At 47.1% G+C, this 57671-nt stretch carries 61 protein-coding genes and 1 tRNA gene (1 of these 62 running past the window's edge); 52 read left to right on the top strand and 10 right to left on the bottom strand.

Annotated elements, in window-relative coordinates:
* Together FJM67_RS02550 and FJM67_RS02545 are read right to left on the bottom strand one after the other, a co-directional pair.
* On the bottom strand, positions 1-24 hold the beginning of the coding sequence (locus FJM67_RS02550; protein ID WP_140587124.1) for a peptidylprolyl isomerase. The gene continues 1227 nt to the left of window position 1, outside the view; only the first 24 of its 1251 coding nucleotides appear in the window; it begins with the start codon at positions 22-24; the stop codon falls past the left edge of the window.
* Between the two features lie 3 nt (positions 25-27).
* Positions 28-2295 carry an LPS-assembly protein LptD gene (locus FJM67_RS02545; protein WP_140587123.1) on the bottom strand — a complete coding sequence of 756 codons (2268 nt, stop codon included), beginning with the start codon at positions 2293-2295 and terminating at the stop codon, positions 28-30.
* A gap of 127 nt (positions 2296-2422) precedes the next feature.
* Between FJM67_RS02545 and djlA the strand changes: the two genes are divergently transcribed.
* Positions 2423-3226, top strand: a complete 804-nt coding sequence (gene djlA / locus FJM67_RS02540) for a co-chaperone DjlA (protein ID WP_140587122.1) — start codon at positions 2423-2425, stop codon at positions 3224-3226.
* A 33-nt stretch (positions 3227-3259) separates the two neighbouring features.
* Here djlA and FJM67_RS02535 read toward each other — a convergent pair whose 3' ends face one another.
* Positions 3260-4204 (bottom strand): DUF3530 family protein, encoded by a 945-nt coding sequence (locus tag FJM67_RS02535; RefSeq protein ID WP_140587121.1) that lies wholly within the window; start codon positions 4202-4204, stop codon positions 3260-3262.
* Positions 4205-4278: 74 nt separating this feature from the next.
* Between FJM67_RS02535 and rpe the strand changes: the two genes are divergently transcribed.
* Both rpe and FJM67_RS02525 read left to right on the top strand, forming a co-directional pair.
* Positions 4279-4953, top strand: a complete 675-nt coding sequence (gene rpe / locus FJM67_RS02530; RefSeq protein WP_140587120.1) for a ribulose-phosphate 3-epimerase — start codon at positions 4279-4281, stop codon at positions 4951-4953.
* Positions 4950-5630, top strand: coding sequence for a phosphoglycolate phosphatase (locus FJM67_RS02525; protein ID WP_140587119.1), 681 nt, complete (start codon positions 4950-4952; stop codon positions 5628-5630). The genes rpe and FJM67_RS02525 overlap by 4 nt, the downstream gene beginning before the upstream one ends.
* Positions 5631-5696: 66 nt before the next feature.
* Here FJM67_RS02525 and FJM67_RS02520 read toward each other — a convergent pair whose 3' ends face one another.
* Positions 5697-6821: a mechanosensitive ion channel family protein gene (locus FJM67_RS02520; protein ID WP_140587118.1), complete on the bottom strand. Its 1125-nt coding sequence runs from the start codon at positions 6819-6821 to the stop codon at positions 5697-5699.
* A gap of 23 nt (positions 6822-6844) precedes the next feature.
* Positions 6845-8176: a magnesium transporter gene (locus FJM67_RS02515; RefSeq protein ID WP_235889969.1), complete on the bottom strand. Its 1332-nt coding sequence runs from the start codon at positions 8174-8176 to the stop codon at positions 6845-6847.
* A gap of 241 nt (positions 8177-8417) precedes the next feature.
* Between FJM67_RS02515 and FJM67_RS02510 the strand changes: the two genes are divergently transcribed.
* From FJM67_RS02510 to FJM67_RS02450, 13 genes are all read left to right on the top strand, one after another.
* Positions 8418-9002: an anthranilate synthase component II gene (locus FJM67_RS02510; protein ID WP_140587117.1), complete on the top strand. Its 585-nt coding sequence runs from the start codon at positions 8418-8420 to the stop codon at positions 9000-9002.
* 2 nt (positions 9003-9004) lie between these two features.
* Positions 9005-10039 (top strand): anthranilate phosphoribosyltransferase, encoded by a 1035-nt coding sequence (gene trpD, locus FJM67_RS02505; protein WP_140587116.1) that lies wholly within the window; start codon positions 9005-9007, stop codon positions 10037-10039.
* A gap of 29 nt (positions 10040-10068) precedes the next feature.
* Entirely contained in the window at positions 10069-10881 is an 813-nt protein-coding gene (gene trpC / locus FJM67_RS02500; RefSeq protein ID WP_140587115.1) for an indole-3-glycerol phosphate synthase TrpC, read from the top strand.
* A gap of 38 nt (positions 10882-10919) precedes the next feature.
* Complete coding sequence (locus FJM67_RS02495) at positions 10920-11327, top strand: OsmC family protein (protein WP_140587114.1); 408 nt, start codon at positions 10920-10922, stop codon at positions 11325-11327.
* 252 nt (positions 11328-11579) lie between these two features.
* Positions 11580-12701 carry an alanine racemase gene (gene alr, locus FJM67_RS02490; protein WP_140587113.1) on the top strand — a complete coding sequence of 374 codons (1122 nt, stop codon included), beginning with the start codon at positions 11580-11582 and terminating at the stop codon, positions 12699-12701.
* A 44-nt stretch (positions 12702-12745) separates the two neighbouring features.
* The gene (locus tag FJM67_RS02485; protein ID WP_140587112.1) at positions 12746-13540 is read left to right on the top strand and encodes a putative hydro-lyase; all 795 of its coding nucleotides are present in this window, start codon (positions 12746-12748) and stop codon (positions 13538-13540) included.
* A 29-nt stretch (positions 13541-13569) separates the two neighbouring features.
* Positions 13570-14304, top strand: coding sequence for a 5-oxoprolinase subunit PxpA (locus tag FJM67_RS02480; RefSeq protein WP_140587111.1), 735 nt, complete (start codon positions 13570-13572; stop codon positions 14302-14304).
* The gene (pxpB, locus tag FJM67_RS02475; protein WP_140587110.1) at positions 14301-14987 is read left to right on the top strand and encodes a 5-oxoprolinase subunit PxpB; all 687 of its coding nucleotides are present in this window, start codon (positions 14301-14303) and stop codon (positions 14985-14987) included. Before FJM67_RS02480 ends, pxpB begins: the two co-directional genes overlap by 4 nt.
* On the top strand, positions 14980-15933 hold the full coding sequence (locus FJM67_RS02470) for a 5-oxoprolinase subunit C family protein (RefSeq protein WP_140587109.1): 954 nt from the start codon (positions 14980-14982) through the stop codon (positions 15931-15933). Before pxpB ends, FJM67_RS02470 begins: the two co-directional genes overlap by 8 nt.
* 6 nt (positions 15934-15939) lie before the next feature.
* Positions 15940-16818 (top strand): DUF4392 domain-containing protein, encoded by an 879-nt coding sequence (locus FJM67_RS02465; protein WP_140587108.1) that lies wholly within the window; start codon positions 15940-15942, stop codon positions 16816-16818.
* Between the two features lie 64 nt (positions 16819-16882).
* The gene (locus tag FJM67_RS02460; protein WP_140587107.1) at positions 16883-17740 is read left to right on the top strand and encodes a D-amino acid aminotransferase; all 858 of its coding nucleotides are present in this window, start codon (positions 16883-16885) and stop codon (positions 17738-17740) included.
* 170 nt (positions 17741-17910) lie between these two features.
* Positions 17911-18267 (top strand): type II toxin-antitoxin system RelE/ParE family toxin, encoded by a 357-nt coding sequence (locus FJM67_RS02455; RefSeq protein ID WP_140587106.1) that lies wholly within the window; start codon positions 17911-17913, stop codon positions 18265-18267.
* Positions 18260-18541, top strand: a complete 282-nt coding sequence (locus FJM67_RS02450) for an XRE family transcriptional regulator (protein WP_140587105.1) — start codon at positions 18260-18262, stop codon at positions 18539-18541. The genes FJM67_RS02455 and FJM67_RS02450 overlap by 8 nt, the downstream gene beginning before the upstream one ends.
* Before the next feature lie 8 nt (positions 18542-18549).
* Here the strand turns inward: FJM67_RS02450 and FJM67_RS02445 are convergent.
* The 4 genes from FJM67_RS02445 to flgA all read right to left on the bottom strand — a co-directional run bounded on the left by FJM67_RS02445 (position 18550) and on the right by flgA (position 20324).
* A tRNA-Arg gene (locus tag FJM67_RS02445) sits at positions 18550-18625 on the bottom strand.
* 92 nt (positions 18626-18717) lie between these two features.
* Positions 18718-19194, bottom strand: a complete 477-nt coding sequence (locus FJM67_RS02440) for a flagella synthesis protein FlgN (protein WP_140587104.1) — start codon at positions 19192-19194, stop codon at positions 18718-18720.
* A 12-nt stretch (positions 19195-19206) separates the two neighbouring features.
* Positions 19207-19518 carry a flagellar biosynthesis anti-sigma factor FlgM gene (gene flgM / locus FJM67_RS02435; RefSeq protein WP_140587103.1) on the bottom strand — a complete coding sequence of 104 codons (312 nt, stop codon included), beginning with the start codon at positions 19516-19518 and terminating at the stop codon, positions 19207-19209.
* Between the two features lie 110 nt (positions 19519-19628).
* Positions 19629-20324 (bottom strand): flagellar basal body P-ring formation chaperone FlgA, encoded by a 696-nt coding sequence (gene flgA / locus FJM67_RS02430; RefSeq protein ID WP_140587102.1) that lies wholly within the window; start codon positions 20322-20324, stop codon positions 19629-19631.
* 149 nt (positions 20325-20473) lie between these two features.
* Between flgA and FJM67_RS02425 the strand changes: the two genes are divergently transcribed.
* From FJM67_RS02425 to FJM67_RS02295, 27 genes are all read left to right on the top strand, one after another.
* Positions 20474-21412 (top strand): chemotaxis protein CheV, encoded by a 939-nt coding sequence (locus FJM67_RS02425; protein WP_140587101.1) that lies wholly within the window; start codon positions 20474-20476, stop codon positions 21410-21412.
* Between the two features lie 44 nt (positions 21413-21456).
* Positions 21457-22290, top strand: coding sequence for a CheR family methyltransferase (locus tag FJM67_RS02420; protein ID WP_140587100.1), 834 nt, complete (start codon positions 21457-21459; stop codon positions 22288-22290).
* Positions 22291-22478: 188 nt separating this feature from the next.
* Positions 22479-22874: a flagellar basal body rod protein FlgB gene (gene flgB / locus FJM67_RS02415; RefSeq protein WP_140587099.1), complete on the top strand. Its 396-nt coding sequence runs from the start codon at positions 22479-22481 to the stop codon at positions 22872-22874.
* On the top strand, positions 22874-23323 hold the full coding sequence (flgC, locus tag FJM67_RS02410) for a flagellar basal body rod protein FlgC (protein WP_140587098.1): 450 nt from the start codon (positions 22874-22876) through the stop codon (positions 23321-23323). The genes flgB and flgC overlap by 1 nt, the downstream gene beginning before the upstream one ends.
* A 13-nt stretch (positions 23324-23336) precedes the next feature.
* Complete coding sequence (locus FJM67_RS02405; RefSeq protein WP_140587097.1) at positions 23337-24041, top strand: flagellar hook assembly protein FlgD; 705 nt, start codon at positions 23337-23339, stop codon at positions 24039-24041.
* Between the two features lie 10 nt (positions 24042-24051).
* Positions 24052-25704 carry a flagellar hook protein FlgE gene (locus FJM67_RS02400; protein ID WP_140587096.1) on the top strand — a complete coding sequence of 551 codons (1653 nt, stop codon included), beginning with the start codon at positions 24052-24054 and terminating at the stop codon, positions 25702-25704.
* 155 nt (positions 25705-25859) lie between these two features.
* Positions 25860-26600: a flagellar basal-body rod protein FlgF gene (gene flgF, locus FJM67_RS02395; RefSeq protein ID WP_140587095.1), complete on the top strand. Its 741-nt coding sequence runs from the start codon at positions 25860-25862 to the stop codon at positions 26598-26600.
* 44 nt (positions 26601-26644) lie between these two features.
* On the top strand, positions 26645-27430 hold the full coding sequence (gene flgG / locus FJM67_RS02390) for a flagellar basal-body rod protein FlgG (protein WP_140587094.1): 786 nt from the start codon (positions 26645-26647) through the stop codon (positions 27428-27430).
* 17 nt (positions 27431-27447) lie between these two features.
* Complete coding sequence (gene flgH / locus FJM67_RS02385; RefSeq protein WP_140587093.1) at positions 27448-28110, top strand: flagellar basal body L-ring protein FlgH; 663 nt, start codon at positions 27448-27450, stop codon at positions 28108-28110.
* Between the two features lie 17 nt (positions 28111-28127).
* Positions 28128-29219: a flagellar basal body P-ring protein FlgI gene (locus tag FJM67_RS02380; RefSeq protein WP_140587092.1), complete on the top strand. Its 1092-nt coding sequence runs from the start codon at positions 28128-28130 to the stop codon at positions 29217-29219.
* 37 nt (positions 29220-29256) lie between these two features.
* Complete coding sequence (flgJ, locus tag FJM67_RS02375) at positions 29257-30228, top strand: flagellar assembly peptidoglycan hydrolase FlgJ (protein ID WP_140587091.1); 972 nt, start codon at positions 29257-29259, stop codon at positions 30226-30228.
* A gap of 97 nt (positions 30229-30325) precedes the next feature.
* Positions 30326-32296, top strand: coding sequence for a flagellar hook-associated protein FlgK (gene flgK, locus FJM67_RS02370; protein ID WP_140587090.1), 1971 nt, complete (start codon positions 30326-30328; stop codon positions 32294-32296).
* Between the two features lie 5 nt (positions 32297-32301).
* Positions 32302-33510, top strand: a complete 1209-nt coding sequence (gene flgL, locus FJM67_RS02365) for a flagellar hook-associated protein FlgL (RefSeq protein ID WP_140587089.1) — start codon at positions 32302-32304, stop codon at positions 33508-33510.
* Positions 33511-33529: 19 nt separating this feature from the next.
* Positions 33530-35068, top strand: coding sequence for an HD-GYP domain-containing protein (locus tag FJM67_RS02360; RefSeq protein ID WP_140587088.1), 1539 nt, complete (start codon positions 33530-33532; stop codon positions 35066-35068).
* Positions 35069-35285: 217 nt separating this feature from the next.
* On the top strand, positions 35286-36203 hold the full coding sequence (locus tag FJM67_RS02355; protein WP_140587087.1) for a flagellin N-terminal helical domain-containing protein: 918 nt from the start codon (positions 35286-35288) through the stop codon (positions 36201-36203).
* A gap of 464 nt (positions 36204-36667) precedes the next feature.
* Positions 36668-37582 (top strand): flagellin N-terminal helical domain-containing protein, encoded by a 915-nt coding sequence (locus FJM67_RS02350; RefSeq protein ID WP_140587086.1) that lies wholly within the window; start codon positions 36668-36670, stop codon positions 37580-37582.
* 68 nt (positions 37583-37650) lie between these two features.
* Positions 37651-38073, top strand: coding sequence for a flagellar protein FlaG (locus FJM67_RS02345; RefSeq protein WP_140587085.1), 423 nt, complete (start codon positions 37651-37653; stop codon positions 38071-38073).
* 20 nt (positions 38074-38093) lie between these two features.
* Entirely contained in the window at positions 38094-39458 is a 1365-nt protein-coding gene (fliD, locus tag FJM67_RS02340; protein WP_140587084.1) for a flagellar filament capping protein FliD, read from the top strand.
* A gap of 21 nt (positions 39459-39479) precedes the next feature.
* Positions 39480-39893 carry a flagellar export chaperone FliS gene (gene fliS, locus FJM67_RS02335; RefSeq protein ID WP_140587083.1) on the top strand — a complete coding sequence of 138 codons (414 nt, stop codon included), beginning with the start codon at positions 39480-39482 and terminating at the stop codon, positions 39891-39893.
* Positions 39868-40191, top strand: a complete 324-nt coding sequence (locus tag FJM67_RS02330) for a hypothetical protein (RefSeq protein WP_140587082.1) — start codon at positions 39868-39870, stop codon at positions 40189-40191. The genes fliS and FJM67_RS02330 overlap by 26 nt, the downstream gene beginning before the upstream one ends.
* Positions 40184-42328: a motility associated factor glycosyltransferase family protein gene (locus FJM67_RS02325; RefSeq protein ID WP_140587081.1), complete on the top strand. Its 2145-nt coding sequence runs from the start codon at positions 40184-40186 to the stop codon at positions 42326-42328. The genes FJM67_RS02330 and FJM67_RS02325 overlap by 8 nt, the downstream gene beginning before the upstream one ends.
* Positions 42294-43322, top strand: coding sequence for an NAD-dependent 4,6-dehydratase LegB (locus FJM67_RS02320; RefSeq protein ID WP_235889968.1), 1029 nt, complete (start codon positions 42294-42296; stop codon positions 43320-43322). Before FJM67_RS02325 ends, FJM67_RS02320 begins: the two co-directional genes overlap by 35 nt.
* Positions 43319-44476 carry a LegC family aminotransferase gene (locus FJM67_RS02315; RefSeq protein WP_140587079.1) on the top strand — a complete coding sequence of 386 codons (1158 nt, stop codon included), beginning with the start codon at positions 43319-43321 and terminating at the stop codon, positions 44474-44476. Before FJM67_RS02320 ends, FJM67_RS02315 begins: the two co-directional genes overlap by 4 nt.
* Before the next feature lie 5 nt (positions 44477-44481).
* On the top strand, positions 44482-45645 hold the full coding sequence (neuC, locus tag FJM67_RS02310) for a UDP-N-acetylglucosamine 2-epimerase (RefSeq protein WP_181161412.1): 1164 nt from the start codon (positions 44482-44484) through the stop codon (positions 45643-45645).
* Entirely contained in the window at positions 45642-46667 is a 1026-nt protein-coding gene (neuB, locus tag FJM67_RS02305) for an N-acetylneuraminate synthase (RefSeq protein WP_140587077.1), read from the top strand. The genes neuC and neuB overlap by 4 nt, the downstream gene beginning before the upstream one ends.
* 1 nt (position 46668) lies before the next feature.
* On the top strand, positions 46669-47664 hold the full coding sequence (locus FJM67_RS02300; protein WP_181161411.1) for a GNAT family N-acetyltransferase: 996 nt from the start codon (positions 46669-46671) through the stop codon (positions 47662-47664).
* Positions 47665-47675: 11 nt separating this feature from the next.
* Positions 47676-48347: a class I SAM-dependent methyltransferase gene (locus FJM67_RS02295; protein ID WP_219845874.1), complete on the top strand. Its 672-nt coding sequence runs from the start codon at positions 47676-47678 to the stop codon at positions 48345-48347.
* A 47-nt stretch (positions 48348-48394) separates the two neighbouring features.
* Here FJM67_RS02295 and FJM67_RS02290 read toward each other — a convergent pair whose 3' ends face one another.
* Entirely contained in the window at positions 48395-49744 is a 1350-nt protein-coding gene (locus FJM67_RS02290) for an NAD(P)-binding protein (RefSeq protein ID WP_181161410.1), read from the bottom strand.
* A 308-nt stretch (positions 49745-50052) separates the two neighbouring features.
* On the opposite strand from FJM67_RS02290, the gene FJM67_RS02285 reads away from it, so the two are divergent.
* From FJM67_RS02285 to FJM67_RS02245, 9 genes are all read left to right on the top strand, one after another.
* Entirely contained in the window at positions 50053-51126 is a 1074-nt protein-coding gene (locus tag FJM67_RS02285) for a nucleotidyltransferase family protein (RefSeq protein WP_140587073.1), read from the top strand.
* Positions 51126-52121, top strand: a complete 996-nt coding sequence (locus FJM67_RS02280) for a Gfo/Idh/MocA family protein (RefSeq protein ID WP_140587072.1) — start codon at positions 51126-51128, stop codon at positions 52119-52121. Before FJM67_RS02285 ends, FJM67_RS02280 begins: the two co-directional genes overlap by 1 nt.
* On the top strand, positions 52114-52806 hold the full coding sequence (locus FJM67_RS02275; protein WP_140587071.1) for an acylneuraminate cytidylyltransferase family protein: 693 nt from the start codon (positions 52114-52116) through the stop codon (positions 52804-52806). Before FJM67_RS02280 ends, FJM67_RS02275 begins: the two co-directional genes overlap by 8 nt.
* A complete protein-coding gene (locus FJM67_RS02270; protein WP_140587070.1) occupies positions 52803-53609 on the top strand; it encodes an SDR family oxidoreductase in 807 nt (268 codons plus the stop codon). The genes FJM67_RS02275 and FJM67_RS02270 overlap by 4 nt, the downstream gene beginning before the upstream one ends.
* Before the next feature lie 194 nt (positions 53610-53803).
* Positions 53804-54631, top strand: a complete 828-nt coding sequence (locus FJM67_RS02265; protein WP_140587069.1) for an energy-coupling factor ABC transporter permease — start codon at positions 53804-53806, stop codon at positions 54629-54631.
* Entirely contained in the window at positions 54628-55248 is a 621-nt protein-coding gene (locus FJM67_RS02260; RefSeq protein WP_140587068.1) for an NUDIX domain-containing protein, read from the top strand. Before FJM67_RS02265 ends, FJM67_RS02260 begins: the two co-directional genes overlap by 4 nt.
* A 7-nt stretch (positions 55249-55255) precedes the next feature.
* Positions 55256-56227 (top strand): acetyltransferase, encoded by a 972-nt coding sequence (locus tag FJM67_RS02255; protein WP_181161409.1) that lies wholly within the window; start codon positions 55256-55258, stop codon positions 56225-56227.
* A gap of 9 nt (positions 56228-56236) precedes the next feature.
* Complete coding sequence (locus tag FJM67_RS02250; protein WP_140587066.1) at positions 56237-56692, top strand: DUF1249 domain-containing protein; 456 nt, start codon at positions 56237-56239, stop codon at positions 56690-56692.
* 22 nt (positions 56693-56714) lie between these two features.
* On the top strand, positions 56715-57293 hold the full coding sequence (locus FJM67_RS02245) for a YqiA/YcfP family alpha/beta fold hydrolase (protein WP_140587065.1): 579 nt from the start codon (positions 56715-56717) through the stop codon (positions 57291-57293).
* The last annotated feature ends 378 nt before the right edge of the window (positions 57294-57671 follow it).

Below are 57671 nucleotides of genomic sequence, written 5' to 3'. Positions count from 1 at the left end.
TGAGAGCCAAAGAGTTTTTTTCATTACTTAATATCCAACTTGTCCGTTGTTCCAGTAGTCATTGGCGATCGAGGTTTCGCTATTGGTTCGACCTACGCCACTTAGGCTACGTAAAATAAAATTTAAAAACAGCCCAGAATCATACTGACTGCTGTCGTTGAGCCAATACTGATAACTGAATGACATCTTTAAACAGCAATTTTCGAAACCAAAGCCAGTGACTTTCTTGGTTTCTTGCTCGGCTGTCCAATCGTAAGTTTGTTGATGGAACAGATGCCAGTTAGCGCTTAGTGGTACGATCGTGGCTAAATCAGACTGGCGGGTTACGCTGTCTGGATCTTCGTCAAACACATAGGAGAAGCCAAGGTTGACCACGACCCCGTTTTCTGGGGTGTATTTCATGGTTGTCTGGGCGAGATCCACCTGTTCAAGGTCTGCATCGTAGTTCACATTGGCGCTAAAACTGAATACATCGCTCTGGCGGTAGCTTGCCGAGGTCAAAATCGACGAGCGTGGATCATCGTCCACTACGTCTCCGGTATCTCCGGTTAAATCTACCCTACGGTCGTCTAGATAAAAAAGCTGCCCTGCTTTTAACGTCCAACGTTCCACATTATTGCCATCATAAAAACGGCTTTCGACGCCGATAGCGACTTGGCGGGTATCACCAACCCGGTCATTGCCGCTAAAACGCTGGTGAGCAAAGGCTTGGTTATAAGTCAGCGTGGTTTCGCTAGCATCGAAGTTCGGGATGTTTGATTGCTCTAAATACGGGGCATTTACATAGGTTAATTTGGGTTCTAAAGTCTGACGCCAAATGCTGTCCTGCAACAGAAAGCTGCGCTCGAACACAATACCGGTGTCCAGATAATAGGTCAGATGATCTACTTTTTCGTCGGAGCGACTATCGGTTTTGTAATCATTCAGCTGGTAATCGCGAAATTGGTGTAGTGCCCCGAGCTTCAACTCCCCCCAGGCATTACTAGCAACGACGCTGATATCTTGATTTAACACCCGGCGGCGTCCATCGATGGCGGTTTCGTCCGGGTCGTAAAACTCGGTTAACTGGGCGGTAGGTGCATAGTTTAAGAAGGTGTTGGCATAACGATAGGAAGCTTCAACTCGGGGTTTCCATTCCAGTGGTTGATCGAGCGTTTCATCCGGAGTGTAGTAGCGTTTTACCGTTGCTCGGGTACTGAAATTACCGAAGCTAGCGTCACCGTAAAAGCTACGTTCGTAATTATCTTTTTCACCCATGGAGGTGGTGTTCATGTCCGGCGTGATATTTGGCGTTGGGTTATCTTCCAGCAAGGTGCCAACCGTTATAGACGAATTCAGTTTTTGAGTAGACGTGAACTTACGTAGGGAGCCTTCTTCTTCCTGGGCATCGTAAAACGTTGATTGTTCAAATAGGCTGCTTCCGAACGGACTCAAATGGCGCACTTCCAAGTCAGCTCCGTAACCATTTAGAACAAACCCTGCGCCGGATTCATAGTTTTCGCGCCAGTGTGGGGTCAAGGTAGCGTCAAAGTTTGGCGCTAAGTTGAGGTAGTAGGGGGCCGAAACACTGATGCCCTCATCACTGTTGTAACTAAACGATGGGAATAAGAAACCGGATTGGCGGCGGTTATCGATCGGGAAACGCAGCCAAGGAAAGTAAAAGATGGGATTGCCGTCAATGCGCACTTGCACGTGTTTCGCGGTACCAAAACCAGAATTTGGATCTAGCTCAATACTGGAGCCATAAAGCTGCCAGTTGCTGCCACCGGGCTCACAGGTAGTGTAAAATCCTTCCTCGATAAAAATTACGCCATCGCTATGTTGCGCCAGCAGCTTGGCTTCCCCACGCAGTCCCGTTTGGTGGGCGAGGAATTGGGCATCTGTAAAGGTGGTCGGTTCTGTGCTATTCGCTTCGGCAACGTAGCCTTCTTGGCTGCGAATCAGTTGTCCCGGTCCTCGGACGCTGACATCGCCAGTAGCGCGATAGTATCGATCTGGCTGACCAACGATGGTTTGTGCTGCCAGTGTGGATTCCGGCTGGCGAATCTGTGCTGCGCCACTTAAGTGAACCTGACCACTGTTATCGCGGAAAATCAGATCCGCTTCTAATTCCGTGTGGTTCTGGCTGAGAGGTTGCCAAGCATCGATATAGGCACCACTACAGTATCGGTTCAGAGTGGCCTGTTGAGCAGGTTCAAGGGCTTCCCTAGGAACCCAGTCCCACTGGTTCGCCATTGCCGGTAACACGCAAAGACTATGAAATAACAGGATGTAATGGCGTAAATGCGATGGCATGCAAGGTATACTAAATCATTTGGGATGATGGTCCGCTCATGTGACAATGACTGACATGAGTCCGTTCGAGGGACAAATGATAATCTAAGCGCCCCACAGGGGCTACCGCTAGTGGAGAAATATCTAAATGTGGAAATGGTTAGGGTTGATCCTAGGGTCGCTGACACTTGGGATTATTGGCGGTCTTTTGGGCTTTTTTGTCGGTTTGTATTTTGATCAGCAGGCGAAACAAAGTTTTGGTCGCCGCACTAGCGCACCACGCCAACAGCAGCAACAGGTCTTCTTCCAAACCTTATTTCAATTAATGGGGCGGTTGGCGAAGTCCGATGGTCGTGTGAGTGAAGCAGAAATTCAACTGGCACAAGCCGTCATGCAACGTTTTCGTTTGGATCAAAGCGCGCAAGCACAGGCCCAAGCACTGTTTAATGAAGGTAAGAGCGAGTCGTTTGACGTGGATACGGCGTTGCGTCGTTTTTACGAGACCGTTGGCTCTGGGCTAATGACGCGTACCCTGATAGAAGTGCTGCTGTTGTCTGCCTATGCCGATGGGCATTTCAGTCTCGAAGAACGATCCTTAGTAGAACGTATTTGTATCGCCTTGAATGTGTCGGCGAGAGACTTTGCCTTATTACATGAACAGGTGAAGCGGGAAACCCATTTCCATCAGGGTTATCAATATGAGCAACAACATCACCAGCCCAATCAGGAAAAATCGTCTCCGGCGTTGCTTGATGCGGCTTACAAGCTGCTTGGGGTGAGTAGGGATGCCAGTGATGCGGAGGTGAAAAAAGCCTATCGTAAACTGATGAGTCAACATCACCCAGACAAACTGAACGCCCAAGGCTTGCCGGATGAAATGATCGAACTAGCGAAGGAACGTACTCAAGAAATTCAGTCGGCTTATGAAATGATCAAAAAATCCCGCAAATAAACCGCAAGGGCTCAATCATTCAACCACCGCCAGCTACTGAATGGTTGAGCTCTTGTAAAACAGTTGTTTATTAAATTCCGGCAGATCTTTGCGCTGTTTATCCTGAATCGTGTTTTGCTTCAAAAAGCCCCATACTCTCTGAGTTAAGCGTTTATCGCCGGTTGGATCAAAACGCCGGTCTGGCAATGCATCGATTTGGGTATAGGCTTCCGAACGATTAGGGCGTTTATTGGCTGCCGCTTGTCGATAGTCGGCGAAGCGTTGCGTTTGCGGCGACATATTAAAGTAATAATCCAGCACCGGTAGGCGCAGGCTTTCAATTTGTTGGCTCAGATCGAATTCAGATACTGGCTCAATCGTATTGATATCAATAAGCACCAATGCTTGACCCGCTAGCCCTTTGCTGGCGGCATACTTCAACATATAAGCCGCTCCAGAGCGATAGCCGAGATAAGCCGCCTGTTGATAGCCTTTGGAACGAATCAAATTCAAGCTGGCATCGATACGAGCAAAGACCATCTCTTCATGGGGGAGCGTGCTGCTATTGCCGTTTGCTGCGACGATTGGGTTGTTATCCGCCTGCGGTGTCTCTCGTCCGGGTAACACGGGGGCGGCTCGATCTTCAATGTCTGGTATTTCGATAGAGAGAGTACACCAGCTGTGTTGGGGAAGTTTACGTCGCAAGGGGGAAATCACTTGGGGCCAATCTGGATGACCATGATCCCCGTGAAGCATTAGGACACACCCTTGTGGGTCGCCGCTAGCGGATTCGTTGAACAAGCCTAAAAAGCTCTCCCCGTTGGCCTCGATGGTTTCAATTTCGTGGGCATAGTTCAGCCCCAGTCGTTCAACCAAGCCGGCAATACGGGTTTGCTGTGGCGTCGGCTGCACATGAGCCCCCCCAGTGCCATCTTCCGCGGCATAGGTGATTGAATTTAGTACGAGCGTCACGGTGGCGCTTACCAACAATTTCTTCATCGAATCCAATACTTATCCAAGTTGCCTTGCTAGAATACCGACCAACCATTGCCCTGTCACTGTCGGAGCCGAACATGAAAGACTTTTTGATTGCCCCTTCCATCTTGTCCGCGGATTTTGCACGTTTAGGTGCGGAAGTTGACCAAGTGTTAGCTGCCGGCGCGGATATCGTCCACTTTGATGTGATGGACAACCATTATGTGCCAAACCTCACCATTGGGCCAATGGTGTGTAAAGCATTGCGCAACTATGGCATCACGGCTGATATTGATGTTCACCTAATGGTGAAGCCAGTTGATCGTCTAATTGGGGATTTCATTGAAGCGGGGGCAAGCTACATTACCTTCCATCCGCAGGGTAGTGAGCATATTGACCGCTCTTTACAAATGATCCGTGATGGTGGTTGTAAGTCGGGTTTGGTATTTAACCCGGCAACTCCATTGGATGATCTGAAATACGTTATGGACAAGGTAGATATGATTTTGCTGATGTCGGTTAACCCTGGTTTCGGCGGACAGAAATTTATCCCTTCTACCCTAGATAAATTGCGTGAAGCACGTCGCTTGATCGACGAGAGCGGCTACGATATTCGTTTGGAAGTAGATGGTGGTATCAGCGAAAAGAACATTGCCGAAGTGGCCGCAGCTGGTGCGGATACGTTTGTTGCAGGTTCTGCCATCTTTGGTAAAGCAGACTACAAAGCGGTAATTGATGCTATGCGTCAGGAACTGGCAGGTGTGCGTTCATGAGAACGCCCACACATCTAAAGCGATTGTTTGATGGTTGGCCTGAGCTGGTTTGTTTCGACCTAGACGGTACCTTGGTCGATAGTGTGCCGGATATCGCCGCCGCTGTGGATGTGGCGCTGATTAGTCAAGGAGCTCAACCTGCCGGAGAAGACCGTGTGCGGGGTTGGGTGGGCTTTGGTTCAGCCAAGCTGATTGAGCAAGCGCTAGAGTGGGCGCAGTTAGATGCCAGTGTCACAGAGGAATGTTACCGGGCGTTTTTAACTGCCTATGATGCCAATCTGTCAGGTAAATCCACTCTATACCCAAACGTCGAGGCCATCCTTAAAGCCTTTAAGCATCAGGGAGTGCCCATGGCGTTGGTGACGAACAAGCCCAGCGTCTTTGTTAAACCGCTACTTGATCAATTCGGAATCACTGACTATTTCAGTTGGATTCTCGGTGGTGACACCTTAGAAGAGAAGAAGCCGTCCCCGCTGCCGTTGTTGCACTGCATGGAAGGCATCGAAGCTCAAGCCGATCAATGTTTGATGATAGGTGACTCCCAAACTGATCACAACGCTGCCCGTGCCGCGGGGTTTAAAAGTGCCCTAGTCACCTATGGCTATAACCATGGCATCGATCCTAAAACCCTTGAGCCTGACGTGTTAATGGATGATCTAGCTGAGTTACTGCTTTAGTGCGTTGTAGGCTTTTAGGTGTTTTAAAAAAAGCGCGATCTGATTAATGTTCGCGCTTTTTTTGATTTAAGCGTGTGCCTTGTTGGAATGCTTGATGGGCTGAAACGTCGGTTCCCCATTCTCGGCAATATGCACCGTAGTTGTAGGGAAGGCGACTTGTGCTCCACAGTCTTCGATAATGCCCATGATTTTGAGGAGAACGTCTTCTTTCACCCGGTGATACTCTGCCCAGTTCACGGTTTTGGTGAAGGTGTAGATAAAGAAATCCAGGGAAGATGGGCCGAATTGATTGAAGTTCACCATGATAAGTTCATTCGTATCAATATCGTCGTGGTTAGCGAGCATGGTGCGAACTCGGTGTAGGATCTCCTCCAATTTACGGAAGTCATCATAGCGTACACCAATGGTTTCATTGATGCGGCGGTGGGTCATGCGGGAAGGGTTCTCTACGGAAATAAGAGAGAAGGTGGAGTTAGGAACATAGAGGGGACGCTTATCAAATGTACGGATGCGGGTTTGACGCCAGCCGATGTTTTCCACCGTGCCCTCGATATCTTTATCTGGGGAACGAATCCAGTCACCTACCGCAAACGGGCGATCTAGATAAACCATAAGACCACCAAAGAAGTTGGCGAGTAGGTCTTTGGCGGCAAAGCCCACGGCAATACCACCGATCCCCCCGAAGGCCAGCACACCGGAAATGCTATAGCCGAGGTTTTGCATAATGACCAAGGCTGAGGTGATCAGTACTGCGGCACGGAGTAACTTGCTGACGGCGCTGGCGGTAGTCACGTCCACAGGTTTTGAAAACGATTCGGAAGAGGTTAGAGTGTCCTCTACGCCTTTGACCGCGCGCAGCAAAAACCATGTGAGAATTACCACCACACCCACCTGTCGAACTACACCAATGGCGGTGGTAATGGCTTCATCTAATTCGCTACCGGAAATTTCTGCCGCCACACTCAAGCCAACTAGCCAGATGAAGACACTAAGCGGTTTTTGGGCTGCTTGTAGTAGCATGTTGTCCCAAGGTGTGCGGGTTTTTGCCAGTTGGGCATCAAGCTTGTTTAAAGCGCGATTTACAAAGAAGTTTACCGTTAAGGTGCCAAGTACCACGATAAATACTCGGACAACCCAGTGCATTTGGGTATCACCCAAACCCAAGTAGACCTGCATGGTTTCCCAATTCATTCCACGTATTCCTATTCATCAGATCAAAGTAAAAGTAGGGTGCCGAGCCCTAAAAATGCCACGAAACCTGCAATATCAGTGACGGTGGTTAAAATCACCGATCCAGATAAAGCAGGGTCAATTTTCAGTTTGTCGAGGATAACCGGTATCAAGACGCCAGACAGGGCTGCCATCAGAATATTCACAATAATGGCTAACGCGATAACGACCCCCAGCATTGGACTTTGGAACCACCAGAGCACCACACCACCGATGATGACAGACCAAAACACCCCATTTAAGCCGCCTACTTTCATTTCCTTATTTAATAGGGAGCTTAAGTTGGCGCGGGTAATCTGCCCTAGTGCTAAGCCGCGCACGATCAAGGTGAGGGTTTGGCTGCCAGCGATACCGCCCATGGATGCCACGATTGGCATCAGTACTGCCAGTGCTACTACCTGTTCCAAGGTAGCCTCAAAGATAGAAATAAAGGCAGAGGCCAAAAATGCGGTAAGTAAGTTGATCCCGAGCCACATTCCCCGAGTAGCGGCACTGCGTTTTACTGGTGCAAATAGGTCAGACTCCTCATTCAAACCTGCGTTCGACATTTGTTGTGCTTCTAGCTCCAGCCGTGCAGCTTCTAAGGCCAAGCCACTATGAAAACGTCCCAATAGCAGATGGTTCTCGTCGATAACGGGTAGGGCTACGTATTCCTCCCGCTCTAAGGTTTCGGCTGCTTTGACCACATCGGTGGTGGCATCTAGGAAAGGGTAGTCTTCCGTCATTAAGGAGGAAACTGGCTCGTGACCATTGGCGTTAAGCAAAGCCTGTATACGCACACAGCCAACCCAGCGGCCAATACGATTCACAAGATAAATGACATCGGTATAGGGGGCATCGCTGCGTTTGAATAACTTAATCGCTTCGGCAACTCGAATGGTTTGGGAGGCAATCAGTAAATCGTGATCAACCCAGCGACCCACTTCGTCTTCATCATATACCGCGCCTTGTTGGTAGTAGGTACGCTGCTTGGTATCCATCTGCTTGAAGGCGAGATCAACCAAACGCTCCGGCAAGGAGTCGGCGATGTCGAGCAGATCTTCCGCATCCACGTCAGAAAATAGTGCTTCGATTTCGTCATCGTCCAGTTGCTTCAGAAGTAGCTGGCGGGACTCGCCGCGCATCTCTACCAGTACATCGAGCCGGTTAGCATGCTTAATTCGCTGCCATGCTTGATGACGCTCCGCGAGTGGCACCGACTCCAACGCCAGTGCCACATCATCCGGGTCCATGGTGGATAACGCCCGATCAATTTCCGCAGGCGTTTGCTCTTCTTCGATAAGTAAATTGATTAAATCGGCGACGGAATGGGACACAGCGTATTCCTTTTACAAATTCTTTAGCTGCTAGTGTGTATTAACTAACTTATTGAAGCAACGCCAATATTATCCCTTGCAGCTGTGACTGCTTGATGACGTTGCTGCGCAAATCCTCGTGGTAGGGCGTTCTATTCACTGGCCTTGTCAGGGGGTATAATCAACCGCTTTTATCATAGTGTTGTCCGGTCTCCTGATCGATTGACACGAGACGATGTTTTTGCCGAGGGGCTTACCAAGTATGTTGTTAATGCTGGATAATTTCGATTCCTTCACTTATAACCTTGTGCAGTACTTTCGTGAGCTAGGGCAGGAAGTCGTGGTGCAGCGCAACAATGCGATTACCCTTGCTGATATCGAAGCCATGGCGCCGGATTGTTTGGTGATTTCTCCTGGACCATGTACCCCTAACGAAGCGGGTATTTCCCTTGCGGCGATTGAACATTTTGCCGGTAAACTCCCCATATTGGGAATTTGCTTAGGTCATCAAAGTATTGCACAAGTCTTTGGCGGTAAGGTGATTCGTGCTAAAAACGTTATGCATGGCAAGACGTCGGCCATCTACCATCGGCAAACCTCGGTATTTAGTGACTTACCTATGCCGTTTCGGGCGACCCGTTATCATTCTTTAGTGGTGGAGCAAGACAGCTTGCCGGATTGCCTAGAGGTCACCGCATGGACTCAAAACGAAGCCGGTGAGTTAGATGAAATTATGGGGCTGCGCCACAAAACCCTGCCGATTGCTGGGGTGCAATTTCACCCCGAGTCGATTCTTACCGAGCATGGACATGCCTTACTAAACAACTTTTTGACTGCGAAGGAGTAAACATGGATATCCAACAGGCCATTGGTCGTGTCGTTGAACGTCAGGATCTTAATGCCGAGCAAATGACCAGCGTGATGACCGCGATTATGACCGGTGAAGCGACTCCAGCGCAGATTGGTGGTTTTTTGATTGGCTTACGTATGAAAGGGGAAACGGTGGAAGAAATTACTGCTGCCGCCCAAGTGATGCGTGGTTTGTCTGATAAAGTGAGTCTTAACGTCGATAATATTGTGGATACCTGTGGCACTGGCGGAGATGGTCAACATTTATTCAATGTGTCTACCGCATCAGCGTTTGTCGCGGCAGCAGCAGGAGCCAATGTCGCTAAACATGGGGGACGTTCGGTATCGTCTAAATCCGGTAGTGCGGATGTGCTAGAGCAAGCAGGAATATACCTTGGTCTAACTGCTGAGCAAGTCAGTCGCTGTGTGCAAGAGATTGGTGTAGGCTTTATGTTTGCCCCGAATCACCATGCAGCGATGAAATACGCGGTTGGCCCCCGTCGAGAAATGGCGACCCGTACTATTTTTAATTTGCTTGGTCCGTTAACAAACCCAGCCGGTGCAACCCGTCAAGTGATGGGAGTGTTCGCCAAGGAGTGGGTGCGTCCGATAGCGGAAGTACTTAAGCAACTTGGTAGTGAACATGTGCTAGTAGTTCACTCTGAGGACGGACTAGACGAAATTAGCTTGGCGGCACCAACCTTTGTGGCAGAGCTAAAAAATGGCGAGATTAGTGAATACAGTATTCAGCCAGAAGACTTCGGCATCGCCTCTCAGCCGCTTGCTAGTGTACAAGCATTGGATGCTGAGTCGAGTCTGGCGATGGTGAAACAAGCCCTAGAAGGAAAAGGGCAAGTGAATGGCCCCCGTGATATCGTTGCGTTAAACGCTGGTGCAGCGATTTACGTATCTGGCGTGGCGGACTCCTTAGCGGAAGGGGTTGCTATGGCGGAGGATGTTATTGGTGGGGGTGTTGCCAAAATCAAATTATCTGAGTTAGCCAGCTTTACCCGCTGCTTTAAGCCGCAAGACTAACGTCATCGAACAAGAAAAGAGAGCGAGACATGCAAGTCGATACACCGACCATCCTAAGAAAGATTGTAGAGCGCAAGTTTGAAGAAATTCAGGAGCGCCAGCAGCATACGCCGTACAGTAATCTAGAAATAGCGGCGGTGGCTGCCAATGCTCACAATGCGCCCCGCGGCTTTGCTCAGGCGTTGCGCCGTCATATCAATCAAGGTAAAGCGGCGGTGATCGCCGAGATCAAAAAAGCGTCTCCAAGCAAGGGCGTGTTGCGTGATCACTTTGTGCCAAAAGACATTGCCAAATCTTATGCCCGTGGCGGTGCTGCCTGTCTGTCGGTCTTGACCGACCATGACTTTTTCCAAGGTCATGAAGATTACTTAGTAGAAGCGCGTAATGCCTGTGAATTACCGGTCATTCGTAAAGACTTTATTGTCGATCCCTATCAAGTGATGGAAGCCCGTGCTATCGGTGCGGATTGTGTATTGCTGATTGCTGCCTGCTTGGAAGGTAAGACATTACGCTCCTTGGATAAACTGGCTCGTGACTTGGGCATGGATGTTTTAGTAGAAGTGCACAATCGTGCCGAGCTAGAGTTAGCCTTGGAATACACAGAAACGGAACTTTTGGGTATCAATAACCGTGACTTGCATACCTTCGAGCTGAGTTTGCAGCATACCTTTGAATTAATGAATGATGTGCCAAAAGATCGCCTTATTGTGACCGAAAGTGGTATTCATACCCGTGACGACGTGGCTGCCATGCGTGAAAATGACATTCATGCTTTCTTAGTCGGTGAAGCCTTTATGAAAGCGGATGATCCGGGCGAGAAACTGGCGCAGCTGTTTAAGTAACAAACCAACAGGCGGACATGGCTCCGCACGGAATGATCATGAAAGTAAATGTAAATTGGCAAGAAGACGTTCACTTTACTGCAGAGACGGGCTCCGGCTTCAAAGTAGAGATCGATGGTTCCCAACAACTTGGTCCGCGCCCAATGGAATTGATCCTCGCTGGCTTAGGTGGCTGTACCTCCTACGATGTAGTGGGGATTTTGAAAAAAGCACGACAAGATGTGGTGTCTTGCGTTGCCCATATTGATGCGGATCGTGCTGATACAGTTCCGGCTGTGTTCACCGAGATTCGAGTGCATTTTGTGGTGACGGGTCGTGGTCTGAAAGAAAGCCATGTAGCCCGTGCAGTGAAACTATCCGCGGAAGAATACTGCTCTGCATCTTTGATGCTTGAGCGCGGCGGAGTAAATATTGTCCACAGCTACGAGATCATTGAAGTGGCATAAACTTCATTCTGACTGCGGAATAGAATCCTCAGCCTCTATCGAGCTGGGGATTTTTTTTGCCTATTGATTGGGTTAGGTAATCAAAAGCCCCATTTCAGTGCAGCCAGCAAAATTTGGTATTTTTCACTATAATTTACCGGTTGGTGATTGTTTAGTTTGTAATGTCTTATAAATATAGTGAGATAAACTGCAATATTTAAATATAATAGATGAATACGCTTCTATTTAACTGATTGAGAGTACTATCCGCAAATGCACTATCGAGACACTTGGGTTGCTGTGAATCTAGATCGGATTCAAGCCAATGTCAGCCGAATCAAACAACATTCTGGCTACGAGCAATTATTTGCCGTGGTCAAGGCGAATGCTTATGGGCATGGTGATGTGGAAGTTGCTGGTGCTGCTCTAGAAGCTGGGGCTACTCATTTGTCCGTGGCATTTTTGGATGAGGCGCTGAAATTGCGGCGTGCTTTCTCTCAAGTGCCGATTTTGGTGATGGGGCCTGTGCGAGTCGAGGATTTGGAGCTGGTGGCGGAACAACAGATAGACGTTATCGCCCATGATCTTGCTTGGTTGCAAGCTGCTCAAGGCTACCGTGGTAAAAGTGTTCGGCTTCATTTAAAGATTGATTCCGGTATGCATCGCATCGGCCTACAAAGTGCCGATGAGTTTTCTCAAGCGTTAACACTTGTGGCACAAGTGCCTAGTTTGAAGTTGGTAGGGCTATTCACCCACTTTGCTACGGCAGACGGTAACGAAGCGTTTTATCAGCGCCAAGTTGAGCAGGTGACTGCCATCACCTCGGGGTTTGATTTAAGCCAACTTGAGTGTGTACACGAGTCGAACAGTGCCGCCCTGTTGCATCATACGAAACAGCCCCATACCAACGCTGGGCGTTTGGGGATTGCCATGTATGGGTTAGCACCGAGCACTACGTTACCGTTGCCATTTGCTTTAGAGCAGGCCTTTTCCTTACACAGCAAAGTGACCCAAGTGAAAACAGTGAAAGCGGGAGAGAGCGTCGGCTACGGTGCGACTTTTACCGCTGAAGAAGACGTGCGTATTGCCTCCATATCCATCGGCTATGCGGATGGTTGGTTGCGGTACCATCAAGGCCGACCAGTAGAGATCCTTGGCAAAACCTATCCGATAGTCGGTCGAGTATGTATGGATCAGCTGATGATTATGGTAGACAACAATGTCAAAGTGGGCGATCAAGTCAACTTGCTTAATGATGTGGTTACCGTCGATATGGCAGCCCAAGATCTGCGTACCATCAATTATGAAATAGTATGCTCAATTTCCGATCGTGTGCCACGATTCTATTATAAAGCAGGGCAAAAGGTTTCTGAGCGTAACGACCGATTCAACTGAATAATGACTGAGTGCTTTATCGCTCAGGATTTTGGGAGAAAGTAATGACTATCGAGAAAACTATGTCGCCATACGCGATTCGTCAGGCAATTCGCCACGGCGATTTTACCGGCAACACCTCTGGTATGGCGCAGGGCTTTGTGCAGTGTAATTTGGCGATTCTGCCGGCGGATTGGGCGGGCGATTTTCTACAATTTTGTCAAATGAATCCCAAACCGTGCCCGATTGTTGGTATGTCCGCCAAGCCTGGGGATTTCCAGCTACAAGCACTCGGGCAAGATATTGATATTCGCACCGATATACCGAAATACCGGGTGTTTAAAGATGGTCAATACGTGGAAGAAGTCACTGATATCAGCGCCCAGTGGCGGGATGATTTCGTGGTATTTGCCTTGGGTTGCTCATTCTCCTTTGAAGAAGCGCTTATTGCTGACGGTCTAGAAGTGCGCAATATCACCGAGAAGGTCAACGTGCCTATGTATCGCACCAACCTAGCCTGTCAAACGGCTGGGCGCTTCAGTGGGTCTATGGTGGTTTCCATGCGTCCAATGAAGCCAGCGGATGCCATTCGAGCGATTCAGATTTGTAGTCGCTTCCCATCGGTTCATGGTGCGCCGGTACATTTTGGTAGCCCTGAGCAGATCGGCATTCGCGATATCCATTCCCCGGATTACGGTGACGCTGTCACGATTAAAGAGGGTGAGGTGCCAGTATTTTGGGCCTGTGGCGTGACACCTCAGGTAGCACTAGAGCAAGCTAAGCCTCCGGTGTGTATCACCCATAGCCCGGGACATATGCTGATTACCGACTTACCAAACAGCCGTTTGGCTGTGCTGTAATCCAATTAATCTGGATGGGAGAATCAAGTATGGCAATTCAACTTAATTGTGATCTTGGGGAAAGCTTCGGAGCCTGGAAAATGGGCATGGACGCGGCGGTGATGCCGTTCATTGATCAGGCTAATATTGCCTGTGGTTTCCATGCCGGTGACCCCTTAGTGATGCGTAAAACCTTACAGCTTGCTAAAGAGCACGGTGTTACCGTCGGTGCCCATCCTGCTTACCCCGATTTAGTTGGCTTTGGTCGGCGTTCTATGGCGTGCCAGCCAGCGGAAATTATTGCCATGGTGCAGTACCAAGTAGCGGCCATTGACGGTATGGCGAAGTCTCTGGGGATGGAACTAGCCTATGTAAAACCCCACGGTGCTATGTACAACGATATGATGGCGAAAACGGAAGTGCGCCTTGCCATTATGGAAGCGATTGCTACCTATCACCGCCCGTTAGCTCTGATGTTGCAAGCAACGCCAGAGAGTGCAGCGCACCGCCAGGAAGCGGCTGATAAAGGTATTGGTGTGATGTTCGAAGCCTTTGCTGATCGTTGCTACGATGATGATGGTAAATTGCTATCACGTACTAAGCCCGGTGCCGTGCATACTCGCGAAAAAATGCTTGCTCAAGTTGCGCAAATTTGTCGTGAGGGTACGGTTACCACGGTTAGTGGGCATACGCTCAGTTTAGATGTGGATACACTGTGTGTGCACGGGGATAACGACGAGGGTATTGCTGCGATTGCTGAAATTCGTCAGGTTGTGAAGTCATGAGATTGTCCATTGCTGGTGAAAACGCCCTAATCTGGTATTTGGGCGAACATGGTGAAGTGGGCGTGGCAAATCGGGTAGAACAGGCCTCCCATCTGCTAAAGCAAGAACTTGGTGATGTTTTAGTGGATCTGGTGCCATCTTATGCTTCGATCCTGATCATTTTTGATCTGTTCAAAACCGACTATTACCACATTCGTCGTGCTGTAAAAGCCATCGATAGCCGTTTGGTTGATGGGGAAAGTGGAGTAGGTCGAGTGGTTACTTTGCCGGTGTATTACGGCACCGAAGTGGGAGCGGATTTGGTAGCGTTAGCCTCCCGAGCGGGGCTGACCATTGATCAAGTCATAGACATTCATCAGCAGGGAGAGTACCGCGTTTATGCCATTGGCTTTGCTCCTGGCTTTGCCTATCTAGGTGATGTGGATCCTCGTATCGCGACTCCACGGCTAGCGACCCCACGGCAAAAAGTCCCTCGCGGCGCGGTAGGCATTGCCGATCGGCAAACGGCTATCTATCCATCGGTTTCCCCAGGCGGCTGGAATCTGATTGGGCGTTGCCCGCAACGTATGTTCAACCCAGAACAAGAGCCAACCATGCCGGTGCAAGTGGGGGATCGCGTTAAATTTCGTGCTATCGACAAAGACGAATATCTGTCATTAGGAGGGGAGCTAGACCATGACTGATCGTATCGGATTTTTCGTCAAGAAGCCCGGTTTAATGACGCTGATTCAAGACGCTGGCCGCTTTGGTAAACACGGTATTGGTCTGACCTGTGGAGGCCCCTTGGATACGCTAGCCTTTTATTGGGCGAACCGTCTGTTGGGGAATCACAATAACGCAACACTACTGGAAATTAGCTTCGGCGGTTTAACTTTAACGGTAAACGCCACTAGCCAAATTGCATTGACTGGTGCTACCGCACCGCTGTCGATTAATGGTAAAGCCGTTTCTATGTGGCGCAGCCACAATGTCAAACCGGGGGATGAAATTGCGGTGGGCTTTGCCAGTGAGGGTTGTCGTAGCTATTTGGCGGTAGCGGGTGGTTTTGCTATCGAGCCAAGTTTTGGTAGTAGTGCTACTGTGGTGCGAGAAAACATCGGTGGCCTTAATGGCGGCAAGCTAGAGGTGGGGGATTTCCTACCGTGCGTCAATCACCCCCACAGTCAAAATCATCTGCTGCCGGAGTTGTATCGGCCACACTACGGTCGCCATGTGCAGCTACGTGTGGTGTTGGGCTATCAGCAGTCTGCGTTTAGTCGAGTGCAATTGGCGCACTTTTTCTCTGGTGAATACCAAACCACCGACCGCAGTGATCGCATGGGTTACCGCCTGTCTGGCCCAGAAATCAAGCCGTCTATTGATGGCATTTTATCGGAAGGTATTTGTCATGGGGCGATTCAAGTTCCAGCGGATGGTCAGCCGATCGTACTACTCAATGACCGCCAAACCATCGGTGGCTATCCGAAACTCGGTTCTGTCATGCAACTAGACACCGGCAAGCTTGCTCAGCTTACTCCCGGTGGCACCGTGACCTTTGAAGAAGTCAGTATTGAAGATGCCCATCGCATCAACCTATTGGCACGCCAGCAGTTGGCAGCCATTCAACTAACTCCTGTTGATAGTGAGTAACCCCAAATGAGTAATGCTGAAGCCTTGATTCAACTACAAGGTGCCATGGCACTAAGTAATGCTATTGAACTGGAGTTGGTAGCCCGTAACCCTCGGGGGATGCAGATTGTGCGTCGCAGTCTGTTGCCGGGCTACTGTCTGCGTGCTGCCATGATGATGCACGAATGCCAAGGCACCGTGCTTATTGGCACGGGTTTTCCCGTCGCAGGCACCTTTGAAACGGACGGCCCAGTGGGGGCAATTTCCTTATATCGTGGCCTAGAGGCAGCAGGCAAGCACCCGATCATTGTATGTGGAGATCCGCTAGCCAGCGCGCTAAAAAAAGACTTTCGCGTTCACAAGCTGCCTCTAGGCGAACTGGATCGCCAAGCTCGTTTAGAGACCGCACGACAAATTTTGGAACAGTATCAACCTAGATTGGTTATTTCCATCGAGCGCCCCGGTCAAGCGGAAGATTTTGGTTACTACAACATGCGCGGTGAATCCATTACCCCATTCGCGGCGAGTTTTGACGAGATCATGCAAGAGGCGGGTTGCCCCACCTTGGCTATTGGTGATGGCGGCAACGAAATCGGAATGGGGAATGTGCGTCCCGCCCTGAGGGATCTCAACATAACTCCAGCATTAACCCGCTGTAGTGAGCTTATTGTGGCGGATGTGTCCAACTGGGGTGGTCATGCCTTAGTGGCATTGCATGGCTGGTTGATTGGTAAAGACCTATTGGCAAACTTCGACAATGTGGCGGTGCTGGAGTACCTCTCCAAGCTCGGTAGTGTTGATGGCGTTACCCGAGAAAATACTCTGACAGAGGATAGCCTAGCGGCGGAGGAAGGCGTGGCAATGATCGCTACCTTGCGTCGCTTAACGGGCTTTGTGGCTGGTTGATATTGGCCCGATCGAGAGACAAGACAAATTGCCCGTTTCGGGCTCACTAGATGGAGTGAATAATATGACAACTGTATACCTAAATGGCGAATACTTGCCCATGTCGGAAGCCAAAATCTCTCCGATGGACCGTGGCTTCCTGTTTGGCGATGGTATTTATGAAGTAATCCCGTCCTACGATGGCAAGCTGGTTGGCTTTGGCCCCCATATTGACCGTATGAAAGAGGGTTTAGGTTTTATTGAAATTGGCCTAAATCATAGCCATGAGCAGTGGCGCGAAATCTGTGAAGGGCTTATTGAGAAAAACGGCGGCGGCAACCTAGGAATTTATCTTCACGTTTCTCGTGGTGCAGACAGCAAGCGCTTCCACGCTTATCCAAATGATGTGGCCCCTACGGTATTCGGCTTCGCCTTTGAAATTCCCCCTGCACCAGTTGCCGACAAAGCTAAGGCAAAAGGTTACAAAGTGTCTTCAACCGAAGACCTACGTTGGAAACGCTGCAATATTAAATCCACCGCGTTACTCGGTAACGTGATGCACTTCCAGCAAGGTTACGCTGCCGGCAACAACGAAATCATCCTTTACAATGCTGAAGGCGAGATGACCGAAGGTAGTGCTTGCAACGCATACATCGTGAAAGATGGCGTGGTAATTACGCCACCTTTGGATAATCAAATTTTGCCAGGCATCACCCGTTTGATGCTACTCGATATCCTGCGTAAAGATGGCTCTATTCCAGTAGAAGAGCGCACTGTCACTATGGATGAAGTACGCAATGCTGACGAGATCTGGCTAACCAGCTCTAGCAAAGAAATCGCCCCAGTGATTGCTCTCGATGGTAATCCAGTAGGAAATGGTGAAATTGGCGATGTGTGGCAAAAAGCCCAAGCTCTTTACTCTGCTGGAAAATTTAACTACTAAGTTTGCCAAATTCATAGCTACTTAACCAAAACGCCCAGCTTATGTTGGGCGTTTTTATAAGTGGCGTCTCCACAATATCCGTCTTACAGTTTTAAAGCGCCTATGGATAGCTCGCATTTATTTGGAATTGATATAAAATAAAAAACGTACCATTTATGATACAGGTCGCTATGGAAAGCAAAACTAGGAAAAAGATATCAGCTTATTTTTATCGGTCGGTCTCTGGCAACGAGCCTCTGCGTGATTGGCTGTTGTCGTTGCCCAAAGAAGATAGAAGTGTCATTGGACAGGGTATTAAGTTAGTCGAGTATGGTTGGCCAATCGGAATGCCCGTTTGTCGATCTATGGGGGATGGCCTGTGGGAGGTCAGAACCACTTTATCCGGTGGGCGTATTGCTCGGGTTATATTCTGTTTTCATGACGATCGGCTGGTATTACTTCATGGCTTTATCAAGAAAAGCCAAAAAACGCCTAAGCCAGATTTAGAGTTAGGCAAGAAACGCCAACGGGAGGTAGAGCATGGCTAACAGTCATATCGGTTCATCGTTTGATGACTTTTTAGAAGAAACGGGCGTATTGGCTGAGACCAATGCGGTAGCGATTAAGCGCGTGATAGCTTGGGAAATTCAGCAAAAGCTCGAACAAGAGCATTTGTCTAAAACCAAAATGGCTCAGATGATGAACACCAGTCGTGCCGCTCTTGATCGACTACTAGACCCTAACAATACATCAATTACGCTTCATACGCTGGATAACGCGGCTAAGGCATTGGGTAAGACGCTGCGACTGGAATTGATATAGTGATCTTGTGGCGTCCCCACCAGGACTCGAACCTGGAATGGCCGCTTAGGAGGCAGCAGGTATATCCCGTTTACCTATGAGGACGCAACTAGACATATTATAACGGTGCAGGCTGTCTTGTGCTACACGGTGTAGGTATGTTTTTGATTTGTATGGGGAAAAGTTGAAGTCAGAAATCAGGCACGACCAAGGGTGTGCTTGCTACTAACAGGTTTGGTGCCGCCGGAAGGGGTGTAAATGCGATTCTTGCGACTATGCCCCTGCATCATTTCCAGCATGGTTTGAGTGCGACGTTGTACTGTACCGAGAATCAGCATGTTCGTGTTGTTGTCTTTTTTGCAAACTTCTAGCAATTCATCGCATTCTTTGATCAGTGCTTTGACGTCATCAAGATTGTCTTGTTGTGCTAGCCAAGCCTTAAATTTAGCGTCTGAAGGTTTCTTTGCGTCGAGAATGCCAAACTTCACCAGCATTTTAATGCGTTTAGCATTCAGCTTATCGATGTTGTCGAGAATCTCTTTTTTGCGGCCGGCAGTATCTAGAACTTGCTGGGGGGAGGCTTGGGCAAGTTCTAGGCGTTCTTTGGTGAGGAGCTCAGCAAGTCTGCTCAGCTCATCGCGGATATCTTGGAAGATTGGCGCAAGAGGGATCATGGATTAGGCAAATTAAGCGAACAAAGAGTCCATCGCCATCATACGGCTTGCAAGTTTCTCTGTGTCGATTTTGTATTCACCAGCGGCGAGCGCTTGCTTTATTTGTTCTACTTTATCCATATCTACTGAGGACTTCTCATCAGCACCGGCAGATGCCTGTAGGGACTGCGCCACACTGCTAATTTGTACGGTGTCCTCTGCTAACGTCTTTTTGCTATCCACTTCGGAAGAAGAGGAACGAGCGACTGCGCTTTCTTCACGCGCAATACGGTCACTTTTGTTAAGGGTGGGTTGAGAACCAACACCATTTAAATTAATTGCCATGATCATGCCTCCAGTTGCGATTGCCAACATAATGTATATCGGCGAGCTGCAACAAAACTTTAGCAAGATTTAGATCTTTTTCTGCCGAGAGAAAGTTGTTGCAGACTTGGTCAGTAGTTTACAAGAATCTCACTGTCACTGACAACTTTTCCGTACACAATTCGACCAGAGCTATTGTTACGTACTCTTATTTGTTCTCCAATTGCGCCATCTTCCAGTGCCTCTCCATTCATTTTAACTATGATGGCGCCGCTTCTAGCGGTGATAAGCACTTGATTACCTTTGCGTATCACATCCGGTAGCTCGGTGTGATTGTCGGTGATAAAGTCATTGATACGAATGGTACGTTTCGCAATCATCCCATACGGAGGGTTGGTATCTGTGTAGATATGGCCGCGTATGGTAGAGATATCAACTTTACCTAATGCGGTGTTAGAACGGGTAATAGCCTCTCCGCGATTGATTGGCACACTAGCCTTCACGCCCTCTATAAGTATCGTTTGCTCTATGGGTAGGTAAGACTGCCAAGTGGGATTGGTACAGCTTATCGAGTAGGTAGTGCGACGTATGGCGTCGGGGCGTTGATTTTCGATGCGTAAGTCGTTCGCGTCACATTCAGGAAGGTAATCAATCGCGGCGCTATTGAGCGCGGTAATGGAGATTTCGGCGTCGGGATATAGCGTTTGTAATCTTTTTATCTCAATATTGTTAATGAATCGCTGAATTTGTGTTTCTATCTGTGACGCATCAACGGTATCGCTGACAAAAAGTGCTAGTATCAGGGAAAAGAAATAGCGCGTGGTCATGCCGTCTCCGCTTTTCACATGGTGTTACGATAAGGTATTAGTAAATTATAAAAAATCACTCTATCATTTGATGAGTTGAATTCATAATGCTGGGTTTTTCCCATTTTCCGATTAGACAAAAAAGATAAGTGCATGTTTAGGAGGCATTTATGGCCGGAGTTCTCGAAAGCGTTAACCAACGTACCCAGCTGGTCGGGGAGAACCGCCTTGAGCTATTGCTGTTCCGTTTAAATGGTAAGCAGATATACGGTATCAACGTGTTTAAAGTAAAGGAAGTGCTACAGTGCCCTAAGCTTACTACGATGCCTCATAGTAGCCCGGTTGTGCGTGGCGTGGCCCATATTCGTGGAGGCACTATCCCTATTTTGGATCTTGGTTTGGCGACTGGCGCCAGTCCTATCGAAAATATTCAAAACTGTTTTGTGATCATCACCGAGTACAACCGCCGTATTCAAGGTTTTTTGGTGCGTGGCGTTGAGCGTATCGTCAACATGAATTGGAGTGATATTCAGCCGCCGCCGAAAGGATTGTCTAATGACAACTATTTGACTGCGGTATGTCAGGTTGACAAGGAAATGGTAGAGATCATCGACGTAGAGCAAATCCTGTCAGAGGTGGCGCCAACCCGTCAGCATATTTCTGATGGCATTGTTACTGGTGAAGTTCAAGCATACGCTCAGAAGCACCATATCTTGATCGTGGATGACTCTTCCGTCGCTCGTAAGCAGATCAAACGTTGTATGGAAGATGTAGGTTTCTCGACGACCGTATTGTGTGATGGTAAAGAGGCGTTGGACTACCTGCAAAATATGGTCGCGGATGGTGTGGATATTACCAAAGAATTTTCTATGGTGATCAGCGATATCGAGATGCCCGAAATGGATGGCTACACGTTAACGACGGCAATTCGTAATGACAGTCGTCTGCAAGATTTGTTTATCTTATTGCACACCTCTTTGAGCGGTGTATTTAACGAGGCGATGGTTAAGAAAGTTGGAGCAGATGGTTTCCTTGCTAAGTTCCAGCCGGATGAATTGGCTCGTATTGCGATTGAGACGGTTGAAGCTCAGGAACAAGCATCTCAGTAGCGCTTAGTTAATGGCCTTTCAGGTCATGGTATTTAGGAGAGAGGATGCTCAGTAGCACCAACGCGATCACTCCAGGTGGGTATGATCGTTTTCGCAAGTACTTGCAAAAAGTCTGTGGGATTTCTTTGAGCGACAACAAGCAATATTTGGTTGCCAGTCGCTTAGGGAAGCTCATGGAGCGTGAAGGAATCGATAAAATAGAGTTATTGGTAGATCGTCTTGAGCGCGGTGCAACAGCGTCGCGTCTACGCGAAGAAGTGATCAATGCCATGACGACTAACGAAACCTTGTGGTTTCGAGACACTCACCCTTTCACTATCCTCAAAGACCGTATTTTGCCGGAATTTACCAAAGCGCCTTTAAGAATCTGGTCGGCGGCTTCATCCACAGGGCAAGAGCCATACTCTATCAGCATGGTGATTGAGGAATTTAAGGCAAGCAAACCAGGAGCCTTAAAAGCGGGTGAAAAAATAGTCGCGACAGATATTTGTACCAATATCCTCAAGCATGCCAAGCAGGCGGAATATGACAGCTTGGCAATCGCTCGGGGGTTAGGGGCAGATATGCAACGGAAGTACTTCGATAAAATCAATGATAGCACTTGGCGAGTGAAACCTGCCTTGACCAGCCGAGTGGAGTTTCGTCATCTAAACTTGATTGAGTCATTTTCCTCGCTAGGCAAGTTCGACATTATTTTCTGTCGCAATGTGCTGATCTATTTTACTGCCGAGACCAAGCAGGATATTCTGAAGCGTATGCATGCAAGCCTCAATCCTGGTGGTTATTTGTTTCTAGGGGGCTCAGAAGCCTTGAGCGGGTTGTCTTCACTGTTTGATATTGTTCAGTGTCATCCCGGTATCGTTTATCGAGCAAAATAGCGACAACTTGTAATATGGTTAATGAAAGCGGCAAGGTTGAAAAATCTTGCCGCTTTTTTTGTTTTAGCTCCCTGTTTCTTGCCGCCATGATACTCAATAAAATCATAAGTCTTTGATTTTAAATGATTAAATTTAGTGGCATTAATATTGCTAGAAGAGTGTCATGAATAAACAACGAAGCGGTTATTATGGCAATCTCCTTTAAAAGCGCATTTGCTGGTCACGACGATATGTTGCTGTTTCGCAGTGCGCGTGCGTCTGTGTTAGCTAACAATATCGCCAATGCGGATACTCCGAATTACAAGGCTCGGGATATATCCTTTGAGAGCATGTTGCAGCAGGAGCGCACTCGTCTGAGTATGGCTGCCACCAACGATAAGCATTTTGTGGCTGAAAGCTCTGTTGGAGCGACGGATGAGCTGTTGTATCGGGTACCAAGCCAGCCTTCATTAGATGGAAACACAGTCGATATGCAGCGTGAACAGGCGGAATTTGCACAGAATTCTCTGCAATTTGATACTAGCTTTATGTTGTTGGATCGTAAGATTAGCGGTATGAAAAAAGCGCTTAGCGGAGGTCAATAATGTCATTAAATAATATTTTTGCGATTTCTGGCTCCGCTATGAGCGCCCAGACCGTTCGACTCAATACGGTGGCGAGTAATATTGCCAACGTTGATAGTGTGGCGAGCTCGGTTGATCAAACCTATCGCGCCCGCAAGCCGGTCTTTGCGCAGATGTTGAACGAGTCCATGCGCGAGCGTGGCTGGAATACGAATGACGATGACTTTGCCCAAGCCGGTATCGGAGTGAAGGTAGAAGGCATTGTTGAGTCTGATGCTCCGTTACAACCTCGCTACGAGCCTGATCATCCGATGTCTAATGAAGAAGGCTATGTTTTCTATCCGAACGTTAATCCGGTGGAAGAAATGGCCGATATGATGTCTGCTTCCCGTTCTTTTCAGACTAACGTTGAAGTGATGAACTCTGCAAAAAGCATGATGCAGAAAATGCTAACGCTTGGTCAAGCCTAAGGAGATCTGACAAATGGCTGAAATTTCTTCCAACTCTGGCTTACAAAATCTGATATCCCAATACGGCACAGATAGGGCTAAAGCGAAAGCAGGTGTTGATGCAGACGCGAGCACAACGTCTGAATCTAGTTCAATTGGTAGCCAAGATGTCTTTTTGAAGCTATACATAGAACAGTTGAAGAACCAAGACCCAACCGCACCTGCTGAGACCGGTGATATGGTGTCACAAATGGCACAGTTTAGTTCCCTTGAGCAGTTGACCTCAATGACGGAACAGATGTCGACCATGTCAGCGTCCTTGATTTCTAGTCAGGCTTTAACGGCATCGACGTTGGTTGGTTCCTACGTTTATGTGGACAAAGATTCCGTCGAGATGATGGAGGGCGGATCGAGTTATGTGAAAACCAGTTTTGCTGATGACTCGGTATCAAACCAACTACGCATTTATGACGATAGCAATAAACTAGTGAAAACTGTCAACATGACTGAAGAAGAGTATTTGTGGGATGGTACGGATGCGAGCGGCAATGCTTTGCCGGCCGGTGAATACTCCTTTGTTGCTACCTCAACCAATAGTGCTGGTGAAGTGACACAGCTCACCACGCAAGTGCCAGCACGAATTAATGGGGTTAGCATCAATGGTCCTGACGGCACCACTTTAAATGTAGCCGGTTATGGTTCATTATCATTAACTGATGAATTAGATATTCTAGGCTAGCGGAGGATTTATGGGTTTTAATACAGCACTTTCAGGCATCAAGGCGTCCGCTGACTTTCTGAGCTCAACGGGTAATAATATCGCGAACTCCGATACCACGGGTTTTAAAAAGTCTCGGGTTGAGTTTGGTGATATTTACAACACTAGTGTGGTTGGTGCGGGTAGTAGCAACACTATCGGTAGCGGTGTGCGGATTAATAACGTCGCCCAAGAATTCTCCTCTGGTAATATTGCCTACACAGACAATAACTTGGATTTGGCGATCGACGGCACCGGTTTCTTTGTCTTGGATGTGGGTGGAACTCAGACTTATACGCGCGCTGGTGACTTCAAGCTCGATGAAGAAGGTTACTTAGTGACTAACGATGGAGCTTACGTACAGGGCTACAATGCCACTAATGGTATTATTGGTGGCAGTTTAGAAAACTTGGTTGTGCCAACTGAGCGTATTGCTCCTCAAGCTACTGAAAATATCTCCATTGAAGCGAACCTAGATTCAGAGGCGGAGGATATGCCTCCTTATATCTCTGCCTCCTTTGACCCTAGTGAGCCTGATACTTATACCTATACTCAAACTCAGAATGTGTTGGATTCGGCGGGTACGCAGCACTCTGTGACCCTGTACTACGCCAAGTCGGACTTGCCTAACACCTATGAAGTGTATGCGACAGTAGATGGTACGCTTACCGATAGTGCTGGTACTAGTTGGCTAGGTTCTACTTTTGTCACATTTGATGAAGAGTCTGGTAATTTTGCTCCTACTTACTCCGGCGCGACAGCTCCTGGGGTGGGTAGTATTGGTACGCTGACACCGTTTACCCTTGCTGGTAGTTTTGCCAGTGGTGCGACTTTGTCTTCTACTTATGACCCTGCGGTTGCAAATACATTGACGACACCGGCAAGTTATGCCCGTCGTTCTTTTGATCCAACCAACCCTGAAACCTATACCTACGGTAATACCAATACGGTTTATGATGCTTTGGGTGAGCGTCATACCATAGGTTACTACTTTATTAAGCAAGGTGAGCAAAATACTTGGGAAATGAAGGTGACTGTGGATGGTGAGGTGAACGACTCCAATGGTAATCCGTTCTTAACAGAAGATACGGTAGTGACCTTCGATTCTGAGGGTAATATCTCTGGTACTTACATTGGCTACCCTCCATTTGCTGTGGCCAATCCAACTCAGCTTTCTATTACTGGCTGGGATCCAACTGATCCATTTGCTCCTTTGGATATTGATCTAGGGGCGACCACTCAATACGCATTGACCAGTTCTGATGTCTTCGGACAAGATGGCTATGCTGCTGGTGAGTTGCAAGGGGTAGGCTTTGATGAAGATGGCTATTTGACCGCTACCTATACCAACCAGCAGACAGCGATATTGGGACAAATTGCGTTAGCTACCTTTGATAATACGGATGGTCTAACACCGGCTGGTAATACAGCTTGGGTGGCAAGCTCTAGCTCAGGAGCGGCAAATATCGGCAAGCCGGGCACAGGTACTTTTGGTAGCATTCAAGGTGGTGCCCTAGAAGAATCGAACGTGGATTTGACCTCTGAGTTGGTTGCTTTGATTGAGGCACAACGTAACTACCAAGCGAACTCCAAGACACTAGAGACCGAAAACACGGTAACTCAGACCATTATCAACCTTCGTTAAATGATCTGAGATAGCTTAAGATTTGCTTTTCAAAAGCCCAGCCATGCGCTGGGCTTTTCGCATTTTTAGGGTTGGCACAGTATTTGATAGACAGTTCTTTGATTATTGTGAAGTAACGTTATGACAACGAACCTATTCAACCGGAGTAACACAAAATGGACAGAGCATTATACCTTGCCATGACTGGGGGAACCCAAGTAATGAATGCTCAGGCTATTCGTGCTAACAACCTAGCGAATGTTGCCACTACTGGTTTTCGAGCTGATTTCGAACAGGCCCGTTCCATGCAGGTAAATGGAGACTATTACCCCAGTCGCGTTTACACCATGACGGAAAACCCCGGTACGCGCCAAACTCAAGGGGCGTTGCAGCAAACTGGACGCGATATGGATGTAGCGATCCAGGGTGAAGGCTTTATCGCGGTGTTAGACGGTATGGGGCAGGAAGGGTATACCCGTGCAGGGGATATGCAGCTCACCATGGCCGGTCAGCTCATTACTGGGAATGGCTTGCCAGTAATGGGGATTGAAGGTCCGATTTTTTTACCTCCATTGGATGAGCTTTCGATCAGTGAAGATGGCACCATTTCCTTCATTCCACAGGGTGGTGACGGCACACAGATTACTTCCATCAATCGGATCAAATTAGTAAATGCGGATTCGGAAAGTTTGACCAAAAGTCCAGATGGACTAATGCGTACCAAAGATGGCTCGGTATTGCAGCCATCAAATGAAGTCCAACTAGTCGCTGGTTTCTTGGAAAGCAGTAATGTGAATGCGGTGGAAGAAATGACCAAAATTATGGAGCTTGCCCGCCGTTTCGAAATGAACATCAAAGTGATGGATACCGTCAGAAATAACGAATCAGCGAGTGCTCGAATTCTTGAGCGTGGCTAATCATGGTTATTACGGTAATCCACTTAAGATAGGAAGATAAACAGATGCATTCAGCACTTTGGGTAGCGAAAACTGGCTTAACCGCCATGGACAAACAGTTGTCCGTCATTTCGAATAACTTGGCAAACGTTTCAACTACAGGCTTCAAAAAAGACCGGGGCGTCTTCGAAGACTTAATGTACCAACAGTTACGTGCTCCGGGTGGTTTGAGTGCGCAAAATACCGAATTGCCGTCCGGTTTGCAGATCGGTGCAGGGGTACGCGTTACCGGTACCCAGAAGGTCTTCTCTGAAGGGGATTACAACGTCACTGACCGCCAGTTGGATGTGGCGATTCAAGGGGCTGGATTTTTGCAGATTGTGCGCCCTGACGGTTCTATGGCTTATACCCGTGACGGTCAGTTGCAACTCAATAGTCAAGGGCAAATAGTAGACTCTTCCGGTCAGTTATTGGAGCCCGGTATTACCATCGATTCCGATGTAGTTGATATCAATATTGGTGAAGATGGTACGGTATCGGTCTTACGTGCTGGTGAAGTGGATATGGAGCAAATCGGTTCCATTGAAATTGCCAACTTTATCAACCCTACTGGTTTGCGCTTTTTGGGTGGTAACCTTTACGAAGAGACCAACGCCAGTGGTGCGCCTATTGTGGGTGTACCTGGGGAAGATGGTTTGGGGGTGTTGGCCCAAGGCATGTTGGAGTCTTCTAACGTGAACTCGGTAGAAGAGTTGGTGAATATGATTACTACTCAGCGTGCTTACGAAATGAACTCGAAAGTCATTTCAACAGCCGACGGTATGCTTGGTTTCGTGACGCAGCAATTATAATAATTAGGGTGACTAGAATGATTCGTTTACTTGCCTTGACTGTTCCTTTGATACTGGCTGGTTGTGCAGCAGTAGAGCCTGCGCCCCAGTCTGATGACCCGTTTTATGCCCCAGTGATCCAGCCGACGATGCAATATTCTAACAACGGCAGTGGTGGTATTTATCAAGCAGGTATGGGAGATGTCTTTTTTGGTGACAAAAAAGCCAGAAGAGTGGGCGATATCCTGACGGTAAACCTGTCTGAAAGTACCAGTTCTTCTAAATCGAACGCTTCTAACGTTACCAAGTCCTCTTCGGCTACAATCAACAACCCGACACTATTTGGTGTGCCAATCGGTTTAGACACGGAAATGCCTGGTATGGACAGCTCCTTCTCAGGAAGTGCTGGCGCGAACCAGAGCAACAGTTTGACTGGTAGTATAACGGTTACCGTGTATGAGGTTTATCCTAATGGTCTGTTAGCCGTGCGTGGTGAGAAATGGATTACACTGAATCGCGGACAAGAGTATATTCGTCTTTCAGGGCTGGTGCGCGAAGAAGACATTGGCTCTGATAACACAGTGCAATCAACCCGCTTAGCTGATGCTCGTATCGCCTACTCGGGAACTGGTGAATTGGCAGCAGGGAGCGAGCAGGGCTGGATGACGCGTATTATGAACTCCAGTTGGATGCCGTTCTAAATATAGGAATTAGGTGTATGTGGTTACGTATTCTTCTTTTTGCTCTAAGTGTTTTTACAGTGAATGCTGCTTACGCTGAGCGTTTGAAAGACATAGCTTCAGTGGAGGGGGTGCGTGACAACCAACTGTTTGGTTACGGTTTGGTTATCGGTCTAAATGGGACCGGTGACAGTACGGATTTTACTGATCAAAGTTTTATTAGTATGTTGAACCAATTTGGTATCAACCTCCCCGACGGGGCGAGTACAAATGCAGATAATGTGGCTGCCGTATCGTTAACGGCTACCTTGCCACCTTTTTCTAAACCCGGTCAAGCCATCGACGTAACGGTTTCCTCATTGGGTAATGCGAGTAGTTTGCGTGGTGGAACCTTGCTGTTATCGGCACTAAAAGGGGCTGATGGTCAGGTTTATGCGATTGCTCAAGGAAATTTGGTCGTCGGTGGGTTAGGGACTGGTGGCAGTGATGGTTCCCGTTTGTCGGTGAATATCCCAACTGTTGGTCGTATTCCAAATGGTGCAACGGTGGAGCGCGAAGTAGCTAATTCTTTCAATCGTGGAGACACTCTGACGTTCAACCTGAATCGTCCCGATTTTACTACGGCGAAGCATGTGGCTGAAACCATCAATAATTTACTGGGTCCAGGTGTAGCGCGTTCTATGGATGCTACCTCTATTCGTGTAAGTGCCCCTCGCGATCCTTCCCAGCGCGTTACCTTCCTTTCCATTTTGGAAAATTTAGAAGTCAAAATGGGTGAAGAGCGGGCTAAGATTGTGGTGAATTCCCGTACTGGCACCATCATAATCGGGCAACATGTAAAAGTGTCACCCGCAGCCGTAACCCACGGCAGTTTGACCGTTACGATTCAAGAAAATCCAGAAATTGGTCAAGCCCAAAACCTAGCTAACGGTGAGGTTATTTTAGCGCCGAGACAAGAGATTGTGACCGACGAAAGCAGTGGCCATATGTTTGTCTTTAATCCCGGAACGTCACTAAATGATATCGTGCGGGCGGTAAATCAAGTTGGTGCTGCGCCCGGCGATGTGATGGCTATCCTTGAAGGTCTAAAGCAAGCCGGGGCCATTAATGCAGACCTTGTGGTAATCTAGTCGAAATTGGTCATAGGTAATTTAAGGTGGAGTAATTATGAATCGAGTGAGTGGTAATGACTTCTTTGCCGATTTCTCAGCATTAACCGACTTGAAAGCTCGTGCCCAGAAAGACCCTGATGCTGCACTGAAAGATGTTGCACAAGAGTTTGAAGCCATCTTTATCGATATGTTGTTCAAGAATATGCGTAGCGCTAACGATGAGATATCTTCAGGCTTATTCGACAGTAATCAGTTCAAACAATACCAAGAAATGATGGATACCCAGTTAGCCCAGTCATTAGCTAAGTCGGGAGGAATAGGGCTTGCCGATGCCTTGATCCGGCAATATGGGGGTGAGGGTAAACAGTCGGTTCCTAGCGCTGATAACCACAGCACCTTATTATCAAATTTAGCGCCGATTCCCGCGGATACTTTGCGAGCCGTGGCTAGGCGTGCGTCCCAAGAGTTTGCACGTCAGGTCTCCGAGGCGAGCCAACAGATGGCTTCTATCACAGAAACTCCCACAACAGCAGCGCCGAAAGCGGAAGAAGTTGCTTTTGCTTCTCCAGAAGAGTTTATTGACACTTTATGGCCGCTGGCGCAAAAAACCGCCCAGCGTATCGGTGTTGACCCTAAAGCTATATTGGCTCAGGCTGCTTTGGAGACAGGGTGGGGGAAATACCCGATAGCCAAAGAAGATGGCACGGCTAGTTTCAATCTATTTGGTATTAAGGCCGACTCGCGCTGGCAAGGTGATCGTGCTGTTGTTAATACCCTTGAATATCGTGACGGAATAGCAAAAAAAGAACGGGCTGCATTTCGGGCCTATGACTCTTTTGCACACAGTTTCGATGATTATGCAAATTTTTTGAGTACTTCGGAGCGGTACAAAAATGCCCTCAATAGTAGGGGGGATGCGACAACCTTTGCCGCTAATTTGCAGCGTGGAGGTTACGCAACTGACCCGAACTATGCCGATAAAATTGGAAATATCCTTGCCAGCAAGTGGTTCCGCACCCTGCTATAATCTCTTTATCAACGCGAATACCTTGGTAAAGTATTTGCATCTAATGCCGATAACAACACTATAAATCATCGCTGATTGCATCATTAAGGTATCTGGCATGGCATCTAATCTCTATTCCATTGGCTTATCTGGCCTACAGTCCAGCACTGCGCGTATAGCGACTACCGGTCAGAACACGTCCAACGTTGATACCGAGGGCTATTCTCGCCAGAGCACCTCTACCGCTAGTGTGTCAGGTGGCGGCGTACGTATTCAAGATACTGCGCGTGTGGTGAACCAGTATGTAAACCAGCAAGTCTGGACGGATACCTCCAGTTATTCCTATTTTCAGTCTTACCATTTAATGATGTCGAATGCAGACTCAATGATAGGGGAAGATAGTGTTGCCATTAGCACTTATATCAACCAAGCCTTTGACGCATTGCAGACCGCAAATAGTGATCCCTCTGATAGCTCTTATCGCTCGGTAGCGCTCACAAAATTAGACAGCTTGGCGAACCAATACAACGAGCTATCTAATTTTTTGCGTGATCAAAAGCAACAAGCCAATAGCGAAATCAATGACAAAGTTGGTGTGATTAACAACTACACCAGTCAAATTGCGGATTTGAACGGCAAAATTCAAGCGCAAGAGGCGCTTAAAGGCACCACAGCAAATGAGTTGCGCGATCAGCAAGAGCAGCTCGTAAAAGACTTATCAGAATTTCTAGACGTGAAAGTTGCCTATGATGATAACAACCTGATGACGCTGAAATTAGCGGCGGGACAACCTTTAGTCTTGCAGGATCGAGCTAATAGTTTGTCATTAGTGGGTGGCAACAGTGACCCGCAGCAACTGGATATCATGTTGGATTTTGGCAAGTATTCGGTTGGTGTGAGCTCTCAAGATATTGGTGGTTCACTTGGTGGTCTCATTTCTTACCGAGATGAATTTGCTACCTCTGCGCAACGTATGCTTGGTCAGCAAGCTTGGGCGTTGGCAGATAATCTGAATGAGCAAAATCGTCTTGGTTTGGATGGCGATGGCAAGTTTGGTGCAGCTTTGTTTTCGGTTGGGAAAATAGCTGTGGCCGTGGCTGACCGAAACAGTGATGCGAATACTAGCATCGACGTTCGCCTCTCCGACGGTGGTTCGAAGGATGTAAGTACCAATGACTATGAGGTGATAATGAATTCACCGACGTCTTTTACGGTTCGTACTCTAGATAGTAATGGCAAACTCCTTTCCGAGTCGGCCTTAATCGATACAACAACGGCGACGCCAAATGCCAATGGCTACTTTGCCGTGGCGGGTTTTGGTGTCGAAGTTAAGTTAAATTCGGCTGGCTCCTATGCCACCGGCGATACCTATGAATTTGCTCCTACTCAAGATGTGGCCCGTCAACTAAATATGGTGGCGACTTCAGGTAGTGCCTTAGCTTTGGCATCACCTATCGAAGTATCTGCTTCAAGCAGTAATTTGTCCGACGCTAAGATTTCGATTTCAGCGATTACGGATACGGATATTGCCACATCGGACTTTGTTGCGACGCCTAGGTTGGCCCCCACGGCTCCCCATAGCTTACGTTTTACCGCCGCTGATACTTATGATGTGCTAGATAGCAGCGGTAATGTGTTAGGTACACAAACGGTGACGAGCTATGACAATCTACTGCAAGCTGCTGGTATTTCAAGCTCGGGTTACGATGTTTCCTTAGATTCGGCTCCCCAGGCAGGGGATACCTTTAGTATTGCGTTTAATAGCAATGGTTCATCGGACAACTATAACGGAGTTCGACTAGCGGGCATTCAAAACCAGTCAGTAGTCGGCGGTGATATGACGTTGGGGAATGCCTATACTTCGTTGGTCACGGAAGTGGGTAGTTTGACGGCTACATTGAAAACCAATATGGATGCTACGCAAGTGGTGATGAACCAGTCGGTGTCAACAAGAGACCAAATATCAGCGGTCAGTTTGGATGAAGAAGCGGTAAATTTACTGCGTTTTCAACAGAGTTATTCGGCAGCTGCGCAAGTTATTTCTGCGGCGAGAGAAACGTTTTCTACCCTATTAAGTGTATTGAGGTAAATTAAATGCGTGTTACGAATAATCATTTATATAACCAGTCATTGCATTCTCTTAATAAGGCCAATGAACGTAACTTAACCGTGTCTGAGAAGCTTGCAGCGCAGACTAATATTATTCGACCAAGTGATGATCCTAGCGGCGCAGCACAAGTCATGCGTTACGAGAGTTCTAATCAGAAATTGGCTCAGTACAGCGAAAATATGACGTTCGCTAAAAATAGCCTAGAGTATGAAGAAGTGGCGTTAGATAGCTTCGGTACCATGTTAAATGAAGCGAATGTGCTGTTTTTGCAAGCCGAAAACTCTGCACTTAAGCAGTCAGACTTGGACGCTATCATTAACGAGCTGTCATTAATGATGGAATCAGCAGTGGATCTGATGAATTCCCAAGATGCTTCCGGTAAGTATATTTTTGCTGGAGCTAGCAATGATAGTCCGGCATTTCAAAAAGATTCGACCGGTCGTTATGCCTTCGTTGGTGATGAAATTCAGCGAGAGGTGCAGATATCTGATGCGGTCACGGTTGCAGCGAATGACTCTGGTAAAGAGGTATTTCAAAATACTTGGAAACGCCACACCTTTACCGCTACCAGCGCCAATCCTTTTTCCTCCTCGGTCTCGGATCAAGCTGCCTATGACAAATTTATTATGGCAAATTATGATGCGGTAACACCGGCGAATAATACTTATACGTTAACTACCGATGGTGCTGACCCGAATCAATACAGTTTGACGGATGCAAGTGGTAACGTTGTTGCCTCTGGTTCAAATGCGGTAGGTCAACCAATCGAAGTTTTTGGTATGTCATTTTCAATTGACGGTAACGCTGCATCCTCGATTGCTGTGACTTTGGATACGCCAACCCGAGATAATATTGTTAATCAGATCAATGATTCTCTAGCAATTCTGTCTGATCCTACTACTACTCAAGAACAGCGTATCGCAGCGTTACGGAATGCTACGGTCGGGATTAGCAATGCTCAAGAAGATGTAGGTGCTGCGAGAACGGCTGTTGGTGTGCGCTTGTCTACGCTTGTGGATCGAGAGGGGTTCTCTGCTGACAAGGTATTGTCAAATACCTCTGCACAACAGCAAATTGCTGGGTTAGATATTGCCAAAGCAGCCAGCGAGCTAGCGTTGTCTGATGCTGCTATTAAGGCCTCACAAACTGTGTTTACACGACTGAGTAGTTTGTCGTTATTTAATTCACTCTAGCTTCATTTAAGGGATAGAAATGGCGAAATTTGATGTTCTATGTTGTTTTGGCGTCGATATCAGTTTTGCCTACTTTGACTTAGCTCAGATCCTTGATGTGCTCGGATGTCGCAAGACCATTTTGCAGAGCGAGAGAGTTAAAGGTCTAATCAAAAAGCATGGTACCAAACACCATATTGTCGGTATCTATATGCGTCAGACGGCGCTGTTGCATCTTAAGCCTGCTCTCGAATCAAAATTTCAACCTTATGACAGCTATTTTGATGAGGGGGCCTTGCATGGTTCGACCAAGGAGAGGCTATATGATGCAGAGGAGCGCTTCTTACAGTTGTGCTTATCCATTGCCACCGGTAAGTCAGTTAAAAGCTTACGGCGTCTAAATAAAGGGTTTAACTCCCGAGATCTACGGGATATGTACGGAAACGGTCGCAGTTTGTATAACTATTTTCGCCGTATTCTCAATGATAGCACCCGTGATTATATCCTAGATTACAAAAGCGGTCGGTTAGATGAAGAAGGTCGACCCTTAAAGCGTTCGGATGAGGTATTGGAGAAAGTCTCTGCCCCGGAACCGCGAGTGCTTCGTCCGGCAGTGATCAAGCAGGAGCGAGGTCTTGAAATCGAAAACACCCCATTCTCTGAAGAGGTAGAGACTGCACTTAAGCTCTATCAAGATGGTGGCGCCTTGCTACAACAAGTGGTCGACCAAGTTAAACGCGGAGAGCAGGTTGATATCAGTGATATGTCGCGTTATTGCGATAAGTTGATTGCCTCTCACTCCCGAAATAGCAATGCGCTGCTTGCAATTCGTCATATCAAAGAGCCTGAGCTTTATATGACGCAGCATGCCATCGGTGCGGCGGTATTGGCGTGTCATCTTGCTAAAGCTCTCCAGCTTGCCGACAGCTATATACAAGCCATCACCCTTGGTGCGCTACTGTTTGATATGGGGCGTTTTAAATTGCCATTGCCTCTTATCAATAAAACTGGGAAGTTATCTGATAGTGAGTTTTCTCTAATACGCAAGCATGTGCAGTTTGGTGAGCAAATGTTGCAGTATTTCAGCAACGTGCCTAGCGTTGTGTATAAGATGTTATGGGATCATCATGAAAAAGTGGATGGGACCGGGTACCCTAACGGCAAAGTGGATGAGGAAATCAGCGTTTATGGCAAGATAGGTGCTATTGTAGATGCCTATGATTCCATGACGTCGGAGCAAATCCACAAGACTTCCATGGGACCCATTGCAGCTCGGGCTCAGATTAAAAAAGAAGCGGGGTTGGCGTTTGACCGTCAGCTCGCGGCGTTATTCTTAAAAAGCATCGGTCAGATCCCAGTGGGAAGTTGTGTGCAGTTATCGAATGGTCGAATTGGCTTTGTACTGACACTGAATAAAGACATGCAACCATCCACGGTTCGCCAAGTTTACAGCTTATCCAGCAAGACCTTCATCACTGACACGGATATTCAGCTAGATAAGTCCCCTGATATTTCTCTAGTACGGAGTCTCAAGCCAGAGAGCGTTGGCTTGCAGTTTATTAATCATATTGCCCGCTAATACCTGTCAATTTTCCCTAAAGATATCATTGCTAGAGCCGTTAAAGAAATTGTATGGCAATGACTCTGGTCAGCGCTAAGGGAAGCAAAAAAATCGAAAAAAAAGATTAAAGCTTTTGCCCCCAAAGACGATAACTTGAGTATAGCAACTGACAACCAAATAACTAATTAAATCAAAAGGTTGCAGTCAAAAATTTAGAGTTCTAGGAGAGATTATCATGGCTTTATATGTAAACACTAACGCTTCTTCAATCAATGCTCAGCGTCAAATGATGAATTCAGGCAACGCTCTTGATACTTCATTCAAACGCTTGTCTTCTGGTTTCCGTATTAACAGCGCAGCAGATGATGCGGCAGGTCTGCAAATCTCCAACCGTTTGACTTCTCAGATCATGGGTTTGAGCCAAGCACAACGTAACGCTAATGATGGTATCTCTTTGGCGCAAACGGCTGAGGGAGCGCTGGATGAAACTACCAGTATGCTACAGCGTATGCGTACTCTAGCGATCCAGGCCTCTAACGACTTTAACACCAGCTCAGACCGTTTGGCGTTGCAACAAGAAGCGGATCAGTTGCGAGCTGAAATCAACCGTATCTCTGCCCAAACCACGTTCGGTGGCGTCAATTTGCTGGACGGTACATACTCTGCACGTTTTCAGATTGGTGCAGACGGCGGTCAGACCATCAGTTTCACAATGTCTGCCATTACAACTACCACTGGCGGTCAAGTGTCGATTAGTGCGAATGGTGGTTTTACTATGTCTGGTATGGCTGGTGCCGCTTCAGCGGTGACTACATTAACAGGCTTGGGATCTACAGTGAGTACGACAACACTATCGCTCACGAGTATTGCTAACGCTCAGAACCTGATTTCTGCCATTGATGCCATGGTTGCAGTAGTGGGTGCGAAGCGGTCTGAGCTTGGTGCGATTCAAAACCGTTTTAGCTCAACTATCCGTAACTTGGCAAACGTTGAAGAGAACGTAACTGCTGCCCGTGCTCGTATCCGCGACACTGACTTTGCAACCGAGACAGCAGAATTGACGCGTAATCAGATCTTGCAACAAGCAAGCTCAACTATCTTGGCTCAGGCTAACCAGCGTCCACAAGCTGCCCTATCTCTACTAGGGGGCTAATTAAAAGCAAAAAAAAGCGGCTGATCAGGCCGCTCATACGAAGCAAATTTCGATTGCCGGAGGCAAGAGGTTTATTGGCGATAGCAATCGAAACTTTCTCTCGCTTCTCTCTCCTAGAAGTGATTATTAGGCCAAGTGTGCAACCACTTGGCTTTTTTTTGTGGAGTTGGCGCTCCACGATTATTTATAAAGCACAATTTGTGCCAACTAAAAAATAGTCTTTAAAACCATAGAGATATAGCTTCTTCCCATCATTGTGACGGCACTTTGCTGACACCAGCGGCAAGCTTCTTTTCATCGGTTGGAAAAAAATTGCCGATTTTTTTAAATTTTTTCTAAAGTCTTCTAAGTTACGCCCGATAACTGTTACAAGAGGTTTAATTTTACAGTGTTTGTTTGGCGACAATGCTGTAGTTCAAGAAGCTCAAGTGGCATTGAGCTTGTGGCGAAACTAGGAGGCTATTATGGCTATCTATGTAAATACTAACGCTTCGTCTATTAATGCGCAGCGTCAATTAATGAACTCTGGAAACGCGTTGGATACTTCTTTCAAACGTTTGTCTTCCGGTTTTCGTATCAACTCTGCTGCAGACGATGCCGCAGGTCTTCAGATCTCTAACCGTTTGACTTCTCAGATCAATGGTCTGTCTCAAGCTCAGCGTAACGCAAACGACGGTATCTCTCTTGCACAAACTGCAGAGGGCTCTTTGGAAGAAACCACTTCCATGTTGCAGCGTATGCGTACTTTGGCTGTTCAATCTTCCAACGATTCAAACACTGACTCAGACCGTTTGGCTCTACAACAAGAAGCGGATCAGTTGCGCAGTGAGATTAACCGTATTGCCGATCAAACTACCTTCGGTGGTGTGAATTTGTTGGATGGTACTTACTCTGCTCGTTTCCAAGTTGGCGCGGACGGCGGTCAAACTATCTCCTTCTCGATGTCATCGATTACTACCAACTCTGGTGGTCAAGTAGCTATCAATGCTAACGGCGGTTTCCGTATGTCAGGTATTGCAGGCGCGGCTTCTGCGGTTACTACTTTGACTGGCTTGGGCTCTTCTGTAAGTACTACCACCTTGTCATTGACTAGTATCGCTAATGCTCATAACCTAATTTCTGCCATTGACGCCATGATTGCGGTAGTAGACGCTAAGCGTTCTGAACTTGGTGCGTTGCAAAACCGTTTTAGCTCTACTATTCGTAACCTTGCAAACGTGGAAGAGAACGTAACAGCGGCTCGTGCTCGTGTTCGTGATACTGACTTCGCAACAGAGACAGCAGAGCTGACTCGTAATCAGATTCTACAACAAGCAAGTTCATCTATCCTTGCGCAAGCAAATCAGCGTCCACAAGTAGCCTTGTCTCTACTAGGTTAATTTGGGAAAACAGCGCTATCATTAAAAGCTGGGTATCCCCCAGCTTTTTTGGTTTTTAGGAGGCTATTATGTCAATGGGTTCCAGTGATATTTCAAAAACATCGAGTACGCCTTTTCAATTTCGGCAAGACGCCCAAGAAGACTTACGTACATTTGCAAAGCAAAAATCTGCGGAGCTGCAAAAAGTAAACGCTCTCGAGCAGAGAAATCTCGGACAGCTGCCGAGCAACGATCCGAACGGCCAGCCTGTGACGGTGACAGAGCAGGCAATTGAGCAGGTAAACGCCAATATCCGTCAACTCAATGTTAATGTTTCTTTTGAAGTGGCCGATAAGCCAAGAGAGAACATCATTAAAGTGGTAGATCAAGACAGTGGTGAAGTCGTCAGACAGATTCCATCGGAAGAGTTTGTTAAGATGTCTGAACGTATACAAGACTTGGTCAGCGAGCTTGGTGATATCAAAGGTACACTTATTAATCAGCAAGTGTAGCTGTCATATTGAGGTGAGTTATGTCAATTACATCATTAGGCGTTGGTAGCGGTCTTGATTTAGAAAGTCTGGTCTCATCGTTGGTTAGCTCCGAGAAGACGGTTAAGCTGAATAATTACAACTCCCGTAAAAGTGATCTGAATGTAGAGTTGTCTGCGGTCAGTGCTATTAAGTCTAAGATCAGTGCTTTCCAAACCAATGTTCAAAAACTGAATTCGGTTAGTGATTTCCAGCAGCGTACCGCCTCGATTACTCAGCCTGATAGTGGCGATATCATTAGTATGACCACAGATGAGACGTCCGCCCCTGGCAGCTATAACATTTCCGTGGAAACTATTGCCAAGGGCAGTCGCAGTATGTCCCAGGTAGGGGCGTTCACATCTGCCGATGATGTTGTCTCTGCTACTGGTGGAAATCTTACGTTTACAGCAGGTAGTGAAAGCTTTTCTCTCTCTGTGACAGCCAATATGACTCTAGCTGAGCTTCGTGAAGCAATAAATGATGACGACAATAATTTCGGAGTCACGGCCAACTTAATTGATACGGGAAGTGATGTTCGATTGGTACTGACGTCTGATGTCACTGGCTCGGGTAATGATTTAGTTGTAACCAACGATGATGCCAGCTTGGCGGCAGTATCCTCTGATATGACAATTGGTGCCAATGACAATGCCTCTTCTGCTCGTATCTGGGTGGATGGATTACAGGTGGACAGCGACACCAATACCTTCGAGAATGTTATCTCGGGCGTTACCATCAAGGCATTAGCGGAAAGTAATGGAGAAACAGCAAAAGCTAGTGTTGAAACAGATAAAGAAGCCGTTAGGGGGCTGCTAGACTCCTTTGTATCTTCATACAATGAGGTTCTAAGTATCTTTGATGAGGCTACTCAGACTGGTGCAGCACTAAATGGCGACTCGTTTGTTCGTAATTTGGAGTCCCAGCTATCTCGAACTTTGATGACGCAGTTTGCCAATACCGGAGATTTCGAGACCATTTTCGATCTCGGTATTGAAATGGATAATGATGGGCTGTTATCGATCGATTCCAGTAAATTGGATGAAGCAATGGACGCTGGTTATGACGATATTGCTACCATGTTTGCTGATGAGAATGGTATTGCGTCTCTATTGGATGGTCTACTAGAACCCTACGTGCAATCAGCAGGGATACTAGACAAGCGGAAAGATTCGATTCAAGAGCAAATAACCTCCACAGAGGAATCAATCGAAGCATTTAATTATCGTATGGATCAGTATGAATTGACGTTACGTAAGCAGTTCGGGGCGATGGATACGGCTGTGGCGTCTTTGAGTGCCCAGGGTGCCTACTTATCGGCACAATTATCGAGCCTGCCAGGGTTCTCAAGTAGTAGCAATAGCTAAATTATGAATGTTGAGGTTTAGATGTACGCAAAAAAAGGCATTCGAGCTTATCAGAAAGACTCTTTACGATCGGATCTTGCCAGTGCAGATCCCCATCGTATTATTCAGTTGTTGATGCAAGGAGTCTTAGAAAGATGCGCTCAAGCGAAAGGGGCTATAGATCGTCGTGATTTCGAAGCTAAAGCAGAACTTCTTACCAGAATTACCGACATCATCAATGCCCTTAATGATGCACTAGATCCAGAAGTGAATCCCGAGTTAGTAGAAAATCTTTCGTCCTTATACGGGTATATGAATGAGCGTGTTCATCAAGCCGGTTTGGAAATGAGAGCGGAAATCCTTGATGAAGTTATTAGCTTGATGTTAACGATCAAGTCAGCTTGGGATCAAATTTCAGACGAGGCCAAAGTTGAAGCTGCCCAAGCAAGAAGTTAGCGACATAAAAGCTGCATTAGAGTCTAATTCTCATGCGCTGTTAGACTTGCTGCAGAATAGCATTAGTGACACTTTTGATCGCGATGTGGCGGCTTTATTGAGTGAGAGAGATCATTTAATTCGTAGTATTCCTGTATCAATTGCCACAGCAGATTATCTTAAGCAGCTACTGCAAGAAAATGCTCGTCTAAGGGCTTCATACCTAGAAAAAAAGCATTCTCTAACCAAGAAGCTACAATATACCCAAACTAGTAAATCAGCGTTAAAAAAGTATAAAGGGATATCAAGAAGTGAGTGATAGTTTCGAAGGCATGTTGCAGGAAGCCAGTATACAAGTAGAAAAGTTGGAGAAAAGGTACAAACTGGCGATTGAGTTAGATCGCACCTTAAATGACAGATTTCGTGATAATCTACTCGCCTTCGAGCATTATATGCCTCATGTTTTAGAGGACTATAAATCGTTCAGTTTTGATGAAAATCTTTTGTTTATGTCCGATACAGGCACGCTGAACATCCTCCATCCAGAGTTGAAGCAGCCTTTGTATGGTGAAGATCCCATCTCTGCATCTAAGCAACAATTCCAAGCTTATAAAAAATCTCCCAAATTTACACGTATTCGTTATGGTCAGGAAGATAACCCAAGAAATCAGTTGCAGACGGAGTATCTCAATAAGGTTGCGGCTTTTTGTCTTGAGGCAGAAACTCAACTTACCCCGCTTAAACAACTTCCAGATTATGTGCCAAACCTTTTAATACTCGGAATTGGTCTTGGATATCATTTGGACGAGCTATTAGAAGAACTCAATTCTAACCATTTTTATATTTATGAACCTGTTCCAGAGTTCTTCTGGGCGTCATTGATGGTATTTAATTGGCGTTCATTATTTGAAAGGGTGAATGAACAAGGTCTGACACTTAACATAAATATAGGTTCTAAGCCTGAACAATTCCCTAGAGACTATATCTCTCAGCTTGATTTGAATGGACGCTATAGCGCCAGTAAAACATTTCTTTATCTTCATTATCACAGTGATGTTCTAGAAAGAGTTATCAGTGAACTGCACGCCAACTACAATAAGCAGATAACTGGTTGGGGCTTTTTCGATGATGGAGTTTTCTCCGTTGGTCATGGTTTAACTAATTTAGAAAACGAAGTTCCAATTCTGAAAGAAAAGAATCATATCTCAAAAGAGATTTTTGATAAGATAGTCGATATGCCTGTTTTTATCGTTGCAAATGGTCCATCTTTGGATAACTGTATAGAAACGATAAAAGAATATCGAGACCAGGTTATTCTTATGTCTTGTGGTAGTACTATCACGACGCTTTACCGCTATGGTATCAAGCCTGATATTCAGCTTGATGTGGAGCGAACTAAGCATTCAGCAGATAAATTTGATTATTTGCCAGCTAGTTATTTGGAAGATATTCTTGCCTTAAGTGTCAATGTAATGCACCCAAAATACTTCAAGTATTTTAAGCGCAAGGGTTATGGGATGAAACCTGGCGAAACAATGTCTTCCATATTTTCGGACAAAATAGACCCGGCTCGAAAATTTGCGTTCTTACAGGCTTGTAACCCTTTAGTAGGAAATATCGCGTTATCTTATTCATATTACTTTGGCTTTAGAAACGTCTACCTAATGGGGATGGATAATGGTTTTGTCAAAGGTGGCCTACATCACTCTAAAAACAGCATTTACTATACTGCTGGGAATGAAGATGTTAAGGCATTACAAAATTATGTGGAGCACGATGGAGTAACAGTTCCAGGTAATTTTGGAAGAGATGTTTTTTCTAGCCATCTAATGGACTATAGCCGCTACATGATCAATGTTATCATGCGCGAGGTAGCAAAAAATAAGCGCGCAAACTACTACAATTGTTCTGATGGTGCGAAATTTGAGAGTATTACGCCGTTATCTCCAGAAGACGTTTTTCTACTAGACCCTCCTCTAGACCACGAAGCTGTCAAAAAATATATTTTCGAAAACTTTTTCGAGGTTTTACCGTTATCGTCATTAGATATACAAGCTTTAGCTGGGCGAGAAGAATTTGCTAAGGTTGTTAATGCCTTGATAAGCAAGTTTGATATGAAGCTTGAAACTCGTGCTGACTTTAGTTTGTTAGCTAAAAAGCAGATAGATTTTGTGAAGGATTTTAGAAAGCTCATTAAAGGCAGTAGTTATATTTATTATCTGTTGGTAGGCAGCTTAAACACTTTTAATGCGATGATGCTCACTATGGTTTATGACTATGAAGAAGAGCAAGAATGTATCAAACGCGCGAAGCAAATGTTATCCATTTGGCAGGAGTACTTAGAGGCCATGGTGGTACGTTATGATCAAGTGATTGGCTACCACGATGTGTATGACTGGGATGGTATGAAACTCTTCAAAGATGACACGAACGGGGCTGCTACAGATGATGCCTAAAGCTAGAGTATTGGTTACCGGCGCAGACGGCTTTATTGGCTCTCACTTGTGTGAATTTCTAGTGGAGCAGGGGTATCAGGTGAAAGCCTTTACCATGTATAACTCTTTTGGGAGTAATGGTTGGCTGGACTCGACGGATCCTGAAATCTCAAAGCAAATCGAATTTTTTGCGGGTGATGTACGTGATCCTAATGGGGTGCGCACTGCCATGCAAGGTGTAGATGTGGTGTTACATCTAGCCGCACTGATTGCTATCCCATACTCCTATCATTCGCCGGATTCCTATATTGATACGAATATCAAAGGCACACTGAATGTGGTACAAGCCGCTCGGGACTTAGGTGTTCGCGTGGTTCACACTTCTACCAGCGAAGTTTATGGCACCGCCCAATATGTCCCGATTGATGAAGAACATCCTTTGGTTGGTCAATCCCCATATTCAGCCTCTAAAATCGGAGCGGATCAAATCGCTTTATCATTTTATCGATCATTTGAACTACCAGTCACGGTGATTCGCCCATTTAATACCTATGGTCCGCGTCAGTCTGCCCGAGCCGTCATTCCGACGATTATTAGCCAGCTTGCTAATGGTGTTGAGCAAATCAAGTTAGGTGCTCTGACCCCCACTCGCGACTTTAATTTTGTGCGGGATACTGTTTCAGGTTTTGAAAAAGCGATTGGCGCCGATGCAGCCGTAGGCGAAGTTGTGAACTTAGGTTCTAGCTTTGAAATCAGTATTGGCGATACGGCCCAAGCCATTGCCGATGCGATGGGCAAGCAAGTAGAAATTCTGTTGGATGAGCAACGTTTGCGTCCCGCTAATAGTGAAGTAGAACGCTTGTTTGCGGCTAACGGCAAAGCCAAAGCTTTGTTGGACTGGCAACCTGAGTTTGGTGGGTTAGATGGCTTCAAGCGCGGCTTGAAAATCACGGCCGAATGGTTTCAGCAGCCGGTAAATCTAGGACGCTATAAGTCGGATATTTACAATCTATGAGCCTAGTTGAAAAGGTTGTTGCTTTCTATCGACAGCGTCAATCTGACGGTGTTATTCCTCTGCATGAGCCTCAATTTGGTTCAAGTGATTTGAATCATGTTGAAGACTGTCTGCGTTCAGGATGGGTTTCGAGTGTTGGCAAATACGTGGATCAAGCAGAAAAATTGGTTGCCAAATTCACTGGAGCTGCCGGTGCCGTTGCAACCGTCAACGGGACCTCAGCTTTGCACTTGGCGTTGCACACGCTTGGTGTTACACCCGGTGATGAAGTGTTATTGCCTACGCTGACTTTTGTGGCCACATCCAATGCCGTACATTATTGCCATGCCATGCCGCATTTTGTTGATGTTGAGGCTTCGCAAATGGGGATTTGCCCCAATAAATTAGCGACTTACCTAAGTGACACCGCAGAATTGCGTGACGGTGTATGTTACAACCGCCATACTAAACGTCCCATTCGAGCATTAGTTTTTGTACATATTTTTGGTATGCAAGGTGCAATCGCAGAAGTTGTTAGAATAGCACGAACTTACCATATTGCTGTTGTTGAAGATTGCGCTGAAAGTCTGGGTACATTTTTGGCCAATGACATACACACTGGGCTAATGGGAGATATTGCTGCTATTAGCTTTAACGGGAACAAGATTATTACCTGTGGCGGTGGCGGTATGTTGATTAGCCAAGATCAGGCCTTACTGAGTCGTGCCAAGCATTTAAGTACAACAGCTAAACTTAGCCAAGAAGGCTTTTTTTATCATGACGAAGTCGGCTTCAATTATCGCATGCCAAATCTAAATGCTGCTTTGTTGACTGCTCAGCTAGGTCAATTAGAGGAGCGGCTTGAGCGAAAACGGGATCTTTTCTATCAGTTGCAACACGCACTACACACAGAAGCTTGGCCCTGTGAGTTGAATGAACCCTTGGCCCCGCAACTGTCTAATCATTGGCTATTAAGTATTCGCGTACCTAGTGATGAGCATGCAGCTATTATTTCTGCGTTAAATGTTAGTGGTATTATGGCGCGCCCCTTATGGGATTTGAATCATACTTTACCGATGAATCAAAGATGTCCTAGGGACACCTTGGAGGTAAGTGAAATGCTGCTTGATACGGTGATTTGCTTACCTAGCTCAGCTCAATTGGCGCGTAGGTGAGGACATTGACTCTGGTTGTGGTGACGACCAATCGTGCAGAGTACGGCCTATTGTACTGGTTGCTGGATGTCCTGCATCGTGCCGATGACGTTGACCTTAGATTGGTAGTAGCAGGCTCTCACTTAAGCCATAAGTATGGCTATACCATAGATGAGATTACTCTTGCTCCGTGGCATATTGATAAAACCATCGATTATCTCCGCGATGGTGCCTCTGATTTTGGTAGTCAGTATGCTCTTATCAGTCAACAATTCTATCCCTATCTACAAGATACTCACCCTGATCTCGTGATTTTGCTCGGCGATAGGTATGAATTACTAGGCTTTGCTAATATCGCCGTAGTATCTGGCGTCCCGATCGCACATATCAGCGGTGGGGAAATTACCGAAGGTGCAATAGATGACCGAGTTCGTCATGGGTTGACCAAACTCAGTGATCTGCATTTTGTGGGCAGTGAGTCATTTCGTCGACGAGTGATTCAAATGGGAGAAGCTCCTGAGCGGGTATTTACCGTCGGAGAGCTTGGGCTAGAACACATCCATCATCGACAAACTATCGATTTATTCGCTACAGAACCGTGTCAATGGCATGAGTCTCGGAAGCCCTTTATGTTGGTCACATTTCATGCTGAGACAGCCTCCGGTGCTGATCCTTTGATGCAGCAAAATGAAGTTCTTGCCGCCCTAGAAACTTATCTTGATCAATATAATTTGCTAATGACTTATCCCAATTGCGATCGTGGTGGTGACATCTTGATCCATGGGTTGCATGACTTTAAACATCGCTACCCAGATAGTGTGCATTTAGAGGCAAGTCTTGGTTTTAAGCGTTATGGACAGGCCTTATCCGAAGCCGCGTTGGTGATAGGGAACTCTTCCAGCGGTCTCTACGAAGCGCCGGCCTATGGCACTTTTACAGTAAATATTGGTGACCGACAGAGAGGGCGGCTACGAGGCAATAGTGTACTTGATACACCTTGTGACCGTAATCAGATCATTACGACTATCGCTGCCGCTTTACAGCTACGGCAAGCCAACTTCATTATTGAAAACCCTTATGGTGATGGTCATTGTGCCGATAAGATATTAACCATACTGCGCCGGGAGCTTCCTCGGTTGACCGGTATAAAACCTTTTATTGATTTGCCTGATAGTGGAATCGCAAAATGAGCAAGCCGACTTTGATCATTGCAGAAGCTGGAGTTAACCATAATGGCTCGGTAATTCGGGCCTTAGAGATGGTCGATGCTGCCGTCCTGGCGGGCGCTGATGTTGTAAAATTTCAGACCTTTGTACCAGAATTGACGGTTTCGGCTAGTGCTCAACAAGCGGAATATCAGAAGCAAAACATCGGTAAGACGACATCTCAGCTTAAGATGCTGCAACAGCTTACATTGACTTTTGCCGAGCACCGGCAAGTAGCAAATTATTGTCGTAAGCAGGGAATTGAGTATTTATCGACGGCCTTCGACTTAGAAAGCTTGGAGCAGTTATTAGAAATTGGGGTCATGCGTTTGAAAATCCCCTCCGGGGAAATTACTCATTGGCCACTATTGGTAGCCAGCGCTAAGACCGGTTTACCGATCATTCTATCCACGGGTATGTCCTCCTTAGAGGAAATAATGGCAGCATTACAGGTATTACTTGACCATGGTGCCCAGCGCCAGCAGATTACGATTTTACATTGTAATACTCAGTATCCAACGCCACTTGAAGATGCGAATTTAAACGCCATGAGTGCTATTGCAAGTGCTACCGGTGTCGCAATTGGTTATTCAGATCACACTCTGGGTATTGATGTATCTACTGCTGCCGTTGCAATGGGTGCGACTGTAATCGAGAAGCACTTTACCTTGGACAAAAGCTTACCTGGGCCAGATCATAAAGCGTCTTTAGACCCTCAGGAGCTCAGCGCATTGGTAAAAGGCATTCGTCGAATCGAACTGATTAAAGGTGATGGCGTCAAAAAAGTTTCTGCTAGTGAAGCGGGGAATCTTCATATCGCTCGTAAATATCTGGTTGCTCGCCAGCCGATCCGTGCAGGAGAGCATTTCAATGAGCATAATGTGATTGCGAAACGTATCGGCTTTGCTGGAATGTCACCCATGTGCTGGCCTGACATTATAGGAAAGGTGGCACAACGAGATCTTGCCGTGGATGAGCCGTTGGTTTTATCCGATATCGGTGGTTAGAATGTTGGTAGCGCTAGATATCTCTGCCGCTCGCCGCTTGTTTGATGAATTGCCAAGTACCAAGCGCAACCCGTACTTACATCCTGATTACGTGAGCTTGGATGCAGCTCATAAGGGAGCCGAACCATACTTTTTTGGTGGTAGCATAGGAGATAAAACCTACCTGTTTAGTGGTCATTTCATAGACAGCCCCGAGCTAGCGATTCGCGATAGCGAAAGCCCCCGTGGCTATGGTGGCTTATTATGTTCTTGTAACGAACCATTGGCTTTACGAGAGGCCTATGAGCAGTATCGTCGGTGGTTGGCGAAGCAATCTTGTCTCGTGGAGTTTGTGCGTTTTCACCCATTACTAGCTAATCATCATGGGTTCGATGGTGATGTGTTTGTTAACCGTCAGACTTGTTCCGTTGTCTTGACGAGTTATCATATGAAACAACTAGGCTCCCGCGCACTTCGTTACGTTAAGAAGGCCAAAAAGGCGGATTGCTTTACTCAGATTACGCTTACTCCGGATACCCTGCAACTCGCTGCATTTACCGCACTCTATAATCAACGAATGGATGAGTTGGATGGGATGAAGCAGTATCGCTATCGCCCAGAGTATTTCCAGCAGCTGTTCGAATTGCCGATAGTAACTGCGTTGGTGATGGTGTGGCATCAACAGCGACTAATTGCCGCCGCGATTTTGATGGGGGCAGGGGAGTATCTGGAGTACCATCTTTCCTGCTCCGACGACGTTGGGCGCCAGTTAGGTGCGACAAATCTATTGTTGCACGAAGCAAGCCAGCATTTTTCGGATCAATATCGGTATTTACATTTAGGTGGCGGTTTATCAAATGATCAGCAAGATCCACTATTCCAGTTTAAACATTCCGTTGGTAAGACACTGACCCCGTTTCTGATTGGTGGTTTTATTATTGATAGCGAACGCTATGAAAAGCTAAAACAGTCAATTGCTAACCCGCCACGACGGATTATTTTTTATCGACCTTCATAAGGAGCATGAGTATGGCTTGGGACTCCAACTGGGAAACAGTTTTTGCATCAAGGCCTTGGGGCAAGTATCCAGGTGAGGATCTGATTCGTTTTGTGGCTCGACGCTTTTTTTCAGTCGAGGATCGTAGCGCTATTAAAATTCTTGAGGTTGGCTCTGGTACTGGGGCTAACTTGTGGTTCATTGCCCGCGAGGGATTTCAGGCATATGGGATTGAAGGTTCAGCATCCGGTGTAAAAATTACGACACAGCGTCTTAATGCGGAAGTACCTGATTGGCAGGGTAATATTCAACAGGGTGACATCCTATCTTTGCCATTTGCTGATAATGTCTTTGATGCGGTGATTGATGTTGAGGCGGTAAGCTGCAATAGCTTCGTGGACAGTCAGCGCATTTATCAGGAAATGGTAAGAGTTCTGAAACCTAATGGACACTTTTATAGTCGCTGTTTTACCGCTGGTAGTGACGGTGATGGCACTGGCAAACCACTGGGGCGCGGTTATTTTCTTGCCGATTCAGGCCCCATGGCAGGTATTGGGCCAGTGCGTTATACCAGTCAAGAGGACTTAGCTGAACTATTGCCTACACAACTCATCGATCTGGAGATTGACCAAATGGTGTTGCGAGGAAATCTGACCGCAACACCAGTAAAGGAGTGGATGATTTCAGGCGTAAAAGTTAGCTGATACTGCCTACTCGATAGGTTGGGGGTGGTTAATCCACCCCATTTTAGTTAAGTCAAAGATTGATAGATGTCGAGTATGACATCATTCATAAAGAAAATATCTCCTCTCGCTTTTCCATAGAGTGAAACATTTTTCAGATTCTCACGGATACAGTTTACTTGCACTTGTTGTTGCTGACGAAATGCCACTGTAGGAACGGGAAAACTCCGGCTAATGCGGTCAACGTGATGATAAGTGAGCTGACTTTCTTGGGGAAATACGCCACAGTCAATGAGCTCCTGGAGGATGTCGGTAGCGCTAATTTGCGTTGTATCAGCATGTTTGCTGAACGCTTCTACTGTAACTCTGTGGGCACCGTTTTCGGTTTCTCCTTGCATGTTGCTGTACAGTGTTGAGCGGAAATGAGCATACTGGGGGTCGAAATTATTATAGTAATGTAGTGATGTTAGCGGAGCTCGATCAACCTCCAGATGTACAAGCCAACTATCTAAAAAATTGAGTTGGTTGGCAGCAAATTCGGGGAGCAAAGCATGCAAGTTAGTGCTCTGTAGCAACATAAACGGCGCAATTGTCCAAGTTAGCTTCTGACAATAAAGCTCTCCAGCGTCAGTATGTAGGCTTGTTACCTTTTGTTCGTGAACTGACATACCTGTGATTTTACAGTTTAGGTATAGCTTGCCCCCATGTTCACAAAACTGGCTCAACAAGTGATCGACCCATTGTCCAATACCACCCTGTTTAGGGTAATAGCGCTTAATCGCGCCATTGCCTTCTTTATGGCTGTGAAAGGCCAACACATCATTAAGTTTCGGTAGTTGTTTTAGTATCCTTGTTGTTTGCTCAGAAAAGCCTTGTACCCGAGCCAGTCCATAAAGGAGATGGGAGTTAGTAGCCAAGTCATCGGCCGAGGCAAAAAAAAGTTTTTCGACGGCGGGCTTCAAAAGCTCCTGATACAGTGTGTCACCGAAGCATTTGGTGAGCTGCTGGGAGAGAGTATCATAACCATCCCGTGGGTTGGCTGTCGCCTCCACTAGCTCAACCATGGCACGCAAATAATCGGCTTCTTTTAAAATCGTGGCATCCACGACAGGGGAGCGTTCGCATAGGGTTTTGTGTATAAAATGACCAGATTTTAGATAATCAAACTCATGCCAACTGTCGTTACGCACACACTCGAAGAGGAGTTTATCCAAGTCTGCGATACCTAATTCACTAAGTAAATGAGTGCCATAATCGAAGTGTTTGCCTTCAGGCGTAATGTAGGTTCTCATCAGTCCACCAGCGCTCTCTGCCGAGTCCACTAGTGCTACCTTTTTACCTTGCCGTACGTGTAGCAGGCCTGCCACAATTCCAGCAATTCCAGCGCCAACAATAATCTCATCATACTGTGTCGACATCGCAGTCTCCTCGTCTTGTTCCCCGCTCGTCGGGGTAAAGATCTCTGTTGTAAAAACGTTTAGACACTGATTGCTTTTGTCATTAGGTTGATACGTCAGAGAGAATACAGCAGTAAACGGCATCAGGTGGCGTTACTTTAGCTTTAAAATCTCCCTACAGGGAGCAAACTTTACCCAGATCAATATTCTGTTAAACAATTGTCTGAATTAAAGAAACTGCCATGCTCGCCGTTAATAAAACTATGAGTAGCAGTATGATGTACGGTGATTGATAGTGGTGCCTTGGGCCGATTAAGTGGAAATGTCCTATGCAAAGTAGCAGACCTGACGAGAATGACTACACCAGTGTGATCGTTACTGGTGATGCGCCGATTCTTAAAGCCATTGAACTGATTAATGAATCAACCTACAAATTGGTTCTGGTGTGTGACACCAGTGGCGTGTTGCAGGGGGTCATTACCGATGGGGATATCCGTCGTGCGATACTGGCTCACACATCATTAGAAGCCAGCGTTTCCCTAATCATGTGCAAAACCCCCACTTATGCTTTCCTTGGAACGCCAACCCGAGAAATGATCGCCCTGATGGAGTCAAAAAAAATTCAGGCGCTGCCCATTTTGGACAAGTTTCACCGGGTAGTTGGTATTGAAACCTACATGCATGCGGCATCTCGACGGCAAGTACAAAAGTCTCCTGTGTTCCTGATGGCAGGAGGATTTGGTACGAGACTGCGCCCACTAACGCAAAACTGTCCTAAGCCACTGTTAAAAATTGGCCCACGTCCCTTGCTGGAAAGTATTTTGCTCAGCTTCGTCGAGCACGGCTTTGATACCTTTTACATTTCCATTCACTATCTTGGTGATCAAGTCAAAGAGTACTTCGGCGACGGCAGAAAATGGGGCGTTTCTATCACCTATGTGGAAGAAACCTCACCACTTGGTACGGCCGGGGCGCTCAGTTTAATCAAGGAGCCCCTGTCCGCTCCGGTTATCGTAATGAATGGCGATTTGCTAACTAAGGTAGATTTTCGGGCTCTGCTGGATTTCCATGAGTCTACCCATGCCTCTGCCACCATGTGTGTGAGGGAATACACAATGCAGGTGCCTTATGGGGTAATCGAGCTCGATGGCAGCCGCATAGTCAGTATAAAGGAAAAGCCCGAGCATCATTATTTCGTCAACGCCGGTATTTATGTGTTATCCCCTAATGTGGTGAATGGCCTGACACTCGGGGAACGTGTCGATATGCCCGACTTGATGACCAAGCAAGTGGAGCTCGGGGAATCTGTCAGTACCTTTCCTTTGCATGAATACTGGCTCGATATTGGCCGTTTAGGGGATTTTGAGCGTGCCCAGCAAGAATTTATCGAGTATTTCAATTGATGAAAGTGCTTATCGTCGGTTTCGGTAGTATCGGCAAGCAGCATTACCAAAGTGTGTTGCGGGTGTTTGGCGGACAATCTGTGGAAGTCGCCTTATTGCGACGTCAATGTGCGCCAGAGCTTGCCATCCCCCAGTTCGATAACCTAGCAGCAGCCCAACAGTGGCAGCCCAACTTAGTGATTATTGCCTCCCCAGCAACCACCCATTTGCCCTTTTACAATGGTTTTATTCACCTAGATTCCGTTCAAGGCATTTTGTTGGAAAAGCCTCTTTGTGCTGATTCCGCTGATTGTGAGCATTTTTGTGTTCCCGCTAAGCCTGTGGTGCTCGGTTTTGATTTACGCCAACAGCCATTGTTGCGCCTTCTTAAACAGTATTTAGATGGGGCGGCCTTGGGTAAAGTGCTGAGTATTCAAGGGCGAGTAGGGCAGGCGTTGCCCACATGGCGACAGTCAGAAGATTTTCGTTTGGACGTGAGTGCACAAAAATCCCTCGGTGGTGGTGTGATTCGCGAACTTTGCCATGAACTGGATTACCTAATGTACCTAGGGTTTCAGCCTATTACGACATTTGCAGCCACGGGCAAAAGCCGATGGCTCAAGCTAGAGGTAGAGGATAGCGCCTATATTCAGGCCGATATGCAGCAGGCCCGCTCAGATAAACGCCTAATAGCGGCTTCAATCGCCTTGGATATGGTATCCAGTGAGCCTTTCCGAAGCTTACAAATTGACTGCGAAGAGGGTCGCTATACCCTAGATTTTATGGCCAATACTCTCACCACTGATCGTTTTGGCATAGGTATCGAAACCATCACCGGGCAGTCAGTGGGCGCAGCTATTGATCAACAGCTAGCGTCATTATTAGAGAGCATTCAGGGTGGTGTATTGCAGTCAGACCTGTGTTCCTTGTCGGGCGGAGTGGCGGTGATGCAATGGATCAGAGCAATTGAACTATCCGTTTTGTCGGGACAACGTTGTGAGGTGACTGATGCCTAACGTATTTGCCTTTACCTTCGCCCGTGGTGGTTCCAAAGGAGTACCGCGCAAAAATGTGCGTCTATTGGGGGGGAAGCCACTAATTGGTTGGGCCATTGATTTGTCGCGGGAACTACCATTTGTAGCCGCCCATTATGTCTCTACGGATGACGATGAGATCGCAGCTGTTGGTAAGCGCTTTGGCGCGAATATTATTCAGCGTCCGAATGAGTTGGCGTCTGATACCGCTTCTGAATGGCTAGCTTGGCAGCACGCAGTTACCCACTTGATAGATCGAGGGTTGGCAACGAAAGAGGATGTCTTCCTGTCTCTCCCGGCTACTGCGCCACTACGCACCTTGGCAGATATCCAAGGGGCTTACCAGCAATATGTAGACAATGGTTTAGATATTTTGGTAACGGCGACTGACGCCCAGCGTAACCCTTACTTTAATATGCTCAAACCCAGTGTTCATGGTGGATTTGAATTGGTCTGCCAAGGTGAGGCCCATCGTCGCCAAGATGCACCAGAATGTTATGACATGACAACGGTTTGCTACATTACCACTTTTGGCTTTATTCAGAGCGCAACGGGTGTGCTTGATGGTCGGGTCGATATGTACCGTGTCAGCCCACGCTCAGCGGTGGATATCGATACCGAACAAGACTTTCGTTTAGCAGAATTTTATCTCACGGAACCCCTATGAAAACTACCGATGATCTTTTTAACTTGTCCGGTCGCACCGTCCTAATTACCGGAGGTGCTGGCCATATCGCTCGTAGAGCGGCTGCGGCATTTCTTGAACGGGGGGCTGATCTAATTTTAGTGGATCGTCACCGTGACGTCTTAGCGTCGGCGCAAGACTCCCTTTCTGCATTGGGGCATGGCGGTACGATTACTACCATGACAGCGGACTTGGAGCAGCCTGAAGACGTAGCTGAGCTGATTCAAAGGGTGCATCAGGGTGTCACCAAGCTGGATGCTCTGATCAATGCCGCTGCTTTCGTTGGTACGGATAAAATAGAAGGTTGGGGTGTGCCCTTTTTAGAACAATCACTCAATACATGGCGTCGCTGCCTAGAAGTGAATCTAACCGCTCCTTTTGCCTTGATTCAGGGGCTTTACCCCCTGATGGAAAAAGCACCATCTCCTGCCATTGTGAATATTAGTTCTATTTACGGCCAAGTTGGCCCCGATATGTCGTTATACGAAGGCACAACCATGGGAAATCCCGCTGCTTATGCGGCGAGTAAAGCAGGATTGGCTCAACTAACGCGTTGGTTATGTACTACCTTGCCCAGTCATTTTCGCGTGAATACTGTCACACCTGGTGGTGTAGAGCGCGGACAAAATCCAGAATTTCGTACACGCTATATCGCTAATACGGCGAGTAAGCGAATGGCAACGGAGGAAGACTTAGTTGGTGTGCTATTACTATTGGTGAGCGATGCCGGTGCTTACATTACAGGGCAAGATATAGCAGTAGATGGTGGTTGGACGGCGAAATAGCCGATCTGTTAAGTACTTCAGGCGTTATTATTGTCTCCATTTAACGAAAGCTCTAAGTGGGCCAAAGTTGATGCCATAACGTAGTCAATCTACAACCGTTGCAAATCTTTGCTATAGCATTGTCTCCGAGTGACTATGCTTACAGTGAGAGATGTTGAGACGTCGAGAATATTACGCCAATTCAGGAAACGCAAATGAGTCTATCCAGTGCTCTTTTCCCCAGCGGTTTATTATGGTTCGCCGTGTTGCCGGCACTGCTTGCTATTTTTATGGCGGTCAAGGCTGCCCCTTGGCAATCTTTAATTGAAGATAAAGCACTACAACATCGCTATCTAGCCGTCACGGTAATTTTGGTTATTGTGTGGCGCATCAATATCGATTTGAACTTTGATGTGGTGATTCACTTCCTCGGCTTGACCACGGTGACACTGTTGTTTGGTTGGCCGTTGGCGATACTTTCGGCGGCAGCAGCGCAGCTCGGATTTTTGTTTTCCGGGTTAGATGAAGGTGCCAGCTTGGCTCTGAATTTCTTAATCAGCGGCGTCTTCCCAATTGCAGTGACGTGGTGGATTCACCAATGGATCGAAGCCCGCAAGCCGATCAATCCCTTTATGTTTATTATGGGGACTGGTTTTTTGAGTTGTTTGATCAGTAGCACTTTGGTCAGTGCCCTAGCGGTGGGGTTGCTATACTTGGGAGGCATTTACGAGTTCAGCATCACCATCAGTGAGTATTTTGGCTACTTGCCCCTGTTTATTTTCCCTGAGGCAGTGGTCAATGGCATGTTCATTTCTGCCATCACTATTTTGCACCCGAACATGGTGGTGACGTTTGACGAAGAACGTTACTTTAAACAAGATGAGCATCGCATGATTCTGGATGAAGAAATTCCCGATTCACTTGATGTGGAAAAGCATGAAACCCAGTCCGAGCGGGATGAGCAGGGTAATTTTATCGAGGATAAAGACGCCCCCTATCGCCCGCCGGAAGAGTGGTACCAAGATAAGGATAAAGACCGGTGAGATTTACCCCAAAATACACCAAAGCCGATGTGCAAGTGACTCAGGACGAGTGTGTCTACAACGGCTTCTTCAAAATGCACAAGAAGACGCTACGTCACCGTAAATTTAATGGCGAGTGGTCGGATTACATGACTAGGGAAATGATGGTGCGTAGCGATGCCGTTTGCGTGCTGTTATACGACCCAAATACCGATCAAGTGTTGCTGATCGAGCAGTTCCGTCCCTGTTTGCCGCGCTCTGAATCCCCATGGTTACTGGAGCTGGTGGCCGGTATGGTGGAAGAAGGGGAGAGCGACGAACAAGTGGCCCGTCGCGAATCTAAAGAAGAAGCCGGTGTCACCATTGACCGGTTAGAATACATGTTTAAGTTTGTGCCATCCCCTGGCGGACTGGTGGAGTATCTGCGCATGTACGCCGGGGAGTTTGACGCGAATAAAGTAGACGTGACTCAAACTCAAGGCCTCGACGAAGAGCATGAAGACATTCGCTTACACCTAATGAGTGCTGATGAGGCTATCGGTCTGTTGGATCACGATATCGAAAATGCGAGCACTATCATGGGGTTGCAATGGTTAGCGCTGAATAAACAACGCTTGCGAGATAAGTGGCTGGGGTAACGTTTCTGTGCTGCAGTCCTTATGTCGGTCTCCGTTGCTGTGTCATCTGGTTGGTGTTCTCTCTTTTACCGTCATTGCTTTGAATGTGATGTTGTGGGTGAGTTTGATCCACATCTTAGCGCTTCTTTTGCTACTGCCATTTTCGTGGGCCAACCAATTTGTGGAAACCCAAGTGAACCGCTGTTTCTCGGCTTGGGTGAGTACCAACGAATGGTGGTTTCGCCACATGCTTGGAGTATGCTGGGATTTAGACCCACAGCTTCAATCGGACTTTCAGCAATCCCATTTGCTGATTGCGAACCACCGTTCTTGGGTGGATGTGTTTTTGTTACTGGCCCAGCTAAACGGTCGTCTGCGGTTGCCGCGGGTGTTTATGAAAAGCTCCCTGCGCTGGTTGCCACTGATTGGCTCTGCCACATATATCATGGGTTTTCCCCAAGTGAAGCGCTACAGCAAAGAGCAGATCGCCAACAAGCCCCATCTTGCCGGAAAAGATCTGCATACGACACGCAAAGCCTGCGAGCGCTTCAAACGCTACCCCAACAATCTTTTGAGCTTCGTGGAAGGCACCCGTTTTACCGCGAAAAAGCACCAACATCAGCAAAGCCCCTACCAAACTCTACTCAAGCCCCGTTCTGGTGGTATTGCCTATGTGCTAGAAGCCTTGCCGGGGCACTTTGATCACCTTGTGGATTTCAACCTAAGTTATCCCCAAGAGAATTGTTCTTTTTGGGATTTGTTAACCGGACAGCTAACTTGTGCCACGGTGCGAGCAACCAAAGTACCGTTCCCAGCCACTTTTTTACAGAGCGATTTCCATCCAGCGGGGAAAGATAAAGCGGCCTTCTTTACTTGGTTTAACCAATATTGGACAGAAAAAGACCAACGCTTACTTGCGCAACAGCAGGAAGCCTGCTTACTTGAATCCTCACAAAATGGCGCTATAAATGAGTGTCATGACCAAAATGCAGAGAAGTAGCCAGTTATTATGAATCACTATGTGCCAAACCTAAGCGAGTTACAGTTACTCGGGGAGTTGAATTATCGACGCCTCGGTAAACTCGTGCGTGGCCATGAGGAAGATGACACTTGGCACTTTGCCGTCAATACCAGCGGCGAGCATCAAACCCGGTTGTCACTGTATTTAATTGGTGAAAGTCGGTTCACTGCGGATGTGAAGCTGGAGTTCTACAGCGAAACCAAAGCCATCTTGCCCTTTGATACTAAGCTGGTAATGAATATTCGTCTGTATCACGATGCCGGTATTGCTGAGATCACCGACGGCCATCGTCACTACATGGGAGTGTACCCATACCCCAATGAAGACATGTTGCATCGGGACGAGAAGTTTCGTCTCAACCAGCAACTCGCCGATTTGTTAGAGCTGTGCCTCAAACATGGTCATCGACTTTACGATGTGCCCGATTTCCAATTTGCCTACTAGCCACTTTAGCGTTGAATACACGATGCCATTTTTAATCTATGTTCATGGCTTTAATAGCTCGGAACGGTCATTCAAATCCCAACGGGTCAAACAAGCCTTAGAGCAACGTGGTCTTGGCCAGTGCTTCGCTTGCCCGCGTCTTGATTGGCAACCGCAAGTGGCGATCCAGCAGCTGTGTGAGTTAATTGAAGCGAAACAACAAGATACCGAGTCAGTGACTTTGATTGGCAGCTCACTGGGGGGCTTCTACAGCACTTATCTAAGTGAGCGTTATCAGCTGCCCGCCATTTTAGTGAACCCAGCGGTAGCAGCACCGGTGCTGCTGCGGGATTACCTAGGGGAACAGAAAAACCCCTATACGGGGGAACGCTATGTACTGACCGAACGCCATATGCAGCAGCTAGAACTGCTCGATATTGCCACCCCCACCCAATCCCGCTATTGGCTGATGGTGCAAGAAGGGGACGAAGTACTGGACTACCGGGCCGCTTTAAAACGTTTTCCCACCCCAGCAAAACTCACCCATGAACCAGATGGCGACCACAGCTTTGTTGGTTTTGAGCGCTTTGTCGATGACATTCTTCGCTTCGCGGGCTTTTAGTCTGTAACGGGGTTGAGTAATTTAACCCCCGTCCCGATAAAGTCCTTGCTGTTACCAAAATTGACGTAAAGCCCCGCAGCTTGCTGCGAGGGATGGATAGTCAATCCTTCGAAGAAGGCTTAGTGCGGCCTATCTTGTTGAGCCACGTATTGCTTTTAAAACCTCCAATGGCGCACCTCCTACTGAGCAAGCAAAACAACCACTGCTCCATAAAGCATTTTGAGTGCGAGCGAGTCTTATATGTCATGATGCTGTTGACTGTATGTTTGTGGCTGTGTTGTAGTTAGGTGTTGGTCATAGCAGCAAACAGCAGACCTTGATCTGACTTTTCATTCTGCTTCATATACCGGAACCAGCTGAGATAGTGGGGTAGATATT

Origin of the sequence: Maribrevibacterium harenarium (assembly GCF_006385675.1) — a bacterium.
Taxonomy (GTDB): domain Bacteria; phylum Pseudomonadota; class Gammaproteobacteria; order Pseudomonadales; family Marinomonadaceae; genus Marinomonas; species Marinomonas harenarium.
This window is presented reverse-complemented; position numbering and strand designations above follow the sequence as displayed.

Excerpts from the sequence above, each read along its gene's own strand:
- FJM67_RS02545 (WP_140587123.1), bottom strand. The coding sequence starts at position 2,295 with ATGCCATCGCATTTACGCCATTACATCCTGTTATTTCATAGTCTTTGC.
- djlA (WP_140587122.1), top strand. The coding sequence starts at position 2,423 with ATGTGGAAATGGTTAGGGTTGATCCTAGGGTCGCTGACACTTGGGATT.
- FJM67_RS02535 (WP_140587121.1), bottom strand. The coding sequence starts at position 4,204 with ATGAAGAAATTGTTGGTAAGCGCCACCGTGACGCTCGTACTAAATTCA.
- rpe (WP_140587120.1), top strand. The coding sequence starts at position 4,279 with ATGAAAGACTTTTTGATTGCCCCTTCCATCTTGTCCGCGGATTTTGCA.
- FJM67_RS02525 (WP_140587119.1), top strand. The coding sequence starts at position 4,950 with ATGAGAACGCCCACACATCTAAAGCGATTGTTTGATGGTTGGCCTGAG.
- FJM67_RS02520 (WP_140587118.1), bottom strand. The coding sequence starts at position 6,821 with ATGAATTGGGAAACCATGCAGGTCTACTTGGGTTTGGGTGATACCCAA.
- FJM67_RS02510 (WP_140587117.1), top strand. The coding sequence starts at position 8,418 with ATGTTGTTAATGCTGGATAATTTCGATTCCTTCACTTATAACCTTGTG.
- trpD (WP_140587116.1), top strand. The coding sequence starts at position 9,005 with ATGGATATCCAACAGGCCATTGGTCGTGTCGTTGAACGTCAGGATCTT.
- trpC (WP_140587115.1), top strand. The coding sequence starts at position 10,069 with ATGCAAGTCGATACACCGACCATCCTAAGAAAGATTGTAGAGCGCAAG.
- FJM67_RS02495 (WP_140587114.1), top strand. The coding sequence starts at position 10,920 with ATGAAAGTAAATGTAAATTGGCAAGAAGACGTTCACTTTACTGCAGAG.
- alr (WP_140587113.1), top strand. The coding sequence starts at position 11,580 with ATGCACTATCGAGACACTTGGGTTGCTGTGAATCTAGATCGGATTCAA.
- FJM67_RS02485 (WP_140587112.1), top strand. The coding sequence starts at position 12,746 with ATGACTATCGAGAAAACTATGTCGCCATACGCGATTCGTCAGGCAATT.
- FJM67_RS02480 (WP_140587111.1), top strand. The coding sequence starts at position 13,570 with ATGGCAATTCAACTTAATTGTGATCTTGGGGAAAGCTTCGGAGCCTGG.
- pxpB (WP_140587110.1), top strand. The coding sequence starts at position 14,301 with ATGAGATTGTCCATTGCTGGTGAAAACGCCCTAATCTGGTATTTGGGC.
- FJM67_RS02470 (WP_140587109.1), top strand. The coding sequence starts at position 14,980 with ATGACTGATCGTATCGGATTTTTCGTCAAGAAGCCCGGTTTAATGACG.
- FJM67_RS02465 (WP_140587108.1), top strand. The coding sequence starts at position 15,940 with ATGAGTAATGCTGAAGCCTTGATTCAACTACAAGGTGCCATGGCACTA.
- FJM67_RS02460 (WP_140587107.1), top strand. The coding sequence starts at position 16,883 with ATGACAACTGTATACCTAAATGGCGAATACTTGCCCATGTCGGAAGCC.
- FJM67_RS02455 (WP_140587106.1), top strand. The coding sequence starts at position 17,911 with ATGGAAAGCAAAACTAGGAAAAAGATATCAGCTTATTTTTATCGGTCG.
- FJM67_RS02450 (WP_140587105.1), top strand. The coding sequence starts at position 18,260 with ATGGCTAACAGTCATATCGGTTCATCGTTTGATGACTTTTTAGAAGAA.
- FJM67_RS02440 (WP_140587104.1), bottom strand. The coding sequence starts at position 19,194 with ATGATCCCTCTTGCGCCAATCTTCCAAGATATCCGCGATGAGCTGAGC.
- flgM (WP_140587103.1), bottom strand. The coding sequence starts at position 19,518 with ATGGCAATTAATTTAAATGGTGTTGGTTCTCAACCCACCCTTAACAAA.
- flgA (WP_140587102.1), bottom strand. The coding sequence starts at position 20,324 with ATGACCACGCGCTATTTCTTTTCCCTGATACTAGCACTTTTTGTCAGC.
- FJM67_RS02425 (WP_140587101.1), top strand. The coding sequence starts at position 20,474 with ATGGCCGGAGTTCTCGAAAGCGTTAACCAACGTACCCAGCTGGTCGGG.
- FJM67_RS02420 (WP_140587100.1), top strand. The coding sequence starts at position 21,457 with ATGCTCAGTAGCACCAACGCGATCACTCCAGGTGGGTATGATCGTTTT.
- flgB (WP_140587099.1), top strand. The coding sequence starts at position 22,479 with ATGGCAATCTCCTTTAAAAGCGCATTTGCTGGTCACGACGATATGTTG.
- flgC (WP_140587098.1), top strand. The coding sequence starts at position 22,874 with ATGTCATTAAATAATATTTTTGCGATTTCTGGCTCCGCTATGAGCGCC.
- FJM67_RS02405 (WP_140587097.1), top strand. The coding sequence starts at position 23,337 with ATGGCTGAAATTTCTTCCAACTCTGGCTTACAAAATCTGATATCCCAA.
- FJM67_RS02400 (WP_140587096.1), top strand. The coding sequence starts at position 24,052 with ATGGGTTTTAATACAGCACTTTCAGGCATCAAGGCGTCCGCTGACTTT.
- flgF (WP_140587095.1), top strand. The coding sequence starts at position 25,860 with ATGGACAGAGCATTATACCTTGCCATGACTGGGGGAACCCAAGTAATG.
- flgG (WP_140587094.1), top strand. The coding sequence starts at position 26,645 with ATGCATTCAGCACTTTGGGTAGCGAAAACTGGCTTAACCGCCATGGAC.
- flgH (WP_140587093.1), top strand. The coding sequence starts at position 27,448 with ATGATTCGTTTACTTGCCTTGACTGTTCCTTTGATACTGGCTGGTTGT.
- FJM67_RS02380 (WP_140587092.1), top strand. The coding sequence starts at position 28,128 with ATGTGGTTACGTATTCTTCTTTTTGCTCTAAGTGTTTTTACAGTGAAT.
- flgJ (WP_140587091.1), top strand. The coding sequence starts at position 29,257 with ATGAATCGAGTGAGTGGTAATGACTTCTTTGCCGATTTCTCAGCATTA.
- flgK (WP_140587090.1), top strand. The coding sequence starts at position 30,326 with ATGGCATCTAATCTCTATTCCATTGGCTTATCTGGCCTACAGTCCAGC.
- flgL (WP_140587089.1), top strand. The coding sequence starts at position 32,302 with ATGCGTGTTACGAATAATCATTTATATAACCAGTCATTGCATTCTCTT.
- FJM67_RS02360 (WP_140587088.1), top strand. The coding sequence starts at position 33,530 with ATGGCGAAATTTGATGTTCTATGTTGTTTTGGCGTCGATATCAGTTTT.
- FJM67_RS02355 (WP_140587087.1), top strand. The coding sequence starts at position 35,286 with ATGGCTTTATATGTAAACACTAACGCTTCTTCAATCAATGCTCAGCGT.
- FJM67_RS02350 (WP_140587086.1), top strand. The coding sequence starts at position 36,668 with ATGGCTATCTATGTAAATACTAACGCTTCGTCTATTAATGCGCAGCGT.
- FJM67_RS02345 (WP_140587085.1), top strand. The coding sequence starts at position 37,651 with ATGTCAATGGGTTCCAGTGATATTTCAAAAACATCGAGTACGCCTTTT.
- fliD (WP_140587084.1), top strand. The coding sequence starts at position 38,094 with ATGTCAATTACATCATTAGGCGTTGGTAGCGGTCTTGATTTAGAAAGT.
- fliS (WP_140587083.1), top strand. The coding sequence starts at position 39,480 with ATGTACGCAAAAAAAGGCATTCGAGCTTATCAGAAAGACTCTTTACGA.
- FJM67_RS02320 (WP_235889968.1), top strand. The coding sequence starts at position 42,294 with ATGACACGAACGGGGCTGCTACAGATGATGCCTAAAGCTAGAGTATTG.
- FJM67_RS02315 (WP_140587079.1), top strand. The coding sequence starts at position 43,319 with ATGAGCCTAGTTGAAAAGGTTGTTGCTTTCTATCGACAGCGTCAATCT.
- neuB (WP_140587077.1), top strand. The coding sequence starts at position 45,642 with ATGAGCAAGCCGACTTTGATCATTGCAGAAGCTGGAGTTAACCATAAT.
- FJM67_RS02300 (WP_181161411.1), top strand. The coding sequence starts at position 46,669 with ATGTTGGTAGCGCTAGATATCTCTGCCGCTCGCCGCTTGTTTGATGAA.
- FJM67_RS02295 (WP_219845874.1), top strand. The coding sequence starts at position 47,676 with ATGGCTTGGGACTCCAACTGGGAAACAGTTTTTGCATCAAGGCCTTGG.
- FJM67_RS02290 (WP_181161410.1), bottom strand. The coding sequence starts at position 49,744 with ATGTCGACACAGTATGATGAGATTATTGTTGGCGCTGGAATTGCTGGA.
- FJM67_RS02285 (WP_140587073.1), top strand. The coding sequence starts at position 50,053 with ATGCAAAGTAGCAGACCTGACGAGAATGACTACACCAGTGTGATCGTT.
- FJM67_RS02280 (WP_140587072.1), top strand. The coding sequence starts at position 51,126 with ATGAAAGTGCTTATCGTCGGTTTCGGTAGTATCGGCAAGCAGCATTAC.
- FJM67_RS02275 (WP_140587071.1), top strand. The coding sequence starts at position 52,114 with ATGCCTAACGTATTTGCCTTTACCTTCGCCCGTGGTGGTTCCAAAGGA.
- FJM67_RS02270 (WP_140587070.1), top strand. The coding sequence starts at position 52,803 with ATGAAAACTACCGATGATCTTTTTAACTTGTCCGGTCGCACCGTCCTA.
- FJM67_RS02265 (WP_140587069.1), top strand. The coding sequence starts at position 53,804 with ATGAGTCTATCCAGTGCTCTTTTCCCCAGCGGTTTATTATGGTTCGCC.
- FJM67_RS02250 (WP_140587066.1), top strand. The coding sequence starts at position 56,237 with ATGAATCACTATGTGCCAAACCTAAGCGAGTTACAGTTACTCGGGGAG.
- FJM67_RS02245 (WP_140587065.1), top strand. The coding sequence starts at position 56,715 with ATGCCATTTTTAATCTATGTTCATGGCTTTAATAGCTCGGAACGGTCA.